This is a genomic window from Spirillospora sp. CA-142024 (genome assembly GCF_050942325.1).
Lineage (GTDB): Bacteria > Actinomycetota > Actinomycetes > Streptosporangiales > Streptosporangiaceae > Spirillospora.
The window spans coordinates 9,123,704-9,177,852 of sequence record NZ_CP192077.1 but is presented as its reverse complement, the minus strand read 5'-3'; the positions used below and the strand labels follow the sequence as shown (position 1 = coordinate 9,177,852).

58 protein-coding genes, 2 tRNA genes, 1 other RNA gene and 1 pseudogene (2 of these 62 running past the window's edge) are annotated in these 54,149 nt (G+C 71.4%); 31 read left to right on the top strand and 31 right to left on the bottom strand.

Features of this window, described 5'->3' with window-relative positions:
• The 3 genes from ACQPZP_RS43560 to ACQPZP_RS43550 all read left to right on the top strand — a co-directional run.
• Nucleotides 1-668, top strand: partial view of a tetratricopeptide repeat protein gene (locus tag ACQPZP_RS43560; RefSeq protein ID WP_433475451.1) — the 3' portion only. The gene continues 202 nt to the left of window position 1, outside the view; only the last 668 of its 870 coding nucleotides appear in the window; its start codon lies beyond the left edge, outside the window; the stop codon is at nucleotides 666-668.
• A 101-nt stretch (nucleotides 669-769) separates the two neighbouring features.
• The gene (locus ACQPZP_RS43555; protein ID WP_433475450.1) at nucleotides 770-1,435 is read left to right on the top strand and encodes a B3/B4 domain-containing protein; all 666 of its coding nucleotides are present in this window, start codon (nucleotides 770-772) and stop codon (nucleotides 1,433-1,435) included.
• Nucleotides 1,435-2,316: a DMT family transporter gene (locus ACQPZP_RS43550; RefSeq protein WP_433475449.1), complete on the top strand. Its 882-nt coding sequence runs from the start codon at nucleotides 1,435-1,437 to the stop codon at nucleotides 2,314-2,316. Before ACQPZP_RS43555 ends, ACQPZP_RS43550 begins: the two co-directional genes overlap by 1 nt.
• Before the next feature lie 167 nt (nucleotides 2,317-2,483).
• On the opposite strand, the gene ACQPZP_RS43545 is transcribed toward ACQPZP_RS43550, so the two are convergent.
• The 4 genes from ACQPZP_RS43545 to ACQPZP_RS43530 all read right to left on the bottom strand — a co-directional run bounded on the left by ACQPZP_RS43545 (nucleotide 2,484) and on the right by ACQPZP_RS43530 (nucleotide 4,545).
• Nucleotides 2,484-3,143 carry a hypothetical protein gene (locus tag ACQPZP_RS43545; protein WP_433475448.1) on the bottom strand — a complete coding sequence of 220 codons (660 nt, stop codon included), beginning with the start codon at nucleotides 3,141-3,143 and terminating at the stop codon, nucleotides 2,484-2,486.
• A gap of 355 nt (nucleotides 3,144-3,498) precedes the next feature.
• Nucleotides 3,499-3,586 (bottom strand) — tRNA-Ser (locus tag ACQPZP_RS43540).
• Between the two features lie 10 nt (nucleotides 3,587-3,596).
• Complete coding sequence (gene tadA, locus ACQPZP_RS43535) at nucleotides 3,597-4,034, bottom strand: tRNA adenosine(34) deaminase TadA (protein ID WP_433479772.1); 438 nt, start codon at nucleotides 4,032-4,034, stop codon at nucleotides 3,597-3,599.
• Between the two features lie 73 nt (nucleotides 4,035-4,107).
• Entirely contained in the window at nucleotides 4,108-4,545 is a 438-nt protein-coding gene (locus ACQPZP_RS43530) for a hypothetical protein (protein WP_433475447.1), read from the bottom strand.
• A gap of 185 nt (nucleotides 4,546-4,730) precedes the next feature.
• Between ACQPZP_RS43530 and ACQPZP_RS43525 the strand changes: the two genes are divergently transcribed.
• Nucleotides 4,731-6,056, top strand: a complete 1,326-nt coding sequence (locus tag ACQPZP_RS43525; protein WP_433475446.1) for an alkaline phosphatase family protein — start codon at nucleotides 4,731-4,733, stop codon at nucleotides 6,054-6,056.
• Between the two features lie 20 nt (nucleotides 6,057-6,076).
• Here the strand turns inward: ACQPZP_RS43525 and ACQPZP_RS43520 are convergent, their stop codons facing one another.
• Nucleotides 6,077-6,562 carry a tRNA adenosine deaminase-associated protein gene (locus tag ACQPZP_RS43520; protein WP_433465391.1) on the bottom strand — a complete coding sequence of 162 codons (486 nt, stop codon included), beginning with the start codon at nucleotides 6,560-6,562 and terminating at the stop codon, nucleotides 6,077-6,079.
• 155 nt (nucleotides 6,563-6,717) lie between these two features.
• A complete protein-coding gene (locus ACQPZP_RS43515) occupies nucleotides 6,718-6,930 on the bottom strand; it encodes a hypothetical protein (protein WP_433475445.1) in 213 nt (70 codons plus the stop codon).
• Between the two features lie 227 nt (nucleotides 6,931-7,157).
• On the opposite strand from ACQPZP_RS43515, the gene upp reads away from it, so the two are divergent.
• From upp to ACQPZP_RS43480, 7 genes and pseudogenes are all read left to right on the top strand, one after another.
• Complete coding sequence (gene upp, locus ACQPZP_RS43510; protein WP_433475444.1) at nucleotides 7,158-7,796, top strand: uracil phosphoribosyltransferase; 639 nt, start codon at nucleotides 7,158-7,160, stop codon at nucleotides 7,794-7,796.
• Nucleotides 7,797-7,993: 197 nt separating this feature from the next.
• A complete protein-coding gene (locus tag ACQPZP_RS43505; RefSeq protein ID WP_433465388.1) occupies nucleotides 7,994-8,230 on the top strand; it encodes a hypothetical protein in 237 nt (78 codons plus the stop codon).
• A gap of 147 nt (nucleotides 8,231-8,377) precedes the next feature.
• The gene (locus ACQPZP_RS43500) at nucleotides 8,378-8,536 is read left to right on the top strand and encodes a hypothetical protein (RefSeq protein ID WP_433465387.1); all 159 of its coding nucleotides are present in this window, start codon (nucleotides 8,378-8,380) and stop codon (nucleotides 8,534-8,536) included.
• 7 nt (nucleotides 8,537-8,543) lie between these two features.
• Nucleotides 8,544-9,053 (top strand): annotated as a pseudogene (locus ACQPZP_RS43495) (PH domain-containing protein); the annotation flags it as partial.
• A gap of 411 nt (nucleotides 9,054-9,464) precedes the next feature.
• Nucleotides 9,465-10,910 (top strand): helix-turn-helix domain-containing protein, encoded by a 1,446-nt coding sequence (locus ACQPZP_RS43490; protein WP_433475443.1) that lies wholly within the window; start codon nucleotides 9,465-9,467, stop codon nucleotides 10,908-10,910.
• A 128-nt stretch (nucleotides 10,911-11,038) separates the two neighbouring features.
• Complete coding sequence (locus ACQPZP_RS43485; RefSeq protein WP_433475442.1) at nucleotides 11,039-11,767, top strand: FadR/GntR family transcriptional regulator; 729 nt, start codon at nucleotides 11,039-11,041, stop codon at nucleotides 11,765-11,767.
• 92 nt (nucleotides 11,768-11,859) lie between these two features.
• On the top strand, nucleotides 11,860-13,113 hold the full coding sequence (locus ACQPZP_RS43480; protein WP_433475441.1) for a CynX/NimT family MFS transporter: 1,254 nt from the start codon (nucleotides 11,860-11,862) through the stop codon (nucleotides 13,111-13,113).
• Here ACQPZP_RS43480 and ACQPZP_RS43475 read toward each other — a convergent pair whose 3' ends face one another.
• From ACQPZP_RS43475 to ACQPZP_RS43465, 3 genes are all read right to left on the bottom strand, one after another.
• Nucleotides 13,114-13,422, bottom strand: a complete 309-nt coding sequence (locus tag ACQPZP_RS43475) for a type II toxin-antitoxin system VapB family antitoxin (protein WP_433465383.1) — start codon at nucleotides 13,420-13,422, stop codon at nucleotides 13,114-13,116.
• A gap of 149 nt (nucleotides 13,423-13,571) precedes the next feature.
• The gene (locus ACQPZP_RS43470; RefSeq protein WP_433475440.1) at nucleotides 13,572-13,961 is read right to left on the bottom strand and encodes a cytidine deaminase family protein; all 390 of its coding nucleotides are present in this window, start codon (nucleotides 13,959-13,961) and stop codon (nucleotides 13,572-13,574) included.
• Entirely contained in the window at nucleotides 13,958-14,890 is a 933-nt protein-coding gene (locus tag ACQPZP_RS43465) for an SMP-30/gluconolactonase/LRE family protein (protein ID WP_433475439.1), read from the bottom strand. The genes ACQPZP_RS43470 and ACQPZP_RS43465 overlap by 4 nt, the downstream gene beginning before the upstream one ends.
• A gap of 76 nt (nucleotides 14,891-14,966) precedes the next feature.
• Here ACQPZP_RS43465 and ACQPZP_RS43460 point away from each other — a divergent pair, with 76 nt between their 5' ends.
• Entirely contained in the window at nucleotides 14,967-15,419 is a 453-nt protein-coding gene (locus tag ACQPZP_RS43460) for an Lrp/AsnC family transcriptional regulator (protein ID WP_433475438.1), read from the top strand.
• 86 nt (nucleotides 15,420-15,505) lie between these two features.
• On the opposite strand, the gene ACQPZP_RS43455 is transcribed toward ACQPZP_RS43460, so the two are convergent.
• Complete coding sequence (locus tag ACQPZP_RS43455) at nucleotides 15,506-15,949, bottom strand: hypothetical protein (protein WP_433475437.1); 444 nt, start codon at nucleotides 15,947-15,949, stop codon at nucleotides 15,506-15,508.
• A 387-nt stretch (nucleotides 15,950-16,336) separates the two neighbouring features.
• Between ACQPZP_RS43455 and ACQPZP_RS43450 the strand changes: the two genes are divergently transcribed.
• Nucleotides 16,337-16,696: an Lrp/AsnC ligand binding domain-containing protein gene (locus ACQPZP_RS43450; RefSeq protein WP_433475436.1), complete on the top strand. Its 360-nt coding sequence runs from the start codon at nucleotides 16,337-16,339 to the stop codon at nucleotides 16,694-16,696.
• 178 nt (nucleotides 16,697-16,874) lie between these two features.
• Here the strand turns inward: ACQPZP_RS43450 and ACQPZP_RS43445 are convergent, their stop codons facing one another.
• A complete protein-coding gene (locus ACQPZP_RS43445) occupies nucleotides 16,875-17,261 on the bottom strand; it encodes a hypothetical protein (RefSeq protein WP_433475435.1) in 387 nt (128 codons plus the stop codon).
• Between the two features lie 323 nt (nucleotides 17,262-17,584).
• Here ACQPZP_RS43445 and ACQPZP_RS43440 point away from each other — a divergent pair, with 323 nt between their 5' ends.
• Together ACQPZP_RS43440 and ACQPZP_RS43435 are read left to right on the top strand one after the other, a co-directional pair.
• A complete protein-coding gene (locus ACQPZP_RS43440) occupies nucleotides 17,585-17,749 on the top strand; it encodes a hypothetical protein (RefSeq protein WP_433475434.1) in 165 nt (54 codons plus the stop codon).
• 446 nt (nucleotides 17,750-18,195) lie between these two features.
• Nucleotides 18,196-19,206: a hypothetical protein gene (locus ACQPZP_RS43435; protein WP_433475433.1), complete on the top strand. Its 1,011-nt coding sequence runs from the start codon at nucleotides 18,196-18,198 to the stop codon at nucleotides 19,204-19,206.
• Between the two features lie 430 nt (nucleotides 19,207-19,636).
• Here the strand turns inward: ACQPZP_RS43435 and ACQPZP_RS43430 are convergent.
• A tRNA-Ser gene (locus ACQPZP_RS43430) sits at nucleotides 19,637-19,724 on the bottom strand.
• A 10-nt stretch (nucleotides 19,725-19,734) separates the two neighbouring features.
• Nucleotides 19,735-20,079 (bottom strand): DUF952 domain-containing protein, encoded by a 345-nt coding sequence (locus tag ACQPZP_RS43425; RefSeq protein ID WP_433475432.1) that lies wholly within the window; start codon nucleotides 20,077-20,079, stop codon nucleotides 19,735-19,737.
• A gap of 58 nt (nucleotides 20,080-20,137) precedes the next feature.
• On the opposite strand from ACQPZP_RS43425, the gene ffs reads away from it, so the two are divergent.
• The 6 genes from ffs to ACQPZP_RS43395 all read left to right on the top strand — a co-directional run bounded on the left by ffs (nucleotide 20,138) and on the right by ACQPZP_RS43395 (nucleotide 24,738).
• An RNA gene (gene ffs / locus ACQPZP_RS43420) (signal recognition particle sRNA small type) lies at nucleotides 20,138-20,233 on the top strand.
• Nucleotides 20,234-20,290: 57 nt separating this feature from the next.
• Nucleotides 20,291-22,408 (top strand): DNA polymerase III subunit gamma and tau, encoded by a 2,118-nt coding sequence (locus ACQPZP_RS43415; protein WP_433475431.1) that lies wholly within the window; start codon nucleotides 20,291-20,293, stop codon nucleotides 22,406-22,408.
• 191 nt (nucleotides 22,409-22,599) lie between these two features.
• Nucleotides 22,600-22,962: a hypothetical protein gene (locus ACQPZP_RS43410; protein ID WP_433475430.1), complete on the top strand. Its 363-nt coding sequence runs from the start codon at nucleotides 22,600-22,602 to the stop codon at nucleotides 22,960-22,962.
• A 212-nt stretch (nucleotides 22,963-23,174) separates the two neighbouring features.
• Nucleotides 23,175-23,570 (top strand): YbaB/EbfC family nucleoid-associated protein, encoded by a 396-nt coding sequence (locus ACQPZP_RS43405; protein ID WP_433475429.1) that lies wholly within the window; start codon nucleotides 23,175-23,177, stop codon nucleotides 23,568-23,570.
• Nucleotides 23,571-23,600: 30 nt separating this feature from the next.
• The gene (gene recR / locus ACQPZP_RS43400) at nucleotides 23,601-24,200 is read left to right on the top strand and encodes a recombination mediator RecR (RefSeq protein WP_433465345.1); all 600 of its coding nucleotides are present in this window, start codon (nucleotides 23,601-23,603) and stop codon (nucleotides 24,198-24,200) included.
• Entirely contained in the window at nucleotides 24,193-24,738 is a 546-nt protein-coding gene (locus ACQPZP_RS43395; RefSeq protein ID WP_433465344.1) for a DUF5063 domain-containing protein, read from the top strand. The genes recR and ACQPZP_RS43395 overlap by 8 nt, the downstream gene beginning before the upstream one ends.
• 4 nt (nucleotides 24,739-24,742) lie before the next feature.
• On the opposite strand, the gene ACQPZP_RS43390 is transcribed toward ACQPZP_RS43395, so the two are convergent.
• Nucleotides 24,743-25,057, bottom strand: coding sequence for a hypothetical protein (locus tag ACQPZP_RS43390; RefSeq protein ID WP_433475428.1), 315 nt, complete (start codon nucleotides 25,055-25,057; stop codon nucleotides 24,743-24,745).
• 83 nt (nucleotides 25,058-25,140) lie between these two features.
• A complete protein-coding gene (locus ACQPZP_RS43385; RefSeq protein ID WP_433475427.1) occupies nucleotides 25,141-25,749 on the bottom strand; it encodes a TetR family transcriptional regulator in 609 nt (202 codons plus the stop codon).
• Between the two features lie 111 nt (nucleotides 25,750-25,860).
• Between ACQPZP_RS43385 and ACQPZP_RS43380 the strand changes: the two genes are divergently transcribed.
• The gene (locus ACQPZP_RS43380; RefSeq protein WP_433475426.1) at nucleotides 25,861-27,033 is read left to right on the top strand and encodes an FAD-dependent oxidoreductase; all 1,173 of its coding nucleotides are present in this window, start codon (nucleotides 25,861-25,863) and stop codon (nucleotides 27,031-27,033) included.
• A gap of 63 nt (nucleotides 27,034-27,096) precedes the next feature.
• Complete coding sequence (locus ACQPZP_RS43375; protein ID WP_433475425.1) at nucleotides 27,097-27,945, top strand: LLM class flavin-dependent oxidoreductase; 849 nt, start codon at nucleotides 27,097-27,099, stop codon at nucleotides 27,943-27,945.
• 63 nt (nucleotides 27,946-28,008) lie between these two features.
• On the opposite strand, the gene ACQPZP_RS43370 is transcribed toward ACQPZP_RS43375, so the two are convergent.
• Both ACQPZP_RS43370 and ACQPZP_RS43365 read right to left on the bottom strand, forming a co-directional pair.
• The gene (locus ACQPZP_RS43370) at nucleotides 28,009-28,188 is read right to left on the bottom strand and encodes a peptidoglycan-binding domain-containing protein (protein ID WP_433465339.1); all 180 of its coding nucleotides are present in this window, start codon (nucleotides 28,186-28,188) and stop codon (nucleotides 28,009-28,011) included.
• 241 nt (nucleotides 28,189-28,429) lie between these two features.
• Nucleotides 28,430-29,572 (bottom strand): hypothetical protein, encoded by a 1,143-nt coding sequence (locus ACQPZP_RS43365; RefSeq protein ID WP_433475424.1) that lies wholly within the window; start codon nucleotides 29,570-29,572, stop codon nucleotides 28,430-28,432.
• A gap of 410 nt (nucleotides 29,573-29,982) precedes the next feature.
• On the opposite strand from ACQPZP_RS43365, the gene ACQPZP_RS43360 reads away from it, so the two are divergent.
• The 3 genes from ACQPZP_RS43360 (at nucleotide 29,983) to ACQPZP_RS43350 (ending at nucleotide 33,173) form a co-directional block, all read left to right on the top strand.
• Nucleotides 29,983-31,257 carry an aspartate kinase gene (locus ACQPZP_RS43360; RefSeq protein WP_433475423.1) on the top strand — a complete coding sequence of 425 codons (1,275 nt, stop codon included), beginning with the start codon at nucleotides 29,983-29,985 and terminating at the stop codon, nucleotides 31,255-31,257.
• Between the two features lie 136 nt (nucleotides 31,258-31,393).
• Nucleotides 31,394-32,458, top strand: a complete 1,065-nt coding sequence (locus ACQPZP_RS43355; protein ID WP_433475422.1) for an aspartate-semialdehyde dehydrogenase — start codon at nucleotides 31,394-31,396, stop codon at nucleotides 32,456-32,458.
• A gap of 46 nt (nucleotides 32,459-32,504) precedes the next feature.
• Complete coding sequence (locus ACQPZP_RS43350) at nucleotides 32,505-33,173, top strand: TetR/AcrR family transcriptional regulator (RefSeq protein ID WP_433475421.1); 669 nt, start codon at nucleotides 32,505-32,507, stop codon at nucleotides 33,171-33,173.
• Between the two features lies 1 nt (nucleotide 33,174).
• Here ACQPZP_RS43350 and ACQPZP_RS43345 read toward each other — a convergent pair whose 3' ends face one another.
• From ACQPZP_RS43345 to ACQPZP_RS43330, 4 genes are all read right to left on the bottom strand, one after another.
• A complete protein-coding gene (locus tag ACQPZP_RS43345) occupies nucleotides 33,175-33,816 on the bottom strand; it encodes a hypothetical protein (RefSeq protein ID WP_433475420.1) in 642 nt (213 codons plus the stop codon).
• Between the two features lie 146 nt (nucleotides 33,817-33,962).
• Nucleotides 33,963-35,726 (bottom strand): S9 family peptidase, encoded by a 1,764-nt coding sequence (locus ACQPZP_RS43340; protein WP_433475419.1) that lies wholly within the window; start codon nucleotides 35,724-35,726, stop codon nucleotides 33,963-33,965.
• Between the two features lie 51 nt (nucleotides 35,727-35,777).
• On the bottom strand, nucleotides 35,778-36,671 hold the full coding sequence (locus tag ACQPZP_RS43335; RefSeq protein ID WP_433475418.1) for a serine hydrolase: 894 nt from the start codon (nucleotides 36,669-36,671) through the stop codon (nucleotides 35,778-35,780).
• 69 nt (nucleotides 36,672-36,740) lie between these two features.
• Nucleotides 36,741-37,505, bottom strand: a complete 765-nt coding sequence (locus ACQPZP_RS43330) for a MerR family transcriptional regulator (protein ID WP_433475417.1) — start codon at nucleotides 37,503-37,505, stop codon at nucleotides 36,741-36,743.
• Between the two features lie 137 nt (nucleotides 37,506-37,642).
• Between ACQPZP_RS43330 and ACQPZP_RS43325 the strand changes: the two genes are divergently transcribed.
• Nucleotides 37,643-37,873: a hypothetical protein gene (locus ACQPZP_RS43325; RefSeq protein WP_433475416.1), complete on the top strand. Its 231-nt coding sequence runs from the start codon at nucleotides 37,643-37,645 to the stop codon at nucleotides 37,871-37,873.
• A gap of 30 nt (nucleotides 37,874-37,903) precedes the next feature.
• Here the strand turns inward: ACQPZP_RS43325 and ACQPZP_RS43320 are convergent, their stop codons facing one another.
• Nucleotides 37,904-38,047, bottom strand: coding sequence for a hypothetical protein (locus ACQPZP_RS43320; RefSeq protein ID WP_433475415.1), 144 nt, complete (start codon nucleotides 38,045-38,047; stop codon nucleotides 37,904-37,906).
• A gap of 10 nt (nucleotides 38,048-38,057) precedes the next feature.
• Nucleotides 38,058-38,330 (bottom strand): hypothetical protein, encoded by a 273-nt coding sequence (locus tag ACQPZP_RS43315; RefSeq protein WP_433465328.1) that lies wholly within the window; start codon nucleotides 38,328-38,330, stop codon nucleotides 38,058-38,060.
• A gap of 214 nt (nucleotides 38,331-38,544) precedes the next feature.
• On the opposite strand from ACQPZP_RS43315, the gene ACQPZP_RS43310 reads away from it, so the two are divergent.
• Entirely contained in the window at nucleotides 38,545-38,997 is a 453-nt protein-coding gene (locus ACQPZP_RS43310; protein ID WP_433475414.1) for a hypothetical protein, read from the top strand.
• Between the two features lie 41 nt (nucleotides 38,998-39,038).
• On the opposite strand, the gene metG is transcribed toward ACQPZP_RS43310, so the two are convergent.
• On the bottom strand, nucleotides 39,039-40,496 hold the full coding sequence (gene metG, locus ACQPZP_RS43305) for a methionine--tRNA ligase (RefSeq protein ID WP_433475413.1): 1,458 nt from the start codon (nucleotides 40,494-40,496) through the stop codon (nucleotides 39,039-39,041).
• Between the two features lie 171 nt (nucleotides 40,497-40,667).
• Nucleotides 40,668-42,614 carry a BTAD domain-containing putative transcriptional regulator gene (locus ACQPZP_RS43300; protein WP_433475412.1) on the bottom strand — a complete coding sequence of 649 codons (1,947 nt, stop codon included), beginning with the start codon at nucleotides 42,612-42,614 and terminating at the stop codon, nucleotides 40,668-40,670.
• Between the two features lie 55 nt (nucleotides 42,615-42,669).
• Here ACQPZP_RS43300 and ACQPZP_RS43295 point away from each other — a divergent pair, with 55 nt between their 5' ends.
• Nucleotides 42,670-43,533, top strand: coding sequence for an alpha/beta fold hydrolase (locus ACQPZP_RS43295; RefSeq protein WP_433475411.1), 864 nt, complete (start codon nucleotides 42,670-42,672; stop codon nucleotides 43,531-43,533).
• Nucleotides 43,534-43,552: 19 nt separating this feature from the next.
• On the opposite strand, the gene ACQPZP_RS43290 is transcribed toward ACQPZP_RS43295, so the two are convergent.
• The 5 genes from ACQPZP_RS43290 to ACQPZP_RS43270 form a co-directional block, all read right to left on the bottom strand.
• Nucleotides 43,553-43,678 (bottom strand): hypothetical protein, encoded by a 126-nt coding sequence (locus ACQPZP_RS43290; RefSeq protein ID WP_433475410.1) that lies wholly within the window; start codon nucleotides 43,676-43,678, stop codon nucleotides 43,553-43,555.
• Between the two features lie 85 nt (nucleotides 43,679-43,763).
• Nucleotides 43,764-44,543, bottom strand: coding sequence for an N-acetylmuramoyl-L-alanine amidase (locus ACQPZP_RS43285; RefSeq protein ID WP_433475409.1), 780 nt, complete (start codon nucleotides 44,541-44,543; stop codon nucleotides 43,764-43,766).
• Between the two features lie 97 nt (nucleotides 44,544-44,640).
• Nucleotides 44,641-46,791, bottom strand: a complete 2,151-nt coding sequence (locus ACQPZP_RS43280) for an MMPL family transporter (RefSeq protein WP_433475408.1) — start codon at nucleotides 46,789-46,791, stop codon at nucleotides 44,641-44,643.
• Nucleotides 46,792-46,926: 135 nt separating this feature from the next.
• The gene (locus ACQPZP_RS43275) at nucleotides 46,927-47,835 is read right to left on the bottom strand and encodes a MauE/DoxX family redox-associated membrane protein (RefSeq protein WP_433475407.1); all 909 of its coding nucleotides are present in this window, start codon (nucleotides 47,833-47,835) and stop codon (nucleotides 46,927-46,929) included.
• The gene (locus ACQPZP_RS43270) at nucleotides 47,832-49,847 is read right to left on the bottom strand and encodes an ABC transporter ATP-binding protein (RefSeq protein WP_433475406.1); all 2,016 of its coding nucleotides are present in this window, start codon (nucleotides 49,845-49,847) and stop codon (nucleotides 47,832-47,834) included. The genes ACQPZP_RS43275 and ACQPZP_RS43270 overlap by 4 nt, the downstream gene beginning before the upstream one ends.
• Nucleotides 49,848-50,093: 246 nt before the next feature.
• Here ACQPZP_RS43270 and ACQPZP_RS43265 point away from each other — a divergent pair, with 246 nt between their 5' ends.
• Both ACQPZP_RS43265 and lanL read left to right on the top strand, forming a co-directional pair.
• Nucleotides 50,094-50,264, top strand: a complete 171-nt coding sequence (locus ACQPZP_RS43265) for an SflA family class IV lanthipeptide (RefSeq protein WP_433465319.1) — start codon at nucleotides 50,094-50,096, stop codon at nucleotides 50,262-50,264.
• 205 nt (nucleotides 50,265-50,469) lie between these two features.
• A complete protein-coding gene (lanL, locus tag ACQPZP_RS43260; protein WP_433475405.1) occupies nucleotides 50,470-52,977 on the top strand; it encodes a class IV lanthionine synthetase LanL in 2,508 nt (835 codons plus the stop codon).
• 24 nt (nucleotides 52,978-53,001) lie between these two features.
• Here the strand turns inward: lanL and ACQPZP_RS43255 are convergent, their stop codons facing one another.
• Nucleotides 53,002-54,149, bottom strand: partial view of a helix-turn-helix transcriptional regulator gene (locus tag ACQPZP_RS43255; RefSeq protein ID WP_433475404.1) — the 3' end only. It continues 1,582 nt past the right edge of the window; the window shows 1,148 of its 2,730 coding nt (coding positions 1,583-2,730); its start codon lies beyond the right edge, outside the window — the gene reads right to left on this strand; it ends in the stop codon at nucleotides 53,002-53,004.

Genomic DNA, 54,149 nt, shown 5'->3' with positions numbered 1-54,149 from the left:
ACTCCGGCTGGGACTACGACCTCGACGGCCCGCCGCTCAACGGCGTGGAGGAGGACGACTGGGACGACATGAGCCGCCCGGCCGCCGAGCGCGCCGCCGAGGCCGCGCGGGCGGCGCTGGACGCCGATCCCGGCGATCCGCTGGTGCCGATCCACCTCGGCCACGCGCTGGCCTGGCTCGGCGACCGCGACGGGGCGGTCGCCGCCTACCGTGAGGCACTGCGCCGCGACCCCTTCGACGACTTGGCCGCCACCTGCCTCGACGCGCTGGGGGCCGAGTCCGGTCCGCCGCCGACCGTCCCGCAGCCGGGTCCGCGTTCGTACGGGTTCGCTCTGCTGCGAGAGGAGGCGCGGATCGGCAACTCGGAATGGATCGAGATCGGCCGCGTGTTCGGCACGGTGGGTGCCGCACGGGAAGCCGCCGACGCGCGCCTGCGTGAAACCGGTGATCTGACCCGGCAGGACCTCGGCGACTTCATCAAGCTGGAGTTGGGCGTCCACCGCCCTGGGCGACCCGTCGCGACCTTCGAGCTGATGAGCCGGATCCCGTCCCGGCCGGTCGAAGGCCCGTTCCGGATCGACTGGTCGGGCGTCCCACTCGGCCGGCCGCCGGAGCTTCGGCTGCCACCCGGGAGGCCGGTACGCATCCAGAACCTGCTCTGTTTCTGAACACATGCAGGTCATGCGGGGCGGGTGCCTTGGGTGACGCCGAGGGCGGTCGGTATAGTGGTATCTCGATGTCATTAAAGTGACCGTCCGGAGGTCGAGAAATGCTTGAGCGGGTCGCCGTGGACGAGGCGGTACGGGAGTTGCGTCCCGATTTCGCCGTGCTCGTCATGATCGCCGAGGGGCTGGGGAACGGGCCCAGTGATCAGGCGTCGGAGGGGTGGCTGACCGAGGCGGCCCAGAAGGCCGATGCGAGCGACCCGCATGTGGAGGCATGGCGCGAGGCGTACCGGGCGTTCGGGGCCAAGCCGCAGCGCACCCGGCCCTCGGTGGACGCGCTGCTCCGTCGCGTCGAGGCGCTCCCGGCCATCAACAGGGTCGTGGACGCCTACAACGCCGTGAGCGTCGAGTACGCGCTGCCCATCGGCGGCGAGGATCTCGACGCCTACCAGGGGACGGCGCGGCTGGTCAGGGCCACGGGTGACGAGCCGTTCGACGTGATCGCCGGTGGCGAGCCCGCCGTCGAGCACCCGAACCCCGGCGAGGTCGTCTGGCGGGACGACCAGGGGGTCACCTGCCGGCGCTGGAACTGGCGGCAGTGCGTCCGGACGCGGCTGACGGAGACCACCAAGAACGGCCTCTTCCTGCTCGAACGCCTTGAGCCCTACCCGATCGACCGGCTTACCGAGGCCGGCGACCGGCTCGCGGAGAGACTGCGGACGATCTCCCCGGACGTCCGGATCGAGACCCGGCTGATCGGCGGACGGTGATGGTCACGGTTCTCGCGCTGAGCGCCGCGCTCGCGTACGGCCTGGCCGACTTCCTCGGCGGCAGCGTGACCCGGAAGTCGACGGCGATCCGGGCGCTGACCTGGTGCGTGCCGATCGGCCTGGCGGTCGTGCTGGTGTCCGCGCTGCTCAGCGGCGGCAGCCCGAGCCCGGTACCGATGACCTGGGGGTTCGTGGCCGGGCTCAGCGGCGGGGCCGGTCTGATCGCGTTCTACCGGGCGCTCGCCCGCGGCCCGATGAGCGTGGTGGCGCCGGTGTCCGCGCTGGCCGCGGCCGTCCTCCCGGTCGCCGTGGGCATCGCGAGGGGGGAGCGGCTGGACGCGTCCGTCCTGCTCGGCGTCCTGCTGTGCCTCGTCGCGATCGGCCTGGTCAGCATGGAAGCGAACGGCGACGGGGCGGCGGCCGGGCCGCGCCCGGACGGATGGCGACGGCTCGTCGACTCGGGCCCCGTCATGGCCGGCGTGTCCGGCACATGCTTCGGCGTGTTCTTCGTCCTGCTGAAGGAGGCGGGGGACGGCAGCGGCCTCTGGCCGATCGTCGGCGCGCGCCTAGGCAACCTGGTCATCGTCGCCGTCGCGCTGCTGTTCCTGGCGATCCGCGGCGGCGACACGGGCCCGCGGGTCTCCGGCCGGACGCTGATCGGGCTGGCACTTCTCTCCGGCACCCTGGACGCGGGGGCGAACGTGCTGTACTTCCTCGCGGTCCACAACGGCATGCTCAGCCTCGCCGCCGTCCTGACGTCCCTCTACCCGGCGATCACCGTCCTACTGGCGAGAGTCGCCTACAGCGAGCGCCTCCGAGCCGTCCAACGAGTAGGCATGGCCGTCGCCATCGCAGGCGTCGCCCTGGTCACCGTCGGCTGAAACGCCAAGGGCCGCGCCCCGGAATCGGGACGCGGCCCTTGGCATATGGGCTTGGGCGTGCCGAAGTGGGCGGGAATCATAACGAAAAGAGATGCGGCCCTTCCCGAGCGTTCGGGAAGGGCCGGCCACACTTGCGAGGAGACCCCCGTGAAGAGGTCGCCCGTGTCTCAGCTGACTGCCCACACCATCAGACCGTCGGCGACGAACAGGCCCGGGGCGGACTCGCAGGCCGCCACACCGTGCTCCGAGAAGTCGACCCAGAGCCGGGTGTCCCGGCCGATGCGCCGGCAGAAGGGCTCGTCCGCACGCGCTTCGATCAGCGCGTTCCGCTCGATCTCCTTCTTGGTGTTCCCCATGATGTCGAAGAGCACAAGAGGTTCGATCTCCTTGTTGACCCTCGGGCTCTTGATCGGCTCGACTGCCGCGACCTGCACCCAAGTGGTCCTGTAGCGGCCACCGTCGGCGTCCTCGTTCTCGTACATCACGCAGTAGAACATCTCCAGCCGCGCGTTTTCGTCGACGCAGGGGCGCGCCTTGCTCAGCGCCGTCTGCTCGATCTCCTTCTTGTCGTCCCCCGTCAGGCCACGGAACGAGACGACCGTGACAGTCTCCTCGTCCTCGTTCACCTCACTGAGGATGGTGGGTCCAACCTCCACGACGTCCACGACCGGGATGCCCTGGTCGGGCGAGACCTTGAGGGACGCATCCGAACCGAAGCACGGACGCGCCATGGCGAGCGCCTTCTCCGCCTTCTCCTCCCAGCTGTCTCCGGCGAGGTGCCAAAAACCGAGGTCTGCGAGGGTGTGGCCGATTTCGGTGATCTTCATTGTTTCGTCCTCTACGACGAGTCTTTTCGTTGCTATGGGAACGCGTTCCCCTCAGCCTGGGATCGTCCCGCATCGCGGGCGATAGTCAAGCCCCGCCAGGACAGCTCGCAGCGGTCTCAACAGGTCGGGCGTCCTTCCGCCGGCGACCGCGTAGCGGGCGAGGTCACGACCCCGCCGAGGATCTCGGAGAACGCGCACCCTGGCCACCGCGTGGACGTCGAGAAACTCGCTGGTGTTCGCGCTCGCCCCCGGCCTCCGCCAGGACGAAAGCCCTCGGTCTGAGACTAGAAAGCGCTGAGGGCGGGACCACAGGTCCCGCCCTCATAGCGTTTGGCCAGGTGTGTGGCCATTTGGGTGGCGGTGGTGGTGGGATTCGAACCCACGGAAGCTTGCACTTCACACGCTTTCGAGGCGTGCGCCCTCGTCCACTAGGCGACACCACCGCGGGAGAGCCTACCTGACTCTGCGGTGCGCGAAGAACTCGATTAGCAGCGCCGCGCACTCGTCCGCCATCACCTCGGCGATCACTTCGGGCCGGTGGTTGAGCCGCCGGTCGCGGACGACGTCCCACAGCGATCCCACCGCGCCCGCCTTCGGGTCGACGGTGCCGTAGACGACGCGGTCGAGACGCGCCTGGACGGCCGCTCCCGCGCACATGGTGCAGGGTTCCAGGGTCACGACCATGGTGCACCCGGACAGCCGCCACTCGCCGAGCGACGCTGCCGCCTGCCGCATCGCCACGATCTCCGCGTGCCCGGTCGGGTCGGCGGACCGCTCGCGCTCGTTGTGCCCGGCCCCGATGATCTCGCCGGACGCGTCCAGGACGACCGCGCCGACCGGGATCTCCCCGTCCTCGAACGCCCGGCGGGCCTCCTCCAGCGCCCGCCGCATCGAAGGCAGGAACTCCTCGATGACCGGGTCGTCGTCCGCAGGTCCCGGCGGGGGCGGCTCGGAAGGGGCGGCGTCAGTCACGGAGGCGGTCGAACTCTTCGCCGAAGCCGGCCTGTTCGGCGACGGCGAGGAGGGCGTCGCCGGGGAGGGCGCGTTCGCCGAGGTCGCTCAGGCGCTCGGCGTCGAGCCCCAGGTCTTCGAGGAGCGCGGCGTCGCCGCCGGAGTCGCCGTCGGGCACCTCGCCGACGAGTTGCTGGAACAGTGCGGCGAGGCCGTCCTCGCGGACGGTGGACACGAAGGCGCGCGGTTCGTCCTCCCCGTCCAGCCGGACGACGGCGAACCAGTCGTCGTCCTGCTCGACCAGCAGCACGACCGGGTCGCCGTAGGACTCGACGGCGGCCTCCCGCATCAGGTCGGCGACGTCGTCGACGTGTTCCGCCTCGGCGAGCACGGCTTCGGTCCCGACCCAGCCCTGCGGGGTCTGCGCGAACACGGCGGCGAAGTAGGACACGTGCTCATTGTGACCCACCGGGTTGCGCCGCTCACACCCCCTTTCCCGCGGAATCCGGGCGCCGCTGCCCGGATTCGGTTGTGAATAAACTTCATGTCCTGTCCGGTGCCGGACGGTCACCATTCTTCCCGTGTGTCACAAATGTCCGCATACTGCTCAGCGGCCGCCATCCCGGGAGGAGAGCCATGGGCGCGGACGAACTGACCAGGCGCGGGTTTCTGGCGGGGACGGCGGGCGCCGCGGCGATCATCGCCACGAGTGCGGCCGGGGGGGCGTCCACCCAGGCCCACGCGGCGCAACTGGCCGCGGCGAAACGCGCACCCGTCGCCGAACTCCCCGATCCGGACGACTCCGGCATCGACCACATCGTCGTCGTGATGATGGAGAACCGGTCCTTCGACCACTACATGGGCTGGCTGCCCGGAGCGGACGGTCGCCAGGCCGGGCTCACCTTCACCGACGCCGACGGCAACGAGCACGACACCCACCATTTGAAGGTGCCGTGGGGGTGCGGTTTCAGCGACCCCGACCACTCGTACCAGGGCGGACGAACCGAGTACAACGACGGCGCATGCGACGGATGGCTGCGCGCCGGCGACAACGACGTGTTCTCGATCGGCTACTACGAGGGCGCCGACCTCGGGTTCCACGGCCACGCCGCCCTCGACTGGACGGTCTGCGACCGCTACTTCCCCGCGATCATGTCGTCCACGTTCCCGAACCGGATCTTCCAGCACGCCGGGCAGACCGACCGGATCTCCAACACGCTGACGATCTCCGAGATCACCACGATCTGGGACCGGCTGAAGGCCAAGGGCGTCTCCTGCCGCTACTACTTCAGCGACGTGCCGTTCACTGCGCTCTGGGGGCTCCGGCACCTCGACATCAGCAGGAACATCGCGGAGTTCCGCAGTGATGCGCGGAACGGCCGGCTGCCCGCGGTCAGCTTCGTCGAGCCCGCCTTCCTCGGAGAGATCTTCCTGCCCGGCATGTCCGAGGACGAGCATCCCCTCGCCGACATCCGCTTCGGCCAAGCGTTCCTCAACGAGGTCTACACGGCGGTCGTCACCTCGCCCAACTGGCCCCGCACCCTGTTCGTGATCAACTACGACGAGTGGGGCGGGTTCTTCGACCACGTCCCCCCGCCGGCCGGTCCGGACCCGCGGCCCGACCTCGGCACCGGGCTGCGCGGCTTCCGGGTCCCGTGCCTGCTGATCTCCCCGCGGGCGCGGCGCGGCGCCATCGCGCACGAGGTGTACGACCACACGTCCGTCCTGAAGGCGATCGAGTGGCGCTGGGGGCTGGAGCCGCTGACGGTGCGGGACGCCGCGGCCCGCAACATCGCCGAGGTCCTGAACTTCACCGACCCGCCCGACCCGCGCGCTCCGCGCTACGACGCCAGGCGGCCGATCAGCCTCGGCTGCCTCGACCCTGCGCACAGCCACACCGGCGACGACTGGGCCGGCCTCAATGTGTTCGCCAGGCAGAACGGCTTTCCCCAGCCCAACTGACCGAAGAGCCGGCCCCGGGGTCAGGGGACGGCGTCCAGGGCGCGTTCGAAGGCGGGGGCGAAGCCGATGCGGCCGGCGATGCTGAGGAGCATCTCGTCCGGGTAGAGCTCCAGGTCGCCGGAGATCGCGCCGAGCTCCATCTCGTCCAGGCCGAGGTCGGCGAAGATCGACATGTCGCCGACCGGGAGGACCTGGTCCAGTTCCTCGTCCTCCGGGATCGGGATGTCCAGGTAGTCGAGGACCTGCCCGGCGAGCGGCCAGTCGACCGACGCCGTGACGTCCGACAGGAACACCATGACCTCGTCGCCGAGCAGGCGGATGGCCACGAAGAAGTCGTCGCCGACCGAGACCAGCCCGACCGTGCCGCCGAGGCTCGGCTGCTGGCGCAGGGCGTGGATCAGCCCCGCGAGGTCCTCGGTCAACGCCACCGGGAGGATCTCAGCCTCCCAGCCCTCGTCTTCCCGGTACACCACGACGGCGAAGTCCGTCGCGTCCACATCCGTCATTTCCACCCCACCGGCGCGTCTCCTGCCAGGGCATGGTCGCAGATGCGGCGCGTGCTCGCGCGCCCCACCACCAAACTCGCCGCCGCACCCCGATGTGAGGACGGGAGTCAGCGCCGCATTCTGGTGCCCAGCGGGATGAACCTACTCGATCTGCATCAATTCAGACGGAAGGTGCGGCGGCGCAGCTGCGCGTGGATCCGTGCCCGCCGGGATCGGTGCGGCGTCACCCGGCGGCGCAGCTCACGGGCCTCGGCCAGCTCGCGCAGGAAGATCGCCCGGCGGCGGAGATGCTCGCGCACCTGCTCGGGGGAGATGTCGCCCTGGGGGCCGGGGCGCTGCGGGGTCTCCTCGCCTGTGACATCGGTCACCGGGTCGCCCGGAGGGGGCGGGGCCGCCGCCTCGGGAGCAGGGGCGGGAGCGGTGGGGCCAGGGGATTCGCGAGCAGGCGCGGGCGGATCGGGCACGGACTCGCGGGGCCGCGCCGGGCCACTCGGCTGCTGATCGCTCTCGCTGTTCATACCGCCATACTGCCCAGCTCAGCGGCGACCTATCCAGTCGCGGGGGGCGGCCCCGGCGGGTGGGCTACGGTGAGCGCATGCAGACCCTCGCCGTCGATCATCCGCTCGTCGCGCACAAGCTCACCACGCTGCGGGACGTCCGGACCGACTCCCCCACGTTCCGCCGGCTGGCCGACGAGCTGGTCACGCTGCTCGCCTACGAGGCCACCCGCGACGTCCGGGTCGCGGAGGCCACCGTGCGGACCCCGCTCGTCCCCGCCCAGGGCGTCCAGCTGGCGAGCCCGAAGCCGCTCGTCGTGCCGATCCTGCGCGCCGGCCTCGGCATGCTGGACGGGATGACGCGGCTGCTGCCCACCGCCGAGGTCGGCTTCCTCGGCATGATCCGGGACGAGGGCACCCTGCAGGCCCAGACCTACGCGACCCGGCTCCCGGACGACCTCTCGGGCCGCCAGTGCTACGTCCTGGACCCGATGCTCGCCACCGGCGGGACGCTCGCCGCCGCGATCCGGCTGCTGTTCGACCGCGGCGCCGACGACGTCACGGCGATCTGCCTGCTCGCCGCCCCCGAGGGCCTGAAGTACCTGGAGCAGGCGTTCTCCGACATCTCGGCGCCGATCAAGGTGGTGACCGCGGCGATCGACTCCCACCTCAACGAGCAGGGCTTCATCATGCCGGGCCTCGGCGACGCGGGGGACCGGCTCTACGGCGTGGTCTGATCCCCTCCCACGGGGCCGCGCCGCGCTTCTAAACGCGACGTGACCTGCGATGTTCGTTCGGGACGGGGTGGGGTACCAACCCCCTACGGAACGCCACTGCGCGTTCCCCTCCGCCGCCTCGGCACAGGGGACCGTTACGGACCGGGCGGTGCGAGCGAGCTCGAGGACACGTGATGGCTCACCAAGGGGATGGCGACATGTCGCGCTACGCCGCGATCGGGGAGCGGCTCGCCGAGGAGTTCGACGGAGTGCACGGCGCCGACACGGTGAACCGGTGCGTCGCGGCCGCACGGTACGGCGCGGAGGAGGTCACGGGGGACGCACCGCCCGACCTCGTCGAGCGGATCGCCCGCCGGCACCTGGAGGTGCTGGCGACCGTCGCGGCCGAGAAGCGCCGCAAGGCGCGCCGCTCGTCCCTCGACAACGCGCCATAGGCCGGCGGACGCGCCGGGGCGACGTCGAGGCGGGCCATGGGCCCGGCGAACGTGTGACTCGCGCGCGCCACAGGGCTTGCTTTGCCGGTCGTGACGGCTGTGCGAAACTGAACCGGGGTCCGTGGCTCAACGCTCCGGGAGGCAGCCGTGCCCGCCAAGAAGTACATCGCGTGGGCCGCTGCGGCCTTCGTGGCGTTCTACGTCATCAACCAGCCGGACGGCGCGGCCCAGTCGGTGGAGAGCGCGGCCAGCGGCATCGCGTCCGCCGCCGATTCCCTGGCCACCTTCGTCAACGCGCTCGCCTGAGGCCGGCATGAGGCTAGTCACCCCCGGCGACTCCGCGCCGGCATCGGTCAACAAGTACCTGCTCCCCCACGAGAACCAGGTGATCACGGTACGGCGGCACCCGGCCGTGCTGATGGTCCCGGTCGGCCTGCTGCTCGGCGGTCTGATCATCGCGGGTGTGCTGACCAACACGGTCGCCAGCGACGCGGGCACCGTCATCAGCTGGATCTGGTGGGGCTGGCTGATCCTGCTCGCCTGGTTCGTCTGGCGCGTCGCGGAATGGTCCGTCGACTACTTCGTCATCACCAACCAGCGGATGCTGCTGACCACCGGCCTGATCACCCGCAAGGTGGCGATGATGCCGCTGGCCAAGGTCACCGACATGAGCTTCAAGCGGACGATCGCGGGCCGCATGCTCGGCTACGGCGAGTTCATCCTGGAGTCCGCCGGCCAGGACCAGGCCCTCACCAACGTGGACTTCCTGCCCTACCCCGAGCAGCTCTACCTCGAAGTCTGCGAAATGATCTTCCCGAACAAGAACCCGGCACCGGAGGAGAAGACGCTCCCGCCGCCTCCGCCCCCGCGCCGGCCCCGCGAGGCGGAGGACGTTCCGACCGCCCCGCTGCCCGACGACAACTCGGACGCCGACGCGTAGAACCACCCGCGATGGCCGGAAAACGCGGCGGGCTGGTCAATATCGGCGGCTGCCGGAAGGTTGCCCGGAAGGTCGGATACCGTCGGCGGGGTGGCAGTCCTCGCGATCGCCGGGCGATCCACTGACGCGAACCGGCGCACCTCGGTGTCCTCGCAGCGTGCGCCCGGGCGCCGGCCCGAGCCGTCCGGCCGGTCACTTCTTCCGCTGCTTCATTACTCTCGATGTGCGATAACCCGCGATATGCAATCATGTCGGCACCCCAGCCGCCTGTTTACTTCCGCTAAGTGAGTCCACATGCCGGGTCCAGGCAACGTCGGCGAACGTGTCCGCAACCTGCGGCTGACCAGACGCTTGTCGCAGGCACAGCTCGCCGGTCACGACCTCTCCGACAGCTACATCTCTCTGATCGAGTCGGGTAAGCGCACTCCGACGCCGACCGTCCTGCGCATGCTGGCCGAGCGCCTCGGGTGCACCCCGGAGTACCTCGCCGAGGGCGTCGAGCCGGAGCAGCGCGCCCACCTCGAAGTGCGGGAACGGCACGCGCACCTCGCGCTGCTGCGCGGCGACCCGGCCGCGGCCGAGTCCGGGTTCGACGAGGTGATCGCCCGCAGCGACGACCCCGACCTAACGGCCCGCGCCCGCTGGGGCCGCGCCCGCGCCCTGGAGGAGCTGGGCCGCACCGATCGCGCGATCGCGCTGTTCGAGGAGCTGCGCGAGCAGGCCGAACGCGACCCGGGCCGGGCGAGCTGGCTGTCCCCGGTGATCGCGCTGGCCCGGTGCTACCACGCCGTCGGCGACTTGGGGCAGGCCGTCGCGCTGGGGGAGCGTGCGCTCGAACGGCTGGACAAGCTCGGCCTCAACGCCGGCCACGAGTACACCGAGGCCGGGCGGATCCTGCTGCTCGCCTACGTCGACCGCTCCGATCCGATCCGCGCGCACGAACTCGGACGGCGCCTCCTCCGCCCGGAGAGGGCGGCCGATCCCGAGCCGGTGAGCGTCCACTACCAGCGGGCCAGCATGCGCGCGCTGGAGGAGGGGACCGTCGGCGACTCGCTGTACTTCGCCGACCAGGCACTTGCCGCGCGCTCCGACACGTCTCCGACCCAGGCTCATGCGCGCCTCGCCCTTGCCGGCGCCAAGGCTCTGCTCAGGGGCGTCAGGCCCTTCTCGGACGCCCCGGCGCCCGATGTCGCGCCGTCCGGTGAATTCGGGTTCGAACGTCCGCGCGCAGAGGGCTCGCGTCAGGCGGCGCAGGAGGCGCTCGACCTTCTCCAGGGGACGACGGACCTTGAGGGTGCCGAGGCCACCGAGAGCACCATCGCCAGGGCGCGCGCGCTCGTGCTGATCGGCGAACTGGACAGCGCGATCGCGACGCTCGAACAGTTCCTCAACACGGGTATGGCGCTGGCGGCCCCGACGAGCAGCCGCTCCGTGGCCCCGCTGCCTGGAAGCGACCTCGCCGTGCGCACCCAGAAGTCCGTCTTGGCCCGTCTCGTCCTGGCCCGTGCACGCGTCGCCCAGGGCGACCGGGCGGCCGCCCAGCTCGTCCTCGGGGCGGCCTCCGAGCAACTGGCGGCACTGCCCAAGGGCCGCCCGGCGGCGCACCTGTACAGGGAACTCGGCGAGCTCTACGAACTCGTCCATGCGCCGGAGAACGCCGCCACCGCCTACCGTCAGGCACTCGAAGCCGCCGGCCTCTCCGCGTCCCCCTCACCCACGGACGCCAGAGCCCACGTGTAGATCGCCTTGGCGATGTGACCGAGGGCGTTCGGTCGTCCTCGCATGCTCCCGGGCCCCCCGGAATAAAGTCGGTACCTCGGGTGTCCTATCATCGAAACATGGGATGACTGGTTGACTGGAGGTTCAACGTGACTCTGCGGACGGCGCGCCGGTCCTCGCTGGTCGACCAGGTGATCGACCAGCTCCGGGACGAGATCGCCGGCGGCGGCTGGCCGGTGGGCGGCAAGATCCCGCCGGAGCCGGTGCTGTCGGAGACCCTCGGGGTCGGGCGCAACACCGTCCGGGAGGCCGTGCGCGCGCTGACCCACGCCGGGCTGCTCGAAAGCCGGCAGGGCGACGGGACGTACGTGCGCGCGACGAGCGAGCTGTCCGGGGCCGTCCGGCGGCGGCTGGAGACGGCGGAACTCGTCGAGATCCTGGAGGTCCGGCGCGGGCTGGAGGTGGAGGCGGCCCGGCTCGCCGCCACCCGCCGGACGGACGCCGACATGGCCGCCATCGCGGTCGCCCTCGCGCGCAGGGACGCGGCGTGGGCGGCGGGCGAGCACGCGACGTTCGTCGAAGCGGACCTCGAATTCCACACCGCCGTCGTCGAGGCCACGCACAACCGCGTCCTGACGGACCTGTACCGCGACTTCAGCGCCGCGCTGCGGGCCAGCATCGGCGCCGCCGGCTCCCTCCTCGAACACGTCGACGTACCGCACGGCCCCATCGCCGCCGCCATCGAGGCGAGCGACGCCGAGGCCGCGACCCGGGCCACCCACGCCTGTCTCGACCAGATCCTCGCCTCGACCCTCCCCGCTCGTCCGGAGGCGGGCCGGGCGTCCGAGGGCCCGGCGGAGCCCGGCGCGGACTCCTGACGCGCCCGAACCGACAACTGAACCAGCGCTCCACGCCATGGCGACGCACGCCGACAGGCGGCCGGCGCTCTACGGACCGACACGAAGGTGACATGAACAGCTCTCAGACTCCCGTTTCCCGTGGCGCGGCGGTGTGGTCGCTCGTCGGCCTGGTGCTGCTGACGATCAACCTGCGCGCCGCGATCACCGGGATCTCCCCGGTGCTCGGCGACCTGCGGGACGTGTTCGGGCTGTCCGGCGCCGAGGTCGGTGTCCTCACCACGCTCCCGGTGCTGTGCCTCGGGCTGTTCGCGGCCGTCGCGCCGGTGGCCGCGCGGCGGTTCGGCGCCGAGGTCGCCATCGCCGGTTCGCTGGTGATGATCACGCTGGGGATCGTCCTGCGGGTGGTGCAGTCGCCCGTCTCGCTCTTCTTTGGAACGGTCCTGGCCGGCGCGGGGATCGCGATGGGCAACGTGCTCATGCCGGCGGTCATCAAGCGCGCGTTCCCGTCCCGCGTGGGCTCGCTGACCGGGCTCGCGATGATGCTGATGGCGGCCAGCGGCGCGGTCGCCGCCGGGCTCGCGGTGCCGCTGGACGAGGCCGGCGGCTGGCGGCTCGCCCTCGCCGTCTGGGCCGTCCCCTCGCTGGTCGCCGTGCTCGTGTGGGGTCCGCTCGCGCTGCGCGGCCGCCGGGCCCCGACCGCCCCCGTCCCGGCCCCGCGTGCCGAGGGCTCCCTGCTGCGCTCCCCGACCGCCTGGTTCGTCGCCGCGTTCATGGGGCTGGCGTCGCTGATGTTCTACGTCCTCATGTCGTGGCTGCCGGAGATCATGCAGGACGCCGGGTACCCGCCCGCGGCGGCCGGGATGATGGTCTCCACCATGATGATCGTCGGGATTCCGCTGGGCTTCCTCGTCCCCGTGTTCGCCGCCCGCATCCGCGACCAGCGTCCCCTCGTCGTCGCGGTCGTGGCCACCATGGTCGTCGGTCTGACCGGGCTGCTGCTCGCGCCGTCCGCCGGCTGGACCTGGGTCCTCGTCCTCGGAACCGGCACGGGAAGCGCGTTCCCGCTGGCCTACACCCTCCTCAGCCTTCGGTCCCCCAGCCCGTCCGTGGCGGCGAGCCTGTCCGGCATGGCGCAGACGGGCGGCTATCTCCTTGCCGCGGCCGGTCCGTTCGCGGTCGGCGTCCTGCACGGCGCCACCGGTGGCTGGAACGTTCCCATCGTCCTGCTGCTGGCCCTGCTCGTGCCGGAGGCGCTGTTCGGGCTGCTGGCCGCGCGCCCCGGGTTCGTCCGGCCGTCCCGCCCGCAGCCCCCGCTGGTCGAGGCGAAGGCGCTCACCGCCCCGGTCTCGACCCGCGCCCGCTGATCAGGTCAGGTCGACGGCGTCCAGGTCGAGGACGCGCGCGTGCAGGACGAGCCGCTGGTGCAGCGCCGCCCGGAGCGCCCGGTGCAGGCCGTCCTCCAGGTAGAGCTCGCCCTGCCACTGGACCACGTGGGGGAACAGATCGCCGTAGAACGTGGAGTCCTTTGAGAGCAGGGACTGCAGGTCCATCTCCCGCTTGGTGCTGACGAGCTGGTCGAGGCGGACCTGGCGGGGCGGGATCTTGGCCCAGTCCCGGGACGAGAGACCGTGCTCCGGATAGGGCCTTCCTTCACCTACCGCCTTGAAGATCACCCTTCGAGTCTACGGCGTCGGCACTACCCGGAGAAGGCAACGCAACAACATGCGTCACTCGACTTTCCCGAATCGGTAAACCAGTTACCGTGCAGGTCAACAGGTGCGTGACTAAGTACCCACGGTCCGTCGACGGGATTCCGGTCGCGTCACCACCGGTGATCGGACCAGGTGTACGCGGCGGGAAGCAGGTCGGCGATCGGGACGGTCCGGAGGGCGTCGTCCGTGCCGATGATGACGTCGATGGACGGGAAATAGTCGAGGAGGACCTGGCGGCAGCGTCCACAAGGCGGCATCACACCGCGGTCGCCGGAGCCCACCGCGACGATCGTGTCCAGGTGGTGGGCGCCCATGGCGGCCGCGGTTCCGATGACGGTCAGCTCCGCGCAGGGTCCTCCGGTGAAGTGGTAGACGTTCATCGCGGTGATGACCCGGCCGTCCCGCGCGCGGGCGGCGGCGGCCACCGTGTGCTCGTCGCCGCGGCTGTGCTCGGCCGCGACACGGGCGGCCGCCTGGACGAGTTCGTGGTCGACGCTCATGCTCTCCTCTGCCACACCCTGGGGACGCCGGTCACCGACATCATCACCGAGTACAGGGTTGTCGTCGCGGTGATGAACATGCGGTTGTTCTTGGGGCCGCCGAAGGTGATGTTGGAGACCGGCTCGGGGACGCGGATACGGCCGATGAGAGTGGAGTCCGGGTCGTAGCAGTGCACGCCGTCCTCCAGGGCCGCCGCCCAGAGCCGGCCGCCGTCGTCGAAACGGATGTTGTCGAAGCGGGCGCCGTCCCGGGCCTCGGCGAAGACCTCGCCGTCGGAGAGCGTGCCGTCGTCCCGGACGTCGAAGACCCTGATGTGGCCGGCGCGGGTGTCGGAGACGTAGAGGCGGCGTTCGTCCAGGGAGAAGACGAGGCCGTTCGGGCCGGCGAAACCGTCCGCGACGAGTCGGACCGCCCCGGTCACCGGATCGGCCCGGTAGACGTTGCAGGCGCCGATCTCGCTCTCGGCGCGGTGGCCCTCGTAGTCGCTGGTGATGCCGAAGTCGGGGTCGGAGAACCAGATCGATCCGTCGGAACGCACGACCGCGTCGTTCGGGCTGTTGAAGCGCCTGCCCTCGTGGCGGTCGGCGATGACGGTGCTGCTCCCGTCCGGCTCGGTCCTGGTCACCCGCCGGTTTCCCTGCTCGCAGGTGACCAGCCGGCCCTGCCCGTCGAGGGTGTTGCCGTTGCTGTGGCCGGCCGGGGCGCGGAAGAGTGAGACGGCGCCGGTCACCTCGTCCCAGCGCAGCATGCGGTCATTGGGGATGTCGCTCCAGATGAGCTGCCGCCAGGCGGGGAGGTAGAGCGGGCCCTCGGTCCAGCGGCCGTCCTCGTGGAGGCGTTCGAGGCGCTGGTCGCCGTGGCAGCATCGTCCGGTGCGGAAGCGCTCGTCCAGGACCTCGTATATCCCATATGCTGCTTCCTTGGGCATTGTTCCCCCACAGATGGCTCCTGCTGAACAAGGTTCAACATAGCTCGTCGACAACCGTACGCGATACAGTCTCCTGGTGAAGAACGTGGACGACATCGATCGCCGCCTGCTGGAACTCCTCCAGCAGGACGCCACCCGGTCCTACGCGGCGCTGGGGACGGCCGTGGGCCTGTCAGCCGGGGCCGTCCACGAACGGGTCCGGAAGCTGCGCGAACGCGGCGTCATCCTGCGGACGAGCGTGGACGTCGAGCCGGCGGCGCTGGGGCAGGGGGTGCTGGCCTTCATCATGATCGACGCGTCGACCTGGATGGGGGAACGCGCGGCCGACTTCGCCGCAATCCCGGAGGTCCAGGAGGCCCACGTCGTCGCGGGCAGCGCGTCCGTGCTCGTGAAGGTCCGCACGTCGACGACCACGCGGCTGCAGGACGTCCTGCGGCGCCTGTACGACATCCAGGGCGTGAGCGGAACGCGCGCCACGGTCGTCCTGGAGACGTTCTTCGAACGCCCGGTATCGCCCATGGGCGGGTGACGCCCCGCGAAGTGACCAGCCGCCACACATGACAGTGGGGGCCCGGAACCGGACCCCCACCGCACGTTCGCCCTAGGCGTCAGCGACTAGCCGTCGCCGAGGGCCTTCTTGGGACCGTCGGTGCCGTTGTCCGAACCGGCGGCGCGCTTGCTTTGCCGTCGGGTGAGGAACACGAAGCCGAGCGAGCCACAGGTGTAGCCGGTGGCATCAGCGACGCCGTAGACGAGATCTCCGTCGAACAGCACCTGGATGCCGACGATGATCAGGATGATGGCACAGTCCAGGATGGCGACCCAGCGCAGCTTTCGCGCCTTGGACAGGTGCCACTCACCCATCCAGGTGCCGAAGGCGGCCAACAGAGCGGCGTAGAAGCCGGTCTGCATGACCAGTTCCGCGAACTCACCGGCCCCCGGCATGGCTTCGTACCCGAGGGCAGCCGTGACGGCGAAGGTGAGGCCGCCGAGGACCCCGCCGAGCAAACCGCCTCCGGCGATGGCGGCAAGGTCCGCGTGATTGGGGGAAGAATCCACTGATCTCCTCCGATCTGGTTTTGACACCCGTTCCTCGTGAACGGGTTCGGAGAAGACCGTGCGGAACCACGACACGACCGCAATGAAGCCGGCGCACCGCGTGGACGACGAGAAGCACCTCGTCCCTTGCCGGGGGGGGAGAGCGCCGGCGGTGCAGCGCAGGGCGTGTCGCCCGTAAACCAGGTGCGTGATCAGATCATCAAGAACCCGGTGACGGTCGGGGACTCATCACGACGCCAATCTTCACGCTGAACACTAGGAGAACTAATCCCAGCCGCTAGCGCTTCCGAATAACCAACCCTCTTGCGTTCGCAGGAGGGTTGGGTCCTTTTATGGGCTTGCGTCCGGACGAGCGCAACAATTCGACGGGAGTTGCTCGCTGGGGGTGTGTTCCGCGCGCAGACCGTCACTGACGGCGGGCGGGTCATTGCCTTCGACGGCGGCATCGTCGCGGCCAAAGAGGTCTACGACGGTGGCGATGTCATCATTTTCGGCACCGGCACAGTCGGTCAGATCTCCAGCGGAGGCCGCAGTCTTCCCGCCCATGCCACCGAACCAGGACTGACCCAGGAGGCGCACGTCGTCGCGGGCAGCGCGGCCTTGCCCGTAAAGGTCTACACGTCGACGACCACGCGGCTGCAGGACGTCACGCGGCGGCTGTACGACATCCAGGGCGTGAGCGGGACGCGGGCAACGGTCGTCTTGGAGACGTTCTTCGAAGGACGGGCGTCGCGCATGGGCCAATGACCACCCCGACGACAAGGCGAAAGCCGGTGCCCGCATCGGACACCGGCCTCGGGTCGGCGGAGCATGCGATAACTCGCGAGCGCTCGCACGGCTGAGGATCACCGGTCGGTTCGGATGCCGAACTTCCCGCATGCCGCCGCGCGGCATGCGGGAGTCACGACACGATCAGGACGCGCGATCAGCTGTAGAAGGTGATGGTCGCGCGCTTGACGGTGGTGCCCCGGTTGGCCGAGTAGGTCCAGACCTCGGCGCGGTACTTGGTGTCCTCGTACGCGCCGGCGAGACTCCGGCAGGTGGTGTTCAGAGTGTGGTCGTAGTACCTGTTCTTGTCCGTCCATTTGGGGCTCGGCCCGGACCTGCTGATCGCGGTCAGCTTCACCGTCACGGTTCGTGGGCCCCCGGTGTTGAACGCCGCCGCGCAGAACTTGTCCGCGTTGTCGTTGTAGCTGACGCCGCCGTCAACGACCCTCTTGGTGAACGAGTTGGCCCATGCCGGCTGCGCGATCGAGAGGCACGCCGTCACCACGCCGGCGCCCACCACTGCCGTTCTGAGAAGCTTCTTCATCTTCGCCCTTCTGACTGGACCGGATCGCGGTCCGCTCGCTGCTGACCGTGAACCAGCGAGCCGTCCCAGCAGTGATCTCGCGCGCATCGTTGCGCGTTCGTGTCTTCGAACGACCGGTGTCGCCCATGGGCCGGGTGACGGCTCCGGGTTGCTGTGACGGCCCGCGCCCGTTCAACGGGGAAAAACGAAACTCGGGAGAACCCGATGAAACCTGTTCGCTTCCGTGACGTGACCTACGCCGCTGCCGCCGCCCTCTTCATCAGCGGTGCCCTCGGCGCCACCCTCGGCACCTCTTCGGGGGCGTCTGGCGCTTCCACTTCGGTGTGACCGCGTCCGTCTCCGGCGTAGTGGGGGCCGCCCTGTTCGCCTGGCAGTGGGCGGGCGGCGTGCCTCTCCTGAGCCTGGCCCTCGCGATCGGTTTGATCGCGGGCGGCGTCATCATGGCCGGCTGCCTTGCCCACATCACCGCCGGCGGTGCTGACCAGTAGGACGGCGCCACCGGTCGACCCGGCAGCGGGGCCTCCCACGGCCCCGCTGCTTCGTTCACCGTCCGGCCCTCGCACTACGCGTCGACGGGCCAAGCAGCGAGAGCAGCACCCGGTGTGGATGTCGCCCTCTACGCAAGTTGCCTGGTCAGGCTTGGCGGAGGATGCGAGTTTCGAACTCGCGAGCGCTTGCACGTACGGCGTCCAGGGCGTGAGCGGGACGCGGGCCACGGTCGTCCTGGGAGTCTACGGAGCGGCCAGTTCTCACTGGTCACGACGTCCGGCCGCTGGAACTGCCCGGCGACCGCCGGACGGCCCGCGGTGAGCGGTCCGGCCCTGTTCGCGGACGCCGCCACTGACCACGTCCCCGGACTCCAAGCTTGCGGCTCGCCGTGGCGGTGGGAGTCCGGGGCCGGAACCAGTGTGATCATCTTTTCGTCGGAACCGGCATGACCGATATCGATCCGTCGGCCGTTCCGGATTCACCCGACGCCTGGCGCGCCCTCGCCACCGACTGGGCCAAGACCTCAGGCGTCCACTCGCGGCGGTATACGGACCTCATGCAGGGAGCGGCCGCCCACCTGGGTGCCGCCCCGCAGGGCTCGCACACCCTGGCGTGGGCGCTGGGCGTCCTCACACTGACGGCCTGTCTAGAGGGAAGGGCCCTGCCCGATGCGGCACCCGTCGTGGCCGCCCTGACCGCGGCGGCCGAGCGACTGGACGGCGCGCCCTGCAACCACGCCGACCACCCGTATCTGACGGACTTCGACGCCGAAGATCTCACCTGGAGGTTCCGGCCGGAGGAGATGGCGCTGCGGGCAGTGGACGCCGGACCGCCCCTGGACGATCCCGGCCGGTGGAAGTGCCCGCGCAATGTCGCCGGGTTCGCGCGGGCGGCGGCCGAGGCGGTGTCCCCCGGCACCTTCGACGACGTCCCTGTTCGGGCCCCCGCGAGTGTCGGGCGGGGCCTGGAGTACCTCTCCGACGTGATCTATGACCACCCCTACGGTGACCCGTACGAGACCCTCGTCGGCGAGGCCCGTGACCTGCTGGAAGCCGCGCGCCAGGACACGCCCGAGCTGCCGGGCCTGGTGGTCACCAACTGCGCGCTGCTCTGGTACGCAGTCTCCGAACGGGTCGACTCCGTCGAGGTCCTGGACGAGATCATCGCCGCCCACGAAGCCGCCGCGCGACGTTGCGAGGAGACTCCGGTGTGCGACCACGCCACCCATCCGGACCTCTCTGACTTCGAGAACTACCGCAGAGACGCCGAACTGATGCTCACCCCCGGAGGACGGCGCGCCTACCGATGGCGGCAACGATCGCTGGGCGGTCTCCCGCTGGAAGCCTGGACGTGCCGCCACCATTTCGGCATCGAAGCCGAAATCGCGCTGGACGAGCTCCGCGAAGCCCGCGCGGAGCTGACCGCCGAAGCCGGACAAGCCGACGAAGAGGGTTAGGGCTCCTGACAGGATGCGCGCCGGGTGCCGACCACTCGCACCGGCCGCATCCGAACGCCGGACGGGGCGGTGACCCGCTTCCTCCGGGCGGCCCGGCTATCGCCGTTGGCCGTTCGGTTGCTGCTCAGGGCGCAGAAGTCCCAGAGTCCGTGGGAACTGAAGGATGCTCAGCCGAAGCAAGGCTGCGCGGACGCCGGCCTGGGCTTTTTCGTCACGCTGGTTCGCTCCGGCCACAGCCAGTGCCGGGCAGGCCGGACAAAGCGCAAGCTCAGTGATGGGCCCCTGAAGAGCTCTGGTTTCCACGGGCCGCTCTGCTGCTGGGCTGCCGAGCGGAATGCCTCAGCAGGGACCCGAGAGGGTCGACTGCGACTGGAAGCACTGAGGGCGGCACCCGTGTGGGGCCGCCCTCGGACGTTCTGCCTGGTGAGGCTGGCGGAGGATGCGAGATTCGAACTCGCGAGCGCTTGCACGCAACACGCTTTCCAAGCGTGCGCCCTAGGCCACTAGGCGAATCCTCCACGGGGGATCCTACCGGTTCTCGGGCAGTGACCTGACATCGATTACGGCGCGGATGGGGACCGGGCCGTACACGTGAGGAAAGAGCTCGTCACCGGCGGGTTCGTACCGGACGGGCGCGTCCAGGAGGGACACGTCGATGGTCAGCAGGACCAGGCTGTCTCGGCTGACGTCGGTGTAGAAACGGTCGAGGACGCCGTCCACCTGGTCCATGTCGGACGAGCAGTGGATGAAGCCCTCCTCGTCCAGCCTCCGGCCCAGGGTGGACATGGTGTACGACACGCCCGTGGCCCGGGCGGATTCCCAGTGGGTTCGTTCGGCGATGTGCAGGAGCGTGCCCTGGGGTGACGGGGACATGAGCCGGAGACTACGCGGAAGCGTGGCGTTCCGGGGCGGGGGATGCCATAGACTTTGGGCAGACCCCTCGCACGGCGTCACCCTGTGAACCTCCCCAGGGCCGGAAGGCAGCAAGGATAAGCAGGCTCTGGCGGGTGTGCGGGGGGTCCCTTGGTTTGACGGCGACGATCTGCTTCCGACGCTCTGCTTCTCGAGGGAGGGCGGACCCCCGATGAGTCTGGCTCTGTACCGCAAGTACCGGCCAGCGACGTTCGCCGAGCTGAAGGGGCAGGAACATGTCGCCGAGCCCCTGCAGCAGGCGCTGCGCAACGGCCGGATCAACCACGCGTACCTGTTCAGCGGTCCGCGCGGCTGCGGTAAGACGTCCAGCGCCCGGATCCTCGCCCGCTCGCTGAACTGCGAGCAGGGGCCGACCCCCGACCCGTGCGGCAAGTGCGACTCGTGCGTCGCGCTCGGGCCGTCCGGGACGGGGCACATCGACGTGATCGAGATCGACGCCGCCTCCCACGGTGGTGTCGACGACGCCCGCGACCTGCGGGAACGTGCCTTCTTCGCCCCGGTTTCGGCGCGCTTCAAGGTGTACATCATCGACGAGGCGCACATGGTGACCCGGGAGGGCTTCAACGCGCTGCTGAAGCTCGTCGAGGAGCCTCCGCCGCACCTGAAGTTCGTGTTCGCGACGACCGAGCCGGAGAAGGTCATCGGGACGATCCGGTCCCGGACCCACCACTACCCGTTCCGGCTGATCCCGCCGGGTGTGCTGCAGGAGCTCGTCGAGGAGATCCTGCGGAGCGAGGACGTCCCGTACGAGGCGTCGGCGCTGCCGCTGGCCGTCCGGGCCGGGGCCGGTTCCGCGCGTGACACGCTGTCGATCCTGGACCAGCTGCTCGCCGGGTCGGACGAGGAGGGCATCACGTACGCGCGGGCCGTCTCGCTCCTCGGATACACCGACTCCGCGCTGCTGGACGAGGTCATCGCGGCCTTCGCGGCCCGGGACGGCGCCGCCGTGTTCGCCGCCGTCGACAGGGTGATCGAGAGTGGCCAGGACCCGCGCCGTTTCACCGCCGACCTGCTGGAACGCATCCGGGACCTGGTGATCCTGTCGAACGTCCCGGAGGCCGCGGGTTCGGGGCTGCTGAACGCCCCGCCGGACGAGCTGGAGCAGATGCGTCGCCAGGCGTCCTCGATGGGCCCCGGGGAGCTGACCCGCGCGGCCGATCTGCTGCACACCGGCCTCACCGAGATGCGCGGCGCCACGTCCCCGCGGCTGCTGCTGGAGCTGATCTGCGCCCGGATCCTCCTGCCGGCCGCGTACGAGGACGAGGCGTCCATGTTCGCCCGCCTCGACCGCCTGGAACGCCAGGCCGCCGACGGCGGCCTCGGCGGCGGCCAGGGAGGCGCCGCCGGGACGGACCGCCTGTCCCAGGCGTTCGCCGCCGCACCCCCGGCCGCGCAGCCGGGCCCCGCGCGGCCGGGCCCCGCGAGGGGAGCGTCCGCGCAGGAAACGCCGCGGCAGGAAGCCTCCACGCAGGGAAGCCCTGCGCCGGCAGGGCGCGATGGCGGTTCTCAATCTCGCGGAGACAACTCCCCGCCCTCCCAGGGGGGCGACCCCACTTCCAGTGTCGACCCCCGCCCCACCACCGCACCATCAGAACAACGTTCTGTGGATAACCGCGGCGCCGCGCCCGCGCCGAGCGCCCCGGTTCCCGCCGCGCCCGCGCCGCCCGCGCCGAGCCCCCCGGCTCCCGCCTCCGGCGGGGGGACGGACTTCGCCACCATCCAGCGGCTCTGGCCGGATGTCGTGGAGGCCGTGAAGCAGAAGAGCCGCGCGACCTGGATGGTCATCATGTCCGGGGTGCAGCCGGTGTCGCTCGACGGCAAGGTCCTCACGCTCGGCTTCGACGCGGAGGGACGCCGCCTGGGCTTCGTCAACGGCGGACGCGACACCGTCCTCCGCGAGGTCTTCAAGGAGCGCATGGGCGTCGACTGGCGGATCGAGACCGTCGTCGGCGGAGCGTCCGGCGGGCCTCCACCGGGGAGGCCGGGCCCTAGCGGTGGGTTCGGTGGGGCGGCCACACCGAACCCGGCCCCGCAACCGCGGCCGCCGGCACAGCCCCCTGCGCCCAGGGCCGAACCGGTCCCGGAACCGCCGCCCCCGCCGCCCGACGAGCCTCCGCCGCCGCCCGAGCCGCCACCGGTGGACGAGAGCGACGAGGTCGACCCCGAAGGCGACGCGGACGCCGAGGGCACCGAGGCCGAGATGAACGGGATGGCGCTCATCCAGCGCGAGCTGGGCGGCCAGATCATCCGCGAGATCGACAACTCCTGACCCGCCCGGTCCCGGCACGAGCCGGCACGCCGAGGCGACCCTCCGCGGTACCGCCTCCGCCATGCCGCAATCCAGGATCAAATAACCGTTCGATCACGGATCCGGGACGCGGGGAAAGCGATTCGGCCTTCCGGACAAGCAATCGGTAGAGGCCGTGATCGCGCGGCCCGCTCCCGCAGAGAGGACGGCACGTGAAGGCAGGACTCCGTATGGTCATCACCGCCGGCGTCGTCACCGCGACGACACTGGCTCCGGCAGCCGCGACGGTCACCGGGGCTTCGGCCGCCGGCAAGGTCACAGTCAAGATCTCCAAGGCCAACGTGGAGTACGCCCGCGTCGAGGTGAAGAACGGGACCAGCAAGACCCTCAAGGACGTGGAGGTCGACCTGTGTTACGACGGGGGGCCCTGCAAGAAGCTGAACCGGTGGCTCGACACGATCAAACCAGGGGACACCGTCGCCTACACCGGCACGTGCACCCGGCACAAGAAGATCTACGGCCTGGTTCAGTACCCCCGTGACCACGGCGAGCACTCGGGCACCATCACCTGCTGAGGCGAACGCGGCAAGCCCCGGCCATGGCCGGGGCTTTTCGTATGGGTGCCCGCGCACGGGAGACACGGTGCAGCGGTCCCCCGGCGAATCGGCACACCGGCGACTGCACTTACGGGAGGGTGTCGCGAACCCGTAGTCTCGTGGGACGGACGTCCGGTGGCTGGCGGAGCGCCAGGAATAGGGCCCTCGGGGGCCGGAAGAGGGAGTGCACCGTGGAACCCGGTGGTCAGCTGAACATGCAGGAACTGCTCCAGCAGGCGCAGGCCATGCAGGAGCAGCTCTTCAACGCGCAGCGCGAGCTCGCGGAGGCCGAGGTGAAGGGCACCGCCGGCGGCGGGCTCGTCACCGCGACGGTCAACGGGCAGGGCGAGGTCACGGGGCTGTCGATCGACCCGAAGGCCATCGACCCCGACGACCCGGCCGACACCGCGGAGACCATCGCCGACCTCGTGCTGGCCGCGATCCGCGACGCCGCCCGCGAGGCGCAGGAGCTCCAGCAGGAGAAGATGGGGCCGCTCGCGCAGGGCCTCGGCGGCGGCATCCCCGGCCTCGGCGGAGGCGGGGCCGGCGGCGGTCTGCCCGGCGGTTTCCCCGGGCTCGGCGGCTGAGCGGGCGACGACCAGGAAAGGAGGGGTCCGTTGTACGAAGGGGTGGTTCAGAACCTCATCGACGAGCTGGGCAGGCTGCCCGGCGTCGGCCCCAAGAGCGCGCAGCGGATCGCCTTCCACCTCCTCGCCGCCGATCCGGCCGACGTCGAACGCCTCGGCAAGGCGCTCAAGGAGGTCAAGGACAAGGTCCGCTTCTGCAAGACGTGCGGGAACGTCGCGGAAGAGGAGGAATGCCGGATCTGCCGTGACGCGCGCCGCGACCCCCACGTCATCTGCGTGGTGGAGGAGTCCAAGGACGTCGTCGCGATCGAGAAGACCCGCGAGTTCCGCGGCCGCTACCACGTCCTCGGCGGCGCGATCAGCCCGATCGAGGGCGTCGGACCGGACGACCTGCGCATCCGCGAGCTGATGCAGCGCCTCGCGGACGGGACGGTGACCGAGCTGATCCTCGCCACCGACCCCAATCTGGAAGGCGAGGCGACGGCGACGTATCTCGCCCGGCTCGTCAAGCCCATGGGCATCACCGTCACCCGTCTGGCCAGCGGCCTGCCGGTGGGTGGCGATCTTGAGTACGCAGACGAGGTGACGCTTGGCCGCGCATTCGAAGGACGGAGGCTGCTCGATGTCTGACGCCAACAGCCCGCAGGACTGGAACGCCCTCGCCGAACGCGTGGCGTGCCACGTCGACAACTACCTGAACGGACTGGAGGCGGTCGCCCGCGGCGACGGCGGGACGCACACCATCCCGCTCCTCCTCCTCGAAGTGTCGCAGGTCATCCTGGCCGGCGCGCAGCTCGGCGCCAGCGCCGACGTGATCCTCCCGGACAACTGGGAACCCGAGGTCGGCGACGACCCCGACCTCGACTCGATCCGGCAGGGCCTCTGCGAGCGGCTCGAAGCGCTGGACGAGTACGTCGAGGTCTTCGACCCCTACAAGGACACCGAGCCCACCTCGTACCGCCTGTCGGACGACCTCGTGGACGTCGCCAGCGATCTCGTCCACGGGCTCCGCCACTACAACCAGGACCGGCCGCTGGAAGCCCTCTGGTGGTGGCAGTACTCCTACTTCAACCACTGGGGCAACCACGCGGGCGCCGCCCTGCGCGCCCTGCACGCCTTCGTCGCCAACGCCCGCCTGGACGTCTCCACGGAAGTGGCCAGGGCCTAGCCGCCTAGCCGGACGCGCCGGAACTCACCGACGCGCCTAACGCCCACGCGACCAGTTCGGCCGCCTTCTCCACGTCCGAGCCGATCTGTCCGCCCTTCTCGGACGCCCACGCGTACTGGCGCAGGTCGTCGTCCCAGACGATGGTCGCCTCCTGCCCCCGGTAGGCGACGCACAGCACGCCCCGGTCGTCGTCCGGCCGGGTCGCCGACACCTGCGGCGCCCGCCGCCGCAGGGCCGCGTACAGCGAATGAAGCGGCCCCCTGGGCACCCGCGGCAAGTCCTCGAACGCGGCCATCGACTCTCCCATCGGCTCGGTCACGACGGCGTCCGCCCACCGGGTCGGCGCCCGCCGTTACATAGACGCTTTGCCCCGCTTTCGGGTGGTCCGCCGAGAAGATCTCATCACACCGCGGCCCCGCCGTCTCCCCCCGTGCCGCCTCCGTCCGTGGAAGCGGTGCGGGCGCCGTAGAGGTGGCCTTCGGCGGCGCGGGCGGCCATGACGGCCACATCGCCCACGTCCATCGACGCGAGGGGCTCGATGCCCAGCAGGTAGCGGCAGTAGGCGATGCCGAGGGTCTGGCTCAGCAGGAGGGCGGCGCGCTCGCGGACGTCCGGGGCGTCCGGCAGGGCCTTGCGCAGGGCGGGGACGATCTCCTTGTCGAAGATGGCCTGGACGCGGGCCGCGGCGTCGGGGTGGGTGGGCGCCGTGCGCAGCAGGACGGCCTCGGCGGCGTTCTCGCCGGCCTCCCAGCGGGCGAGGAACGCCCGCACGTAGGCGGCGGCCGCGTCCCCGGCGTCGCCGAGGTCGGGAACGGCGAGGTCGATGGCCGAGGCGGCGGCGTAGAGGTCGGCCTTGCTGCCGAAGTACCGGATGACCATGGACGGGTCGATGCCGGCGTCCGCGGCGATGGCGCGGATCGTCGCCCGCTCGTAGCCGTCGCCCGCGAACCGCCGCCGGGCCGCGCTCAGGATCGCGGTCCTGGTCGCCGCGGAGCGCTCGGTGAAAGCCATGCCCGCCAACATATGCCATCACGCGTTGGCAAACGCCGGTTCGACGGTCTAGAGTCCATCACGTGTTGGCCATCAACCGTTGGCAAACAGGCATTGGTATAGGAGTCGATCATGCAGGCTCTCCCGCAGTCCGCCGACGTGCTCGTCATCGGCGCAGGTCCCGTCGGGTTGTCGCTCGCCACCTCGCTCCGGCAGCGGGGTGTGGACGCGGTCCTGCTGGACCGGGCGGCCGAAGGCGCGAACACCTCTCGGGCGGCCGTCGTCCATGCCCGCACGCTGGAGGTGCTGCGCGACATCAAGGTCACCGATGAGCTGATCGAGCGCGGCCTCGTCGTGCCGCGCTTCACCGTCCGTGAGCGGGACCGCGTCCTGCTCACCGTCGAGTTCGGCGAGCTGCCGACCGACTTCCCCTACACGCTGCTCGTCCCCCAGAACATCACCGAAGAGATCCTGCTTCGCCGTCTGGAGGCGGTCGGCGGGCAGGTGAACCGGCCGTTCGAGGTGACCGGGCTGACACAGGACGAGGACGGAGTGACGGCAACTCTCGCCGGCGGCGAGCGGTTCCAGGCCCGCTACGTGGTCGGGGCGGACGGGATGCACAGCATCGTCCGCGAGCACACCGGGATCGCCTTCGAGGGCGACGCCTACCCGGAGTCCTTCGTGCTGGCGGACGTGCACCTGGACTGGGCCGGCGCCGGAGACGAGGTCATGCTGTTCTTCTCCCCGGAAGGCGTGACGGTGGTCGCTCCGCTGCCCGGAGGACGGCACCGCATCGTCGCGACCGTCGACGAGGCCCCCAAGGAGCCGACCGCCGCCGATGTCCAGGCGCTCCTGGACAAGCGGGGCCCGAAGGAGCACCCGGCGGTGGTCCGGGACGTCGTGTGGAGTTCACGCTTCCGCGTCCACCACAGGCTGGCCGCGCACTACCGCGCGGGACGCGTCTTCCTGGCCGGAGACTCCGCCCACGTCCACAGCCCCGCGGGCGGGCAGGGCATGAACACCGGCATCCAGGACGCCCTCGTGCTCGCGGAAAAGCTCGCCGCCGTCCTAAACGACGGCGCGCCCGACGGCACGCTCGACGCCTACGAGACGGAACGCCGTCCCGTCGCCGAGCACGTCGTCTCCTTCACCGACAAGATGACGCACGTCGCGACGGTCGGCAGCCCGGTCCTCCGCGGCATGCGCAACACGCTGCTGCGCGCTCTCGACTGGGTCCCGGCCGTCCACCGCACGATGGCCATGAACCTCTCCGAGCTCTCCACCGACCCTGCCCGACACCGCTGAGGCGTCCGGCGGCGGCCCGCGAATCCGGTTGCCTCCGCGGCCGGGGCATCGGACCATGCGGGGATGCGGTTTTCGATCAACATTCCGAACTTCGGGGACTTCGCGGACCCGCGGACGGTGGCCCGGGTCGCGGAGGCGGCGGAGCAGGCGGGCTGGGACGGGCTGTTCGTCTGGGACCACGTCGTCCATGTGAAGAGCCACCGCAAGGCCTTCGGGGACCCGTGGATGCTGCTCACCGCGGCGGCGCTGGCGACCGACCGGATCAGGCTCGGCACCCTCGTCACCCCGGTCCCGCGGCGGCGGCCGCAGCAGCTCGCCCGCCAGGTCGCGACCCTCGACGTCCTCAGCGGCGGACGGGTGATCTTCGCGGCGGGGTTGGGCGGGCCGGTCGAGGACGAGTACGGAGCCTTCGGGGAGCCCACCGACAAGGCGGTGCTGGCCGAGCGCCTGGACGAGGGGCTCGGCCTGCTCGAACGGTACTGGTCCGGGGAGCCGGTGACGCACCACGGGCGCCACTACCGGGTGGACGACGTGGCGCTGCTGCCCGCCACCGCGCAGCGCCCCCGTCCCCCCGTGTGGGTCGCGGGGTTCTGGCCGAACCGGCGGCCGATGCTCCGGGCCGCCCGCTGGGACGGCGCGGTCCCGCTGTTCGGCCCCGGCTCGCACGGATACGCCCCCGCCGCCGAGGACGTCCGCGACATGGCCGCCTTCGTGCGGCGGCATCGCGAAGGGGAGGGGCCGTTCGAGATCGTGGTGGGCGGTGCCAGCCCCGCCGACGCGCGCGACGTCGTCGGTCCCCTCATGGACGCGGGCGCCACCTGGTGGGACGAGCGCCGCCGCATCGACAGCGTGGAGAACGAGCGGCTCGAACCCGTCCTGCGCCGCATCGAGGAGGGCCCGCCGGCGCTGTGAGCATGCCGATGGGCGCGGGCGTGCCTCGACCGGCACGCCCGCTCAATGGCAGCGCTGACGACGTCAGGTGATCGGCGCCTTCCAGGTCGCCTCCCACGTCTTCGGCCCGACGATGCCGTCGACACTCAGCCCCTTCTCCTTCTGGAAGGCCCTGCAGACCTCCTCCGAGTGGGTGCCGTAGATGCCGTCCACCACGAGGCTCGTCCAGCCGCGCTTGCGCATCTTGTCCTGCCAGGTACGCACGTCGTCACCTTTCATCAAGGTGAGGAATCGACCTGGCCAGGGCGGAGCCTGTACGGATTGTTGCTTAGCGCTTTGCTGGGTCTGGGTCATGCCTATCGCCTCCTTGCGGTCGTTGCTCCTTCCTCTGCTCACTCTCCAAAGTGAGGCATCAAGGAAACAACGCCCATGCGGGAAGGGTTCGGCAAAAAACCGGACCGTGCGCCGCCGCCCCTCGCGAAGCGGAATCGAAATGGTGAAAGTTTCAATTCTTCGTGTTCGCGGGCCGCGCTTCACCGTCCCCGTTCGGCACGGGCACCGGCAGCGGTGCGGAGGCCGTCGCCGTCGCCTCCGCGTTGGCGATCTCCCGCACCGCCTTCGGATCGGCGGTCCCGTGCACGCCGTCCAGCACCTCCCGGCCCTGCCTGTCCACGAAGTTGGTGAACAGTTCCTGCGAGTAGCCGAGGACGACCGCCCAGGCGATGATCTGGCCCGACGTGTCGAGGGCGCTCAGCCCCGGGATGAACTCGCCGCGCAGGAGAATGAGGCCGAGCACGGCCACGATCGCCCCGGTGGGGAGTTTCAGGAGGGCCAGCGCGACGGGGATCCCGAAGGCGGTCGAGGTTCCCCGGACCTTCCGAAGGGCGGCGGCGGCCGCGATGCACGCCGCCGTCATCCCGGCGATCTCGACGATGACGTAGTCCCCGGGAGAGGCCGTCCGGCCGGCCATCTGCCCCGCCGAGGCGCCGGACGGCAGGCTGACGGACCTGCTCGGGCAGACGACACCGAACTCCTGCCGGGAACCGTTGGCGAGCGTGAAGCACAGGGGCACGGCCGACTTCCAGACGGCCCCGAGCACCGCGATGGCGATCGCGAGGCCGAACAGCAGGGCCGTCACCCAGCGCACGAGCCGTGCGAAGTTCGCGGCGCGCAGTTTCTCCTTCATCGAGGCCTCTCGCGCGGCGTCGACCGCGTCCAGCACGGTCGACATCGCCTCGGACGACGGCGTGGCGTGCCCGGAGGCGCGCGCCCCGGTCCATCGGTGGCGACGGCCGTCCGCGGCTTGGGCGGCGTGGCTCGCCAGCTGCGCCTGCTGCATGTTCCGCGCCACGTCCTCGGCGGCGATCCTGCGCGTGTCGTTCGCAGGGAGGTGCTGCTTGATGATGGCGAACAGGTCCGGCAGGTGCGGTGCGAGATCCTCGGGGGGAAGCGTCTTCCACCACAGGGTGCGCGCGGAATTGACGTGCATCTGCGCCGCAGACACATGGGACGCCGTCGGGCCCCGCCGGTGAACATCGACGTCGATGACGCGGAGCGCGCTGCGCACGGCCTGCCGGGCGTTGGACAGGAGTTGTGCGTGTTCGGCGGAACCCGGGTCGGAAGCCCGGGCCTCCAGCGCGGCGTCCAATTCCCCGGCGTTCGCGCGAACTCCTTCGCAGAGGACCCAGGAAGCTCGCTCGTGGGTCCATTCGGAGAATCTGGACACGAACGGTATTCGCGATGGCCGGCGCCCCATATGCACAGGTCCCCTCGGTATGCGACATGCCCGTGCATCGTCTTGCGGCCCGGCAACCAGCCTAATTGCACGTCGGCCACCTCAATACATGGCCGGGTACATTCTCGGCCATTTCGCCCAATGGAATCGCCGGGCGGGCCGGGCGATCCCGTCGCCTCGCACTCCGCGACCGGACGGTCCGGCAGTCCCGTCCCCCTCACCCTGTGCGACCGGCTGGTAGTTACCTGGTCGTGATCCATGCCCGTGGGCTCGGTAGACTCGTCGTCCGGTACGCCTGACCCCGATCCGAGGAGCGCCCACCCGTGGCTCTTGTCGTGCAGAAGTACGGTGGCTCCTCCGTCGCCGACGCCGAAGGCGTCAAGCGGGTCGCCCAGCGCATCGTCGCGACGAAGAAGGCGGGCAACGACGTGGTCGTCGTGGTGTCCGCCATGGGCGACACGACGGATGACCTCATCGATATGGCCAAGCAGGTCAGCCCCCTGCCGCCGGGCCGTGAGCTGGACATGCTGCTCACCGCGGGCGAGCGGATCTCGATGGCCCTGCTGGCCATGGCCATCGCCAACCTGGGCCATGAGGCCCGCTCCTTCACCGGCTCCCAGGCGGGAGTGATCACCGACGGCTCGCACGGCCGAGCCAAGATCATCGACGTGACGCCGGGACGGATCCGGACCGCCCTGGACGAGGGCTCGATCTGCATCGTGGCCGGATTCCAGGGCGTCTCGCAGGGTACGAAGGACATCACCACGCTCGGCCGGGGCGGATCCGACACGACGGCCGTCGCGCTCGCGGCGGCGCTGGACGCCGACGTCTGCGAGATCTACTCCGACGTCGACGGGGTCTTCACCGCCGACCCGCGCATCGTGCCCGCCGCGTGCAAGATCCCGAAGATCTCCTACGAGGAGATGCTGGAGATGGCGGCGAGCGGCGCGAAGATCCTGCACCTGCGCTGCGTGGAGTACGCGCGCCGGTACAACATCCCCATCCACGTGCGATCCTCCTTCAGCCAGAAGGAGGGCACGTGGGTCATCGACAGCAGTGAGATCGAGGGACAGGACATGGAGCAGGCGATCATCTCCGGCGTCGCGCACGACCGGAGCGAGGCCAAGATCACCGTGGTGGGGGTCCCGGACAAGGTCGGTGAGGCCGCCACGATCTTCACGGTGCTGTCCGACGCCGAGATCAACATCGACATGATCGTGCAGAACGTGTCGGCGGCGTCCACCGGACGGACCGACATCTCGTTCACACTGCCGTCCACCGACGGGCAGAGCGCGCTGACCGCGCTCAACAAGCTGAAGGAGCGGATCGGGTTCGAGTCGCTCCGCTACGACGACCGCATCGGCAAGGTGTCGCTGATCGGCGCCGGGATGCGGTCGCACCCCGGCGTCACCGCGACGCTGTTCGGCGCCATCGCCGACGCGGGGGTCAACATCGAGATGATCTCCACCTCGGAGATCCGGATCTCGGTCGTCGTCGCCCAGGACGACATCGACACCGCGGTCGCCGCCGCGCACCGCGCGTTCGACCTCGACTCCGACCAGGTCGAGGCCGTCGTCTACGGAGGCACCGGCCGCTGACGTCCCGGGGAGGCCGCGCGGGACGACCCGCGCGGCCTTCTGCGTCGCGGGACGCATTCGCACGTGGCGGCCCGTGGCGGCATCCGTCCGGGAACCGGTCGCGAACCGCGGTAGTTCTGAGGATGTGAGTGCGACGATGGACTCTGCTTCCGGCCTGCCCACCCTCGTGGTCGCCGGTGCGGCCGGAGCGGTCGGATCGGTGCTGCTCGACCTGCTGTCCACCCGCCGGAACCTGTACGGGGAGATCCGGCTCGCCGACTCGGAACGGTCCGCCGGGCGGACGCTCCGGGTGCGCGGCGAGGACGTCGAGGTGTCGGCACTCGCCCCGGAGGTCTTCGAGGGCGCCGACGTGGCGATGTTCGCCGTGCCGGACGCGGTCGCCGCGCAGTGGGCGCCGGTCGCCGCGGCCGGCGGCGCCGTGGTGATCGACGGTTCCCGGGCGTTCCGGACGAGGCCGGACGTCCCGCTCGTCGTCCCCGAGGTCAACCCCGAGCGGGTCCGGGACCGTCCCCGGGGCATCGTCGCGGGCCCCGGCTGCGCGACCCTGTCGATGATCGTGGCGATCGGCGCGCTGCACCGGCGGTACCGGCTGAAGGAGCTGGTGGTCGCCTCCTACCAGGCGGCCTCCGGGGCGGGGCTGGACGGCATCGACACCCTGTACACGCAGCTGGAGAAGGTCGGCGGCGACCGCGCGCTCGGCAACCGGGCGGGCGACATCCGGGGCGTGGTGGGCGAGCTCGGCCCGTTCCCGGCGCCGCTCGCGATGAACGTCGTCCCGTGGACCGGGACGCACGCCGAGGGCGGCTGGACGTCCGACGAGGCCGGCCTCCGGGACGAGACCCGCAAGATCCTCGGGCTGCCCGAGCTGAAGGTGTCGGCGACCTGCGTCCGCGTCCCGGTGCTCGTCGGTCACTCGATGGCCGTGCACGCGGTGTTCGAAGGGCGCACCGGCCGCCGCGAGGCGCAGGACGTGCTCGCACGGTCGCCCGGTGTCGTCCTGTGCGACAACCCGGAGACGCGCGAGTTCCCGACCCCGTCCGACGTGGCCGGCACCGATCCGACCTGGGCGGGCCGCGTCCGGTGCTCCCCCGACGACCCGCACGCGCTCGACCTGTTCCTCTGCGGCGACAACCTCCGCAAGGGCGCCGCCCTCAACACCGTCCAGACGGCCGAACTGATCACCGCGGACCTGACCGGCTGAGCCCGGCGAGGACGGGACGTCGCGCTCGGGCTTTAGGGTGGCATGCGTGACCGAGACGAAGGCCGTGAAGTCCGAGCAGACGCGCGCCATGATCGTCGAGACGGCGCTGCGCCTGTTCCGGGAGCGCGGGTACGAGGCGACGACGATGCGGGCGATCGCCAAGGAGGCGGGCGTCTCGGTCGGCAACGCCTACTACTACTTCGGATCCAAGGAAGAGCTGATCCAGGCGTACTACGACGAGCTGCAGGACGAGCACGTCGCCGCCTGCCGGGCCGTCCTCGGCTCCGAGACCGAGTTCGCGCCCCGGCTGCTGGGCGTTCTGAAGGCGCGGGTCGACACGATGATCCCGTACCACGAGTTCGCCGGGAAGTTCTTCAAGTTCGCCGCGGAGCCGACCAGCCCGCTCAACCCGTTCAGCGCCGAGTCGGGCCCGGCCCGCGACTCCGCGGTGGCGATCTACCGGGAGGTCGTCGAGGGCTCCGACCTCAAGATCGACCGGGAGTTCCGGGCGGAGCTGCCCGAGCTGCTGTGGATCTACTCGATGGGGATCGTCCTGTACTGGGTGCACGACAACTCGCCGGGCTGCCGCAAGACCTACCTTCTCGTCGAGCGGACGGTCCCGCTGGTCAACCGCATGGTGGCGATGTCGCGCATCCCCGGCTTCAAGTCGGTGACCCGTGAGCTCGTCGGGATCATCCGCGAGGTCCGCGACTGAGTCAGCGGAACGTGATGTCCCAGTGGTCCTTCTCGCGGGCGAAGACCGTGCCGTCCGGTGAGCGATGGAGCCGTGCCCCGTCGCCCCGGACACCGGTGGACGGGTACCGCTCGATCATGCGGTCGACGCAGTCGCCCGTCGCGATGTCGAGCTTGTAGCCGTTCCCGTGGCCGTAGGTGCCGCCCGCGTGACCGTGCTCGGTGCCGCCGGTCACGGTGATCTCGCAGCCGCTCTCCTTCGCGAAGTCGATCAGGCCCTTGACCGTCCCCCAACGGACGCCCTCGAACGACGTGCAGGCCGCGACCGCTCGGTCCGAGCAACGGCCGGTCGACCGCCATCCGATCCCGTTGGCGCGCAACGTGTACTTGGCGAACTGCTGCTCCAGGCGCAGCGACTTCGGTAATTCCGGCGGGTCGTCCCGCGGCGGCGCCACGGATGCGGAAGCCACATTGAGCAGGCGCACCACGCCGGCAGCGGGCGCGGTGCCGCGCGGGCGCGCGTCTCCCGCGGGGCTTCGGGCGGCGGATGCGTGCGGGGACGTGCTGGCGAGCATCGCCGCGGCGACGGTGAGGGCCGCGAGCATGGCGGCCAGGCGGAAGGCCGGATGATGAGGCAGCGCATGGGCGTGGTGCGGCCGTGGCATGTGAGATCCCCCCGATCGGTGTGTCCGGGGGGCGAGCCGGTCCATGCCGGGCCGGCCTTGCCTGGTGGCTGATCGGAGGGGTGCCCGGGGTTCGATCTTGTAAAACCCCGGGGGACGGGCGAGGTGCGCCCGCCCCCCCGGAAAGATCAGGACATGCCGAGGTGTTTGCGGGCGAAACCGATCTCGGCCGCCATCTGGTTGATCCGCTCCTCCACCACCAGGGAGCCGTGGCCCGCGTCGTACCGGTAGACCTCGTGCGGGTGCCCCTGCTCGTCGAGCCGGGCGAGGTAGTTGTCGATCTGCCGGATGGGGCAGCGCGGGTCGTTCTCCCCCGCCAGGATCAGGACGGGCGCCTTCACCTGCGCGACGTAGGTGATCGGGGACGACTCGCGGTAGCGGTCCGGGACCTCGTCCGGGGAGCCGCCGAACAGGGACCGGTCGAACGCCTGCAGGCCCTCCATCTCGTCCTCGTACGCGGCGACGTAGTCGGCGACGGGGACGGCCGCGACGGCGACGCTCCAGTCGTCCGGCCGGGTGCCGATGCCGAGCAGGGTGAGGAACCCGCCCCACGAGCCGCCGGTGAGGACCAGCCGCGCCGGGTCGGCGAGACCCGACGCCACCGCCCAGTCGCGGACGGCCTTGACGTCCTCCAGTTCGGTGAGGCCGACGCGCTGCTCGATGGCGTCGCGCCACTCGGAGCCGTAGCCGGTCGAGCCCCGGTAGTTGACCCGGACGACCGCGAAGCCGTGGTCGATCCAGGCGGCGGCCGTCGGGACGAACGAGTCGTCGTCCTGCGCGGTCGGCCCGCCGTGGACGTCGAACACGGTCGGGTAGGGGCGGTCGCCCTCCGGCTTGCTGACCAGGGCGTGGATGCGCCCGCCGGGGCCGTCCACCCACACGTCCTCGACCGGGACGGACGGCGGCGCCACCGGTCCCGGAGGCGTGAGGACGACCGCGCCGGACGTGGAGCGGATCACCGGCGGCTCGGCGGCGGACGACCAGGAGAACTCGACCGCCCCGTCCGGCCGGACGTCCGCCCCGCCGATCACCCCGCGCGGCGTGTCGATCTTGCTGAGCGTTCCGTCCGACAGGACGTACCGGTAGAGCTCGTCGCGGGCCTCGTGCGAGTGGGAGATCAGCAGCGCCGTCCCGTCCGGGTACCAGCCGGCGCCGATCTCGCCGGGGAGGTCGAGGATGATCTCCCGCTCGGTGCCCGCGACAGGGTCCCAGATGAGCATCTCGTCCCGGCGGCGCCGCTCATGGTTGACCAGCAGTCGCGTGTCTCCCTCGACGGGTGAGAACCCGGCGCCGTAGACGCCCTTGCCTGGGCCGTCCCAGAGGTCGGCCACCGTGGAGCCGTCGGGACGCACGACGCGCAACGCCATGTGCCGGCTGTCGCCGTGCTCACTGTGCCCTATCGCGATCAGGCTTTCGTCCCGGGAAAGGGCGGCGACGTGCGCGTCCTCCGCGTGGTGGTAGAGCACGTCTGGCACCGAACCAGGCCGGCAGAAATGGATCGTGTTGCCCTGGTCGGTCGTCCGTCCGACTACGGCGAGACCACTGCGGCCTAGGGACAGCCCAGACGGATACGACGGTTCCAGTTCGGGAACGGCCGGAACGCTCTGCGGGCCGTCGAACGGGACGCGCTGCCAGACGCCGAACTCGTCTCCGTCCGTGTCGGCGAACCACCACACGCATTCACCCGACGGGTCGACGGTCCCCATCCACGTGCCGTTGGGACGTTCCGTCACCTGACGCTGCGCGCCGGTGTCGCGGTCCCATGTGTAGATCTCCCACGTCCCGGTCGCGTTCGACCGGTAGATGCTACGGCTCGGGGCGTCACGCGCCCATCGGGGCAGGCTCATCCGGGCGGCCCGGAAACGCGCCTTCCAGCGCTCGTCGTCGACCATGCCCCCAGTATCGCCACCGGCCGGGGTCATTGCGCGGGACGACCCGGGCGGTCAAACGCCGGGAGGCACGGAGCCGTCCGAGGTCTCCCACGTCCCGTTCGGGATGCTCCGGTCGGTCAGCGGGCGTTTCGCCTGGTTCAGCGTCCGGTGGACGGCTCGCGCGACGCGTTCGGTCGTCTCCACCCCGTAAGCCATGGACGGTGTGTCCCGCGTGAGCACCACGATCATGTAGTCCGCGTCGTGCCCGTCGAACGCGCCGATGCTGTGCACGCGCCAGTACCGGTTGTGGCGCGGCAGCCAGCCGTTCTTCACATGCCAGGTGACGCCGGTGGGATGCCCTGCCGGCGTACCCCAGCGCTGGGACGGGACGACCTCGTGCATCAGCCCGAGCGCGTACGCGCGGGCCTTGTCCGGCAGCAGGGCGTTGTGGGAGGTGAAGCGTTCGAGCAGCTTGACCTCGTCGTTCGCGGTGATCTGCGTCAGTCCCCAGCGTCCGCCGGGATCGAGCGCCGTATGGGTCATCCCCGCCCGGTCGAGGAACCGCGCGATGCGGGCCGGGCCGACGGAACGCCACAGGGACGATGCCGCGCCGTTGTCCGACCGGATGATCATCTTGCGGGCCCGGGATCTCTCGGACACCGTCAGCGGGCGCCGCTCGTCCGCCGCCTTCCGCAGCAGCGCGGCCAGGATCGTCGCCTTGACGACGCTCGCCGAGTCGTAGTGCCGTCCGCCCGCGACGGCGCAGCGGATGCCGCGCTCGCGGTCGTACACGGCGACCGACTCGACGCCGGCCCGCTCGTCGAGGGACCGCTCGATCCGCGCGCCGAGCCGCTCGGCGATGTGCGGATGCGCGGACGAGGCGCAGGGCCCGTCCGAGGCGGCGGCCTCGGCGGGCACGATGACCGGCAGGAGGGCGAGCGCTAACACGGCGGCGCGGCGTGACATTCCAGTCACGCTAACGATCATGCGGGACGGGCCGCCGGATTCCTCGCCCGCGATCGGGTCAAACGCGGCTCAGGGTGTGGTCAGCCGGCCGAGGAGCTGGTCGATCTCGGCGCGGACCCGCCGGTCCATGGCCCGCGCGAAGCCCGCCTCGACCGTGACCTGGGCGCCGGGACGCAGCCGGGCGAGGGTCTCGGTGAGCTCTCCGAGGTGCCGGTCGCCGACGTCCTGGTCGTCGAGGCGCCCGACGACGTGGGCGGCGATCAGCCGGACGAACATCGCGGCGAGGTCGTCCATGCTGCGCTGGAGCTCCAGGCCGGCCGACAGCACGGCGTCCAGCGGCACCCCCGCCCGGACGAACGTCACCGTCGCGTCCAGCTGGCGGCGGCTCCAGTGGGTGACGCGGTCGCCGTCCACCTCGATGTGGCCGAGGGCGACGGCCCGCTCGACCGACTCCGGGCCGACCTCTCCGGGGAACAGCGCCGCCAGCTCGTCCAGCGTCATCGTCACCGGGATCTCGTTCGAGAACGGCGTCGTGACCGCCTTCTCGACCCCGAGGACGGTGCCGATGTCGCGGCCCTGCTCCCACGCCGACAACAGCTCGCGGATGCCCTCCAGGGTGTGCCCGCGGTCCAGCAGGTTCCCGATCATGCGGAGGCGGGCCAGATGGTCCTCGGAGTAGAGGCCGATGCGTCCCTCGCGGCGCGGCGGGGGCAGCAGCTTGCGTTCCTGGTAGTAGCGCAGCGTCCGGACCGGGACACCGGCGGCCTCGGCGAGTTCGCCGATGCGGTACTCGCGGCCTCCGCCGCCCTGTTCCTCCGTCGGCTCTTCGCTCACGGCCGCCAGCATAGTTCGCGCCCGGAACCGGGCACATCCGGTGCCGTCCGGCGGCGGAACGCCATCGCCGCCGCGCACGTCTGACCCAGGTCATCGTCACCAGGTCGCTGACGCCCCCTGCCAGAAAGAGGCGAAAGATGCTGAGTACCCGTTCCGTGGCCCTTGCGCTGACCGGCCTGGTCGCCGCGTTCGGGTTGACCGCCTGCGGACAGGACCGTTGGTGCGAGCATGACGCGACCGACACGAAGGTGAGCGACCGCTACTGCAAGAACCACACGCCCGGCTACGAGTGGGAGTCGGACGGCGGCAGCCACAAGAAGCACTCGAACAAGCACAAGACGAGCAAGAAGTCCAAGACGCGCCACTGACCCCGCGCGGCGGGGCCTGTGACGCGATCGCTAGGTGACGCGCCGGACGATCCTGGTCCGGCGTTGTCGGCGCCGGGGCGCTTCTTTCGCGGCCTGTGACGCCTCGGTGGCCAGCAGGTCGCGAAGCGAACGCGGGACGATGTCCTGGGGCCGGTCGATGAACGGTGAACGCATGGGTTCCTCCTCAGGCGGCCTTGGCCAGACCGGGGTAGGCGGTGGAAACGCTGGTGAGCGCCCAGCGCATCCGGGCGAGATAGGTCTCCGGGTGGTCGCCGGCCTCCTGTGCGACGACGGCGACGCAGGCGGAGCTGTCTCCGCCGCAGGCTCCGAACCGGTCGTGGATCGCCGTGCGGACCTGCTCGGCGGAGGGGTGGTCGGACTCCTGCAGCCGGGAGGCGAACAGGATCTCCGCGAGTTCGGATGCGGTCATCGAGGTGAAGCTCGGCGTGTTCGACATGGGGAGTGCCTTCTTCCTGCGGAGGGTTGCTCGTCCCCTTCTCCTAGTACGACTCTGCCCGCCGGACGATTTCATCGCTATAGGGGAAAACCCCCAACCAGGGTGGAGTAATCCCCCTAGGGGATCCGGGGCATTTCGGAAACAGCCGACAAATCTGGCCTACGCGCCGGTAACATAGCCCCACCGCATCCGCCGGATCGAGGGGGGACGCTCCATGCAGCCCGCTCTGGACCAGTTCCTCACCGACCGAATCGACGAGATCGCCGCCGAGGTCGTCGGCGAGATCACCACGTGCGTCCCCGCCTACACGCACCTGCGGCCGGGCGAGATCCTGTCCCTGGTCAGGGACGCCCTCGCCGTCTACACCGGGGCGCTGGAGGCGAGCGCGGTGCTCGCCGCGTTCCGCGACCTCGGCGTCGGCGAGGCCCTCGCCGGGCAGGACGCCCGCCACTTCGAGTCGGCGCTGCGCACCGGTGCCCGCGTGCTCGTCCGCCGGACGGCCGACGCCGCCGCCCGCCTCTACCCGCCCACGAGCGAGTTCATCGCGGTCATGGAGACCGCCTTCACCGCCGAGCACGCCATCGTCGGCGCCGCGGTCGACGCCCACCACCGCGCCGCGCGCCCCGAGGTGACCCGCCGCCTCTACAGCCTCCTCAGCGGGACCTGACGGCCCAGGACGGACGCGGAGATCCGCATCGGTGAGCCCTGTCAGCCGAGGCGGCGGAACAACGGCTCAGGCCGGGGGAGTCTCTGGCCGGCGCACTGACGGCGGACGCGGGCGGCGGCGTCGGGCAGGAACGGCTCCAGAAGGTCGCCGACCGTCCGGCAGACGCTCACCAGCCCCGCCAGGACACTGTCCAGCCGCGGATCGCCGGCCTTCGCGAGTTCCCAGGGGCGCACCTGATTGATGTGGGCATTGGCCGCGTCGACGATCCGCCACACCGCCGACGTGGCACGGCGGAAGTCGAAATCATCCAGCGCCGCGTCGATCGCGCCGGGAGCCTCCCGGAGGACGTTCTCCAGGTCGTGCGATTCGCAGGCGGGAACCTCGCCGTCCCGGTATCGGTGGACCATCGCGACGACCCGGTTGACGAGGTTGCCGAGGCCATTGGCCAGTTCGTCGTCCGACCTCGCGATGAGCCGCTCGACGGTGAAGTCGGAGTCGCCGGCTCTCGGTACCTCACGCAGAAGCCACCATCGGACGGCGTCCACTCCGTACTCGCGGACGAGTTCCACGGGGTCGACGGTGACGTCCCCGGACTTGCTGATCTTGCGTCCGCCGGCCGTGAGGTACCCGTGCACCAGTACCTCGTCCGGCAGGGGCAGCCCGGCGGACAGCAGCATCGCGGGCCAGTAGACCGCGTGGAACCGCACGACGCCCTTCCCGAGGAGGTGAACGCGGCGTCCGCCCCCTTCCCACCACCGCCGGTAGTCCGCGCCCTCGCGTCCGTAGTCGAGCGCCGTGACGTAGTTGCACAGCGCGTCCCACCACACGTAGATGACCTGTCCGGGATCGCCGGGCACGGGAATCCCCCATCCCCGGGCTCGCTCGACGGAGCGCGAGACGGAGACGTCCTCCAACCCGCCCGCGATGAACGAGAGGACCTCGTTGCGCCGCTCGGCGGGCTCGACGCGCAACGCACCGGTGCTGATCGCTTCGTGGATCCGGTCCGCGTAGCGCGAAAGCCGGAAGAACCAGTTCTCCTCGGAGATCCGCCGCGGCGCCGTTCCGTGCTCGGGACACCGGCCGCCGTCCAGCTCCGCCTCGCCGTAGAACTGCTCGCAGCCGATGCAGTAAAGGCCGTCATAGTGTCGCCGGTACAGATCTCCGGACTCGGTCCAGGCGCGCCACAACCGCTCCACGCCCGCTCGATGCCGCGGGTCCCGGCCGGTGCGGATCACGTCGTCGACGGAGAGGGACAACGGTCCGGCCAGGCCGATGAACTCCTCGGCCAGCTCGTCCACGAATTCCTGCACGCCGACACCCGCGGCCTCCGCGGCGAGGACGTTCTTCAGCGAGTTCTCGTCCGTTCCCGCCTGGAACCTGACGTCGTCGCGGCGGCGCACATGCCGGGCGAGGACGTCCGCCTGCACGAGTTCCAGCGCGAACCCGAGATGGGGACGGGCGTTGACGTACGGAATCGTCGCGGTGATGTAAACACACATGGGAACCTCCAGAAGGAACCGGAGCCCCAAACGGGAAGAGGCCCCGCGAACAGGGCCTCGGAAAGCGTCCAGCGTCAGCGGCCCCGCGAGCGGGGCATCATCTCCTGACCGGTGAACGTCCTCATGGAACCGAGTCTACCGATCTCACCCGGCCCGCGCCGCTTTGATTCGTCAGCCACCGAGGGCGGCGGTGAGGTCGTCCAGGTGCCGGGAGACCGGGCCGAGGGTGATCAGGCCGCTGCCCGCGCCGGCCAGTTCGCCGGCGGCCGGGGCCAGCGCGTCGTGCGCGCGCCACATCATCGGACGGTCGTCCACGGCGACGGCGGCCTGCGCGGTCAGGCACCACAGGGCCTCGAACAGCAGGTCGCGCGGCGGTTCGGGGACGTTCCGGAGCGCCGCGGCGGCCTCGTCCGGCCGGTCGCGCGCCACCAGCACGAGCGGGTCCGCCCAGGGCCGGTAGGGCCCCCAGTCGTCGGGCTCGATCTGGGCGGGGCGCCGGTGCTGGACGCGCAGGCAGAGAAGCGCGAGCGGCAGCAGGCCGTTCTCGACCCCGGGCATGCCGGAGCCCCGCGTGCCCGCGGCGGCGTTCCGGTAGGCGGCCTCCACCTCGGCCAAGGGGGCGTCGGCCGCGGCGAGCCGCAGCGCCCGGTACCACGTCGTGAACACGGCGACCAGCGGACGCTCGTCCCGCTCGGCCAGCCGGTCCGCGGCGGCCGCGTGCTCGTCGGCCCCGGCGAAGTCCGCGAGCGCGCTCCGGGCCTGGAGCCGGACGAGATGCCCGAGGACCTCGTAGGCCGCCAGATCGTTCCGCGCCGACAGCTCCACCAGCTCGGCGCCGATCCGGTCCCTTCGCGACGCGAGCCCCGCGCGGTCGAAGGACTGCATGAACACGCCGTTCAGCACGAACGCCAGGAGGGCCGGGTCGTCCAGGCTTCGGGCGATCTGTTCGGCCTCCTTGGCGGCCTCGCGGCCCCGGACGCCGCGCGAACCCCGTGACTCCAGGGCGATCGTGGCCAGCAGCCGCGCCCGCGCGGCCCGGTGCCCGCGCGGCAGCCCGGCCAGGGCCCGCTCGGCCGCCGCGACGACCTGGGCGGCCTGGTGCGGGTCGTCGGACCGGGTCCAGATCGCCGGGACGTCGAACGCGCCGATCACCCGGGCGGTCAGCTCCGCGTCGCCCAGCTCTTCGGCGGCCGTGACCGCCGCCATGCGCTGCTCGCGGGCCGCCGTCAGGCCCCCGCCGCCGGTCAGCGCGAGATTCCGCAGGATGCCGACCGTCGATTCCAAGCGGGCCCGTGCGCCGGACGCCACGGTGCGGTCGTACGCCTCGGCGGCCTGCGCCCACACTCGCGACGCCGCGTCCTGCCCCATTTCCAGGTGTTCTGCTTGGCGGAGGATGTCCTCCTCTAGGCGGCGCAAGGCCGGGCCGGGGTCCAGCCCCAGTTGCTCCACCAGCAGGCTTCGTGCGCGGTGGAGCACCGCCAGCGCGTCGCCTTGGCGGCCGGTGCGGTAGAGGGCGAGCGCCAGCAGACGCCAGGCGTCCTCGCGCCAGGGATGCCCGGCGACGTGCGCTTCCAGATCCGGTATCGCCTCGGCGGCCGTGCCGAGCGCCAGCATCGCCTCGGCCTTCCGCTCGACGGCATGCAGCCGCAGTTCGGCCAGCCGGGACCGTTCGCCGCCGGCCCACGGCTCGCCGGCGAACTCGGCGTAGGCGGGGCCGCGCCACCAGCCCAGCGCCTCGTCCAGGGTTCCGACCAGCTCGGCGGGTGGACGCGTCGCCGCGACGGCCTGTTCGAAACGCCAGGCGTCCACCCCGTCCGGCCCGGTGCGAAGCGCGTACCCCGGCCCTTCGGTGACCAGCACCCGGGGCGGCGTCCTCGGCGGACGGTCCGGCTCCAGGACGCGCCGCAGCGCCGCCACGAAGGTGCGGACGGCCCCGACCGCGTCCGAAGGCGGATCGGCCCACAGGTCGTCCACCAGCCGCGACACCGGGACCACGCGCCCGCGCGCGACGATCAGGCGGGCCAGGACGGCGCGGTGCCGCGGGCCCTTCAGGGCGATCGCGCTCCCGGACCCGTCCCAGGCGGTCACCGGTCCCAGCACCCCGAACAGGACCTCCACGGCACCACGGTATAGCGCTCATCGGATGCTCATTCGCGCCCGGCAACCTGAAGCCATGCCGACCATCACCGACTTCGACTACCGGCGGGTGCCCGTCGCCGAGGGCGTTTCGCTCAACGTGGCCACCGGGGGTTCGGGCTCCCCGATCGTCCTTCTGCACGGTTTCCCGCAGACCCACCTGATGTGGCGGCACGTCGCCGCGGACCTTGCCGCCGACCACACGGTCATCGTCCCCGACCTGCGCGGATACGGGGACAGCGACAAACCGTCCGGCGGCTACTCCAAGCGCGTCATGGCGGCCGACATCGTCGCCGTCGCGCGTGCCCTCGGCCACGACCGGTTCGCCCTCGCCGGCCACGACCGCGGCGCCCTCGTGGCCTTCCGTGCCGGGCTCGACCACCCCGCCGCGATCACCCACCTGGCCTGCCTGGACGTCCTGCCGACCCTGGACATGTGGGACGTCATGCGCGGCGTCACCGCCGCCGTCGGATTCCACCTGTATCTGATGGCCCAGCCGCCCGGCCTGCCCGAGCAGCTGATCGCGGGGGCGCCGGACGCGTTCTTCGGGCACTTCCTGGACCTGTGGGCGAACGACCCGTCCGCGATCCCGCCCGGCATCCGCACCGCCTACCTGGACGCCTGCCGCGACGCGATCCCATCGATCGTCGCCGACTACCGAGCATCCGCCGGTGTCGACGTCGAGCACGACACGATCGACCGCGAGGCCGGGAACCGGCTGCGGATGCCCGTGACCGTCCTGCAGCAGGACTGGGGCGCCGCCCTGGGCTTCGACGCGGCCGCGTTGTGGCGCGCCTGGGCGTCCGATCTCGAACACGAGACCGTCACCTGCGGCCACTTCATGGCGGAAGAGGCGCCGGGGGACGTGGCGAAGTCCCTCAGAGCCCTCCTGTCCCGCTAGACCGGCGGCCCGCCCCGGCTCACCAGGGCGGGCCGCCCTGCGTCGCGGCCCACACCCACACGTAGATGATGAATCCGGTCGTCGCCAGCCCCAGCAGCATCTCCCAGTTGAGCAGCTGCGCGCTTCGTCCACCCCTGCGGGCCATGCCGTCCCCCGTTCGCCCGACATCAACGTCGATTCGACATGTAGCCGGACGTTCTCCCCCTAATCCCTCCGGGGGGCAAACACGGTCACCCGAGGTAGTTCTCGAAGCCTTTCTCCAGGGATTCGGCCATGCGCTGCCGGAACGCGGCGCTCTCCATCTTGGCCGCGTCACCCGGGTTCTGCATGTTGCCGCACTCGATGAACGCGGCCGGCACCGTGGACATGTTCAGCCCGCCCAGGTCACTGCGCGTGTCCAGGCCGTCCTTCCCCACGTAGGTGGCGTACGGGATGCCCGTCCCCGACCGGTACGCGTTACGGATCGCGACGCCCAGCCGGCCGGACGCGGTGACGATCCCGGCGTTCTTCCCCACGGGCTTCGGGACGATCACATGGAAGCCGTGCCCGGACGGCGCCGCGCCGTCGCCGTGAATCGACAGCGCCGCGTCGGCGTGCAGCCGGTTCCCGATCGCCGCCCGCTCCGTGACGCACGGCCCCACCCCGGTGTCGTTCTTCCGCGTCAGCGTGACCTTGGCGCCCGCGGCCCGCAGCAGCTTCGCCAGCCGGTTGGACACATCCCAGGTGAAGGCGTGCTCGCTGTAACCGTCCGGGGTGCTCGTGCCGGTCGTGTTGCACGGCTTGTGACCGTTCCCGATGAAGACCTGCTTGTTGATCTCGTCCGGATGGGACGCGTTACCGCCGTTGTGGCCGGGATCGACCACGATCACCTTGCCGCTCAGCGCCGCCCCCGGGGAACTCGCGCCCTGCGTGACCGGCGGCGGATTACGGCTGGTGGTCGTCGAACCGCCATCGGACGAACCGTCACAGGCGGCCAGCAAGCCCAGGCAGCACACCAATCCGGCGGCCACCAAACCCCCTGGAAACACCCCCACAGGCCCGCCTCCCCCAGACGACGCCCTCACCCCTAACAGTCTGCACACCCCCTCACACCGCTAAACGAGCCCGTCAGGCGCGGAGGTGGGGGAGGTGGCGGTCGAGGCGGTGGGGGAGCCACCAGTTGGCCTCTCCCATCAGGACCATCAGCGCGGGGACGAGGACGAGGCGCACGATCGTCGCGTCGAGGATGACGCTGATCGCCAGACCCAGGGCGAGCATCTTGACGACGACCGTGGGCGTCGCGGTGAAGGCCAGGAACACCACGGTCATGATCAGGGCGGCGCTGGAGATGACGCGGCCGGTGATGGAGAGCCCCGTGCCGACGGCCCGGGTGTTGTCGTGGGACGACTTCCAGGCCGCCGAGATGCGGGAGAGCAGGAAGATCTCGTAGTCCATGGACAGGCCGAAGACGATGGCGAACATCATCATCGGCACGTAGGACTCGATCGGGACGGGTTCGGGCAGGCCCAGCAGCTCGTCCCCCCAGCCCCACTGGAAGACCGCGACGAGCGCGCCGTAGGACGCGCCCGTCGTGAGCAGGTTGAGGGCGACGGCCTTGAGCGGGATCAGCAGGCTCCGGAACACGACCATCAGCAGCAGGAACGCGGCGACGAGCACGATCCCGATGATGATCGGCAGCCGTTCCTTGACGGTGTCGCGGAAGTCGAGCTGGCTCGCGGTGCTGCCGGTGACGTACCCCTTCGCGCCGGTGCCGGCGAGGGCGTCCGGCAGCGTGTGCTCGGTCAGTGTGGAGAACAGGTCGCTGGTGGCCGCGGTCTGCGGGCCGGTCGTGGGGGTGACCGTCGTGATCAGGACGTTCTTGTCCGAAGTGGCCGCGACCGGGGTGAAACTGGCGATCCCGTGCGTGTTCTGGAGGGCGTGGTCGACGTCGTCGGTGATCTGGCCGGTGGACGTGGTGGCGTTGCGGGCGTCGATCACGACGGTGAAGGTCCCGTTCGCGCCCGGCCCGAACCCCTGCCCGCTCGCGTCGGCGATCCAGTCGTAGGCCGTGCGGGTCGTGCTGCCTTTGGGGTCGGCGCCGTCGGAGACGTGGCCGAGCCGCATCGAGAACAGCGGCACGGCGATCACCACGAGCAGTCCGGCGCCCACGATCAGGAACGGCCAGGGCCGGCGCGAGATCAGCATGGCGTACCGGTGCCAGGTGTCGTGCCCGCCGGAGGTCTCGGCGACTGGACGGCGCACGTGAAGCCGGTCGATGTGGCGTCCGGTGAGCGCCAGGACCGCGGGGACCAGCGTCAGCGCCGCGGTGGCCGCAACGGCGACCGCGACGGAACCGGCGAACCCGAGCTTCCCGATGAAGGTCAGCCCGCAGGCGTACAGGCTGAGCAGCGCCACGGCCACGGTGATCGCCGCGACCAGGACGGCGTGCCCGGCGGTTCCCGTGGCCCTCGTGGCCGCCTCCCGGGGGCGGCCGCCGTCGATCAGGTCCTGCCGGAAGCGCGTGGTCAGGAACACCGCGTAGTCGATGCCGACGCCCAGCCCGATCATGATCGCCAGCGTCGGCGCCGAGGTCCCGAACGTCACGATGCCCGCGATCATGCCGACCACGCCGATGCCGACGCCGACGCCGACCAGCGCGCAGCCGACCGGCAGCAGCGCCGCCACGACGCTGCCGAAGACGATGAGCAGGATCAGCACGGCCGCGCCGATGCCGATGGATTCGCTGACGGTGTCGTCGGGAGGCGTGCGGACGACCTGGTCCAGGTCCCCGCCGTAGGCGACCTGGACGCCGTCGGCGCGGGCGGGCTCGGTGGCCTCGTCGAGCCGGTCGGTGTAGTCGTGGCCGAGCGTCTTCAGCTGCACGTCGAAGATCACGGTGATCACGGCGGTGCGTCCGTCCGTGCTGGTCACAGGATTCGACGCGCTCACGACGTGCGGCAGGGTCTTCAGATCGGCGATGGTCTCGCCGACCGCCTGCTCATGGTCGGAGACGGCGCCGGACCCGACATGCAGGACGATCTTCCCGTTCGGCTCCCCGGCGGTGGGATCCGCGCTCTGGAGCAGCTCGGCCCCGGTGTTCGACTGCGTCCCGGGCAGGGTGATCTGATCGCTGAAGGTGGCGTCCACGGCCTTCCGCCCGCCAAGCGCCGCCACGAGCAGGACGAGCCAGACCGCGATCACCCACTTCGGATGGCGCGCGCAGAACGCCCCGACGCGGGCCAGTCCCGTTCCCGAACCGACCGGCGCAGCGGAATGCACGAGACCCCCCGGAAGCGAACACAGCTACTTGCAGTAAAGCCCCCGGGTTCGCCGTCCCGTCCTGCCCAGAGGTCTTCTTGGAAGATCGCTGCACGTCCCATGACCTGCGTGAACCCTGGAGCTCCGGCTGGGCTGTCAGCGTCCGGTCGCGGTCCGGACGCGCGGTGCGCCGAGGAGCGTCGCGAGGCGGGGAGCGGTGTCGGCGCCGTCCGCGGCGAGGACGGTCCCGGCGGGATCGGTGACGACGGCGTACGGCGGCCACGGGATGCCGTTCGCGTCGTAGACGTCCGGGTCGATGACGAGCGGCAACCCGATGCCGTGGGCGGCGAGATGGGCGCGGACCTCGCCGGGCGGCCCCGCGCTCACGAGGACGACGCGCATCCGCCCCGCGGCCTCGGTGAACGCCGGGAGCATAGTGGTGCACAGACCGCACGTGGGCGAGACGAGCGCGAACAGCGTCGGACCCTCGGCCGCGGTCATCGTCTCCGGGCCGTCCGCCAGCGCGAAGCGCGTGCCCGGACGCGGACCCGGCGGACCGGAGGTCTCGGCAGGGCTCGGCCGCGCGGGCCTGAACATCCGCGGTATGGCGACGACCAGGGCGAGGGCGAGCACCGACAGGGGAGGCTGGACTGCGGAGAAGCCGGCCGGTCCGGCGACCGCGGCCGCCACCGCCAGGAGCAGCAGCAGCCCGGTCCGCGCGATCTCGGCCGCGCCGACCGGCGCCGGCCGGCGCGCCGAGCCGAAACACCCGCATTCGACGCGCATCCCGCGCCGCAGCACGGAGGCCATGGCGGCCAGGAACGCGGTGAACAGCGCCGCGGCCAGGAGGGCGCCCCAGCGGCGGGTGGCGGGCACCGCGAGCAGCGGGACCGTCCCCGTCTCGGTGGCGAGGACCAGGACCGCGGCTGGGACCGCGAGTCGGTCCGGCAGGATCCGGTAGCCGGCGACGACCGTCCCGAAGCCGCGGACGTCGCGGACCTTGCCCGCCACCGCGGCCGCAAGGACGACGATCAGCACCGGCCAGGCCGCCGCGAGCACGGTCACGGCACCTCCTGCCCGACGCCCGCCTGCCCGGCGCCGTCCGCGGGGACCAGGTCACCGTCGTCCGATGCGCGCTGGTACGCCGACGCCTGCAGCAGGTACAGGTCGGCGTACAGGCCGCCGCGCGCCAGCAGTTCGGCGTGCGTGCCGTGCTCGGCGACGCGGCCGTGGTCGAGGACGTAGATGCGGTCCGCGAAGCGGACGCTGGCGAGGCGGTGGGTGATGAGGACCACGGTGCGCCCGTCGGCGTGCCGCCGGATCCGCTCGAACAGCGCGTGCTCGGCGCGGGCGTCCAGCGCCGACGTCGGCTCGTCGAAGATCACCAGGTCGGCGTCCCGGTAGAAGCCGCGGGCGGCGGCGATCCGCTGCCACTGCCCGCCCGACAGGTCGTAGCCGCCCCGGAAGCGGCGGTCGAGGAGCGCGTCGTAGCCGTCGGACAGCCCGGCGACCACGCTGCCGGCACCGGCGGCCGCGACCGCGGCTTCGAGCCGGTCCGTCTCGGCTGGACGGCCCATCACGATGTTCTCCCGGACGGTCAGCGGCCACCGGGTGTGGTCCTGGGCGATCACCGAGATCCGCTGCCGGAGCGCCTCGCCGTCGATGCCCGCGAGGTCGGTCCCGTCCCAGTGGATCGTCCCCGAGTCCGGGTTGTACAGGCCGGCGAGCAGCTTGGCCAGCGTCGTCTTGCCGGACCCGTTCTCGCCGACCAGCGCGATGACCTCGCCCCGGGCGACGGTGACGCTCACGTCCGACAGCGCGGGCGCGTCCGCCTCCGGGTAGGTGAACGAGACGCGGTCGGCGGTGAGCCGGTGGAACCCGGCGGGCGGCGCGGCGCCGGCGGGCGGCGGGACGCGGTGCCCGGCCAGCTCGCAGAACTCCAGGTAGTCGCCGAAGTAGAGGCCGGCCTCGTACAGCCGGTTGACGCTCTGGACGAGCGCGGTGAGCGACGTCTGCCCCGCCCTGATCGCCAGGACGGCCGCCCCCGCGACCGCCAGCGGGATCACCCCGGCCGACAGCAGGCCGCCGAGCGCGCAGTACGCGGCGACGTTCGCGACGCCGGTGAGCAGGTCCCCCGCCGCCTTGGTGCGGGTCTGGTCGCGGGCGACGTCCAGCTGGACCCGCTGTTCCAGGTCGGCGACCCGGCCGTACTCGCCGAGCAGGAACCCGCGCAGCGTGAACGCCCGCACCTCGGCGGCGGGCAGCCGCTCGGCCATCAGGTCCGACAGCATGAACTTGCGCCGCCGCGCCGTCGACAGCCGGTGGAACGCCGCGTACCGGAGCCGCGCCACGCGGAGCGCGGCCCAGCCCGCCGGGACGGCCGTGACCAGCAGCAGCGGGGTCAGCGCCGGATGGAGCAGACCGAGCGCCACCGCAGGCGCGGCCACCCCGACCGCGCCCGTGGTGGCCGTGACGGTCATCTCCACCACGGTCGCCGAGTCGGGGACGCCGCTGTCGCGGGCCCGCCGCATCGCGTCGTGGAACTCGTGGTCGTCGAAGGCGGTCAGCTCGACGCGGGTGGTCAGCTCGAACAGCCGGGTCTCGGCGGCCCGCTCGACCTGCGGCTTCAGCCGGGCCTGCGCCCAGCCCGCGGCGGTCAGCAGCACGCCGCGCAGCCCCGCGGCGGCCGCGACCAGCGCGAGCGACGGCAGTGCGGCCCGCACCTTGCCCGGAGTCGGGCCGCCGGCGAACAGCGAGGCGAGCACCTCGGACGTGGCGAGCAGCCCGAACGCGGTGAACACCCCGGCCAGGACGTTACCGCCGAGGGCGACCGCGGTGTCCCGGCGGTTCGCCCGCCAGGCGAGCCGCAGCGCGGCGCCCACGAGCGCGGGCAGCTGCCGGAGCATCGTGCCGAGACCGGCGGAGATCAGGTCCGCGGCGTGGGTCTCCCAGTAGCGGGTCTCCAGGCCGGTCCGGTCGTCGGCGGGCGGGTCCGGCGGGCGGCGCCGCGCGCGCGGCGACCTCAGCCGCATCCGGACGGTCCCCGCCCGAGCGGCCTCGGCCGGGACGATCCGCACTTCATGATCACCGAGCCAAGGTAGGTCATCCGGAATCGGATGTAAATGCCTAAAGGGGGTGACAGATGAGTGGCTGGACAGTGCGCCCGAGGTCTGCTCATAATGCGTCCGGCATGATCATCCGGCGCTCGCCGAGACGGCTCCGCCGGACGGTCGATCGCGGGAAACAACGCTCACCCGGCACCGTTTCCCGGCTCATGTCCCCCCGCCGGCCGCCAACAGCGGCCCAAAGGAAGGAGCCCCACCATGTCCGTGCTCGCGATCGAGCCCCGTGACGCCGGCGTCCTCGATGTCGAAGACCTCGACGTCGAATTCGAGATGGAGCTGATGGAACTGCTCCACGGCCCCCAGGCCTGCGTGGACACCTGCAAGCGGACGGTGTGCTCGGTCTTCCCCTGCTGCCCCTCGATCGTCTGATCCGCCCTTGACGCGGCGCCGGCCCCGCGCACCGCGCCGAAAAGGCCACCGGCCCGGCCGGTGGCCTTTCTCGGTCATTGTGCAGCGCGCTGAGACCAGGGGAGAACGAATGGCGACGTCGCGTCCCGATACTTCGGGCACTCCGGTTCTCGATGTGCTGGAGCGGCTCACGGACATATCCCATGAGAATGGTAGGGAAATCGTCGTGGACGATACCTGGGTCAGCGTCCACGACCCGCGTTTCGAGACCCCCGCCCAGGGCTGGAAGCTGCACGTCTCGGCACGTCCGGGCACCCTGGCCGCGACCCTCGACCGCGTGCTCCCCGTGCTGTTCGGCACTTCCTGCGACTTCAAGGCGGCGCGCTCCGCGGACGTCCTCGGCGACCTGAACTCGGGCGACGGCGACGCGGGCGCGGTCGGGAAGGCCGTCACCGTCTACCCGGCGCAGGACGAGGTCGCCGCCCTCGGGCACGCCCTGGCCGGAGCGCTCGCCGGGATGGCCGGGCCGCGCATCGTCAGCGACCGGCGGGTCCGCCGCGACGCGCCGGTCTACTACCGGTACGCCCCGTTCCTGCCGCAGTACAAGGTGGATGAGAACGGCGATTTCGCCCTGGTCGTGGTCGGCCCGGACGGCGAGACCCTGCCCGGCGCGGCGGGCGTCGAGTACACCTGCCCGCCCTGGGCGTCCGACCCGTTCCGCCGCCCGTCTCCCGGCGCCGCCGGTGGTCCCACTAGTGGGGCGGCCCAAGGCAGTCGGCTGATCGGCGGGCGCTACCGGGTCACGACCGGGGTGATGCGCGGACCGCGCGGCAGCGTCTACCGGGCCGAGGCCCCCGACGGGCGCCCGGTCGTGGTGAAGGAGGCTCGCGCCTACGTCGGCGAGCGAGCCGACGGCTTCGACCTGCGCATGTACCTTCGCAACGAGTTGCGCGTCCTGCGCGCGCTTGCCGGGGTCCAGGGCGTGCCGGAGCCGCTCGACCACTTCCGGCACGGCGAGGACGAGTACCTGGTCATGACCGACGCGGGTTCCACCGACCTCAACCGCCATGTCGCCGAGACCGGCGCGTTCACCGGCGACGGTGCGGCACCCGGACGCGACCTGGCCGTTCTCGCGTCCGGGATCCTGGAGGTCCTTGACGCGGTGCACGCGTGCGGAGTGGTCGTCCGCGACCTGTCCCCCAAGAACATCGTGCTCGGCGAGGACGGCGGCTGCACGCTCATCGACTTCGGCACCAGCAGGTACGAGGACCTGCAGATGCCCGGCTGGAGCCGCGGCTTCAGCGTCCCGGACCAGCGGACCGGGCGCCCGTCCACCCCGGCCGACGACTACTTCTCCCTCGGCGCGACGCTCTTCTACGCCGCCACCGGGATGAACCCCGTCATCGTCGACCCCGATCCGGTGCGCGGTGTGGAGCGGACGCTGCAGTGCCTCTCCCGGATCTTCCCCGGCGGGGGGACGGGCACGATCGCGCTACTGCCCCGCCTGCTCAGCCTGGACCCGGCGGAGCGGACGTCCGCCGCCGCCGAGATCAGGACCGGCCGGGCGGCGCCGCCACCGCCCAGCGCCGCGCCCCCGGTGCGCCTGACCGGTGACCTGCTGTCGGCGGCGCTCGCCCACACGACCCGCGAGGTCGTCCGGTACGCGGAACGCCTGATGGAGGGCCCGGCCGACGCCCGGCGGTCCGCGCCGCCGGTCACCAACGTCTACAGCGGCTCCGCGGGCGTGGGCATGGAGTTGCTCCAGCACCCGGAGGTCCGCGCGATGGGCGCCGACCTCGCGCGCTGGACGGCTGCGAGTCTGCCGCCCGCGAACCTTCCGCCGTCGCTGTACTTCGGCCTCACCGGAACCGCCGTCTTCCTGGCCGCTGCCCGCACCGACCCGTCCCTTGAGCCCGTCCGGCTCACCGGGGACGAGCGCGCCGACCAGGCGCACGGCCTCGCGGGCATCGGCACCGGACACCTGATCCTCGCGTCCCTCGATCCTGACGGGGACCACCTGGCGACGGCCACGAGATGCGCGCGCCGCCTGCTCGCCGGTGACGTCACCGAGCCGGAGGCCCTGCCCGAGAAGCTCCTGGCCCTCGAACCGTCCGGTACCGGGCTCGATGTCGACACCGCCTACGCGCACGGGGACGCCGGCGTCGCCGACTTCCTCCTCGCCCACCACCTGACCACGGGGGACGCCGAAACGGGCGAGGCCGCGCGGGAGCGGTTCGCCTCGGTGGCGAAGGCGGCCGAGGGCCTGGTCGGCGAACTGGCCTCCCCGTCGGGCCGGCCGATGGGCGCGTCCTGGTGCCAGGGCATGTCGGGCGTGGCGACCGCTCTGCTACACGCGGGCCTGGCCTACGACGACGCCTACCTGAACCTGGCCGCCCGGACCGCCCACGCCTGCACGCTGGTGGCACCCCGCGCCTGGGTCACCTCCCAGTGCTGCGGCCTCGCCGGCATCGGCGAGGCCCTGATCGACGTAGCCCAGGCGACGGGCGACGACGCCTACTGGCGCCACGCGGAGGAAACGGCCGAGCTGATGCTGATCCGCGCCGGCGGTCCGCACGACCGCCCGATCTTCCCGGGCAACGACCTGGACGGCCAAGCCTTCAGCTGGGGGACGGGGACCGCGGGCGTCCTGTCATTCCTGCGCCGCCTGAACGACCGCACCGCCCCCCGGCTGTGGGCCCCCTCCGTGTTCAACGGCGGGCTGCGTCGAGGATGACGGCGTAGGGCTCGGACGCGAACGTCAAGCCTTGCCGGTGGCGGGGCTGCGCTGGAGCTGCCTCCGCGACGTGATGCCGAGCTTGCCGAAGGTCTTGCGCAGGTGCCACTCGACGGTGCGCGGGCTGATGAAGAGCCGGGCCCCGATCTCGGGGTTGGTCAGGCCCTCGCGGACGAGCCGGACGATCTGTGCCTCCTGGGGGGTGAGCTCGCTGCCGGCCTCGTCGGCGCGTTTGCGGATGCGCTCGCCGGTGGCCAGCAGCTCCTGCTCGGCCCGCCGGGCGAAGGCGTTCATGCCCATGGCGGTGAACGACCCGTGGGCGATGCGCAGCTGCTCGCGGGCGGCCCGCTGGCGGCGCGCGCGGCGCAGCCATTCGCCGTAGAGGAGATGGGCCCGGGCCAGCTCACCGCCGACACCGGCGCGGCCGAGGAGCTCGATCGCGTCACGGTGGTGGCCCTCTGCCGCCGCGCCGGTGCTCATGAGGGCCTGCGAGCGCGCTTGGATGCCGAGCGCCCAGTCGGTGCCGGCCGGGAGCGTCGCCTCGGTGAGCCGTTGGAGGGCGACGGCGGCGCGCTCGGGTGTGCCGCTCCGGGCCGCCGCCTCGATGTACTCCGTCAGCGCCCAGGGCGCGTTCCCCACCTCAACCGGACGATCCTCCCCGGCCTCGGGGATGGTGGCCAGCGCCTCCTCGTAGCGGCAGAGGGCGTTGCACAGCAGGGCGGTGGCGAACGCGCTGACGCCCAGCCCGTTCCCCTCGCCCCGGCGGGCCGCCTCCGCGGCGACGCTCCGCCGCAGCGCGGCGCCCTCGTCCTCGCGGCCCCGCCAGGCGGTCAGCAGCAGGGCGGCGTAGGGCGGCACGGGGGTCCCGATCGCCTCGGAGATCGTCGTGATCTCCTCGACCAGCGCCTCCGCGGCGGCCAGATCGCCGGCGAACACGTCCACGGAGACCTGCTGGGTCAGGGCGAGCGGAAGCGAGCTGACCTGCCCGGACTCCCTGGCGAGCCCGACGTGCCGGGCGGCGGTCACCCGCCAGGCCTCGTGATCCCACAGCGCCGCGGCCGTCACCCCGGCCAGCCAGAGCCAGCGCAGCCCGTCCTCCTCGGACAGGTCCGGGCCGCGGAAGACGCGCACCGCGGACTTCAGGGCCGGCACGCCGGCGGCGTAGCCCTCGG

Excerpts from the sequence above, each read along its gene's own strand:
- ACQPZP_RS43265 (WP_433465319.1), top strand. The coding sequence starts at position 50,094 with ATGTCCGTGCTCGCGATCGAGCCCCGTGACGCCGGCGTCCTCGATGTC.
- ACQPZP_RS43340 (WP_433475419.1), bottom strand. The coding sequence starts at position 35,726 with ATGGTCGACGACGAGCGCTGGAAGGCGCGTTTCCGGGCCGCCCGGATG.
- ACQPZP_RS43375 (WP_433475425.1), top strand. The coding sequence starts at position 27,097 with ATGCGGTTTTCGATCAACATTCCGAACTTCGGGGACTTCGCGGACCCG.
- ACQPZP_RS43525 (WP_433475446.1), top strand. The coding sequence starts at position 4,731 with ATGGGCGCGGACGAACTGACCAGGCGCGGGTTTCTGGCGGGGACGGCG.
- upp (WP_433475444.1), top strand. The coding sequence starts at position 7,158 with ATGCAGACCCTCGCCGTCGATCATCCGCTCGTCGCGCACAAGCTCACC.
- ACQPZP_RS43415 (WP_433475431.1), top strand. The coding sequence starts at position 20,291 with ATGAGTCTGGCTCTGTACCGCAAGTACCGGCCAGCGACGTTCGCCGAG.
- ACQPZP_RS43310 (WP_433475414.1), top strand. The coding sequence starts at position 38,545 with ATGCAGCCCGCTCTGGACCAGTTCCTCACCGACCGAATCGACGAGATC.
- metG (WP_433475413.1), bottom strand. The coding sequence starts at position 40,496 with ATGTGTGTTTACATCACCGCGACGATTCCGTACGTCAACGCCCGTCCC.
- ACQPZP_RS43345 (WP_433475420.1), bottom strand. The coding sequence starts at position 33,816 with ATGCCACGGCCGCACCACGCCCATGCGCTGCCTCATCATCCGGCCTTC.
- ACQPZP_RS43555 (WP_433475450.1), top strand. The coding sequence starts at position 770 with ATGCTTGAGCGGGTCGCCGTGGACGAGGCGGTACGGGAGTTGCGTCCC.
- ACQPZP_RS43335 (WP_433475418.1), bottom strand. The coding sequence starts at position 36,671 with ATGTCACGCCGCGCCGCCGTGTTAGCGCTCGCCCTCCTGCCGGTCATC.
- ACQPZP_RS43290 (WP_433475410.1), bottom strand. The coding sequence starts at position 43,678 with ATGGCCCGCAGGGGTGGACGAAGCGCGCAGCTGCTCAACTGGGAGATG.
- ACQPZP_RS43320 (WP_433475415.1), bottom strand. The coding sequence starts at position 38,047 with ATGCGTTCACCGTTCATCGACCGGCCCCAGGACATCGTCCCGCGTTCG.
- ACQPZP_RS43295 (WP_433475411.1), top strand. The coding sequence starts at position 42,670 with ATGCCGACCATCACCGACTTCGACTACCGGCGGGTGCCCGTCGCCGAG.
- ACQPZP_RS43355 (WP_433475422.1), top strand. The coding sequence starts at position 31,394 with ATGGACTCTGCTTCCGGCCTGCCCACCCTCGTGGTCGCCGGTGCGGCC.
- ACQPZP_RS43480 (WP_433475441.1), top strand. The coding sequence starts at position 11,860 with ATGAACAGCTCTCAGACTCCCGTTTCCCGTGGCGCGGCGGTGTGGTCG.
- ACQPZP_RS43545 (WP_433475448.1), bottom strand. The coding sequence starts at position 3,143 with ATGAAGATCACCGAAATCGGCCACACCCTCGCAGACCTCGGTTTTTGG.
- ACQPZP_RS43385 (WP_433475427.1), bottom strand. The coding sequence starts at position 25,749 with ATGGCTTTCACCGAGCGCTCCGCGGCGACCAGGACCGCGATCCTGAGC.
- ACQPZP_RS43380 (WP_433475426.1), top strand. The coding sequence starts at position 25,861 with ATGCAGGCTCTCCCGCAGTCCGCCGACGTGCTCGTCATCGGCGCAGGT.
- ACQPZP_RS43470 (WP_433475440.1), bottom strand. The coding sequence starts at position 13,961 with ATGAGCGTCGACCACGAACTCGTCCAGGCGGCCGCCCGTGTCGCGGCC.
- ACQPZP_RS43445 (WP_433475435.1), bottom strand. The coding sequence starts at position 17,261 with ATGAAGAAGCTTCTCAGAACGGCAGTGGTGGGCGCCGGCGTGGTGACG.
- ACQPZP_RS43315 (WP_433465328.1), bottom strand. The coding sequence starts at position 38,330 with ATGTCGAACACGCCGAGCTTCACCTCGATGACCGCATCCGAACTCGCG.
- tadA (WP_433479772.1), bottom strand. The coding sequence starts at position 4,034 with ATGCGGCGGGCGCTGGAGGAGGCCCGCCGGGCGTTCGAGGACGGGGAG.
- ACQPZP_RS43465 (WP_433475439.1), bottom strand. The coding sequence starts at position 14,890 with ATGCCCAAGGAAGCAGCATATGGGATATACGAGGTCCTGGACGAGCGC.
- ACQPZP_RS43425 (WP_433475432.1), bottom strand. The coding sequence starts at position 20,079 with ATGTCCCCGTCACCCCAGGGCACGCTCCTGCACATCGCCGAACGAACC.
- ACQPZP_RS43490 (WP_433475443.1), top strand. The coding sequence starts at position 9,465 with ATGCCGGGTCCAGGCAACGTCGGCGAACGTGTCCGCAACCTGCGGCTG.
- ACQPZP_RS43395 (WP_433465344.1), top strand. The coding sequence starts at position 24,193 with ATGTCTGACGCCAACAGCCCGCAGGACTGGAACGCCCTCGCCGAACGC.
- ACQPZP_RS43505 (WP_433465388.1), top strand. The coding sequence starts at position 7,994 with ATGTCGCGCTACGCCGCGATCGGGGAGCGGCTCGCCGAGGAGTTCGAC.
- ACQPZP_RS43325 (WP_433475416.1), top strand. The coding sequence starts at position 37,643 with ATGCTGAGTACCCGTTCCGTGGCCCTTGCGCTGACCGGCCTGGTCGCC.
- ACQPZP_RS43550 (WP_433475449.1), top strand. The coding sequence starts at position 1,435 with ATGGTCACGGTTCTCGCGCTGAGCGCCGCGCTCGCGTACGGCCTGGCC.
- ACQPZP_RS43435 (WP_433475433.1), top strand. The coding sequence starts at position 18,196 with ATGACCGATATCGATCCGTCGGCCGTTCCGGATTCACCCGACGCCTGG.
- ACQPZP_RS43520 (WP_433465391.1), bottom strand. The coding sequence starts at position 6,562 with ATGACGGATGTGGACGCGACGGACTTCGCCGTCGTGGTGTACCGGGAA.